Genomic DNA, 56,249 nt, shown 5'->3' on the forward strand with positions numbered 1-56,249 from the left:
ACGATCTCCTACGGCAAGGAAAAGCCGGTCGCCGTTTGCGACGACATCTCCTGCTGGTCGCAGAACCGCCGCGCCGTGACGGTTCTCGGTGGCGCGGGCATGTGATTGCCTGACGTTATTGTGATCTTGAATGAAAGGCGGTCTTTGGGCCGCCTTTTGTTTTTTTCATAGTTTGGCCGAAGTTAAGTTGCTTTTTCGGTTGATATGGAAAAAATCCGGCTTGCGCCATTCCGGTGCAAATCAGTTAAGGCAGGACGAATGAGATGAAGAAACTTGTCGTGGCGGGAATGCTGGGGCTTGCAGCCTGCACCGGCTTGAGCGGCATCGCCGTTTCGGGTCCGCTGTTCGGTGCGGGGGGTAGCTTCGGCACGATCAACTCTCAGCAGCAGCCCCCGGTCGTCCGGGTTCAGGCCAATGAAGCCTATCGGGTTCAGCAGCTTGAAGAACAGATCCGGCAACTCAACGGCCGTATCGAAGAAATGAGCTTCCAGCTTCTGCAGATGCAGGAAACGATCCGCAAGGCGCAGGAAGACAATGAGTTCCGCTTCCAGGAACTGGAGAGCGGCAATGCCGGCGGCAAGGGTGCAAGCCCGACCGCTGCGCCGAAAAAGAAGGCGGAAGCCAGTCCGGTCAATCCGGCCTCACCGCCGACCGACGACGTTGCAACGATCATCGAAACGCCACCCGAGGGTGGCGCTTCCGTTTCTCCGTCTGCTCCCTCCACCGCCCCGACAGGCGCACCGGGAGAGACGACGCTCGGTTCCATCGAGCTCGATTCCAAGGGAATGCCGGTTGGCGGCACGTTGAATCAGGGCGCTAATAATTCTTCCGGCAGCCTTCCGGGCGTCAGCACGGGCAATAGCCAGCGCAAGACGGATCCGGTGAATACGGCGGCGCTGACCAGCGAAGGCGATATTTATCAGGCCGCTTACGGCCATGTTCTTTCCGGTGACTACAAGCTGGCGGAACAGGGGTTCCAGCAATATCTGCAGGGTTATCCCAAGGGCACGAAGGCCGCGGATGCGAGCTTCTGGCTGGGCGAGGCGCAATATTCCCAGGGCAAGTTCAATGAGGCCGCAAAAACCTTCCTGAACGGCCATCAGGCCTATGGCAAATCTCCGAAGGCGCCGGAAATGCTGATGAAGCTCGGCATGTCGCTTGCCGCTCTCGACAATACCGAAACCGCCTGCGCCACGCTGCGCGAGGTGCCGAAGCGTTATCCCAATGCTTCCAAGACCGTGCTGAGCAAGGTTGCCAGCGAACAGAAACGGCTGAGCTGCTGATTTTTCCCTGCGATCGCGGGTATTTCCATGCCGGTTGATGCCCGCATTCTGAACGAAAAGTCTGTTGCGCCGCTTGTGGCGGTAAGGTCTTTTGTCAAAAATCTCCATACACCCGTCCATATCCTCGTCGCAATCTCCGGAGGCAGTGATTCCACCGGTCTGTTGCTGGCCGTGCACGAGGCAATGGCGGAGATGGATCGGGACGGCTTGCGCCTTTCCGCCGTCACCGTGGACCATGCGCTGAGAGCGGAATCCGCCGATGAGGCGCGCAAGGCGGCGGCGCTCTGCGCCGAACTCGGCATCACCCACGTTACCCGCCGATGGGACGGCGTCAAACCGGCCTCCGGCCTTTCCGAAGCCTCCCGGCTTGCCCGCTACCGCCTGATTGCCGAGGTCGCCCGCGAGACCGGCGCTGATCTTGTCGTGACGGGGCATACAATCGGCGACCAGCGTGAAACCGTGGCGATGCGCGCCGCCCGCAGCGGCGGCTCTGACAATCTCGGTCTCTCCGGCATGGCAGATGCGGTCTTATACGATGGCCGCCACTGGATCATGCGGCCGTTCCTGACGTGTGAGAGGCAGGCGATCCGTGACTATGTGTCCTCCCGCTCCCGCGGCTGGTTTGAGGATCCAAGCAATGAAAACACCCGATATGAGAGAGTGCGTGTGCGGCAGGCGCTTCCCGTCTCTCCCGTTCGGATCGATGCGGAAACCTCTCTCAAAAGACGGGCGCTTTCCGAAACAACGGCGGCTTTCCTGCGCGGTCACACACAGGTTTTCCATGCTGCGCTCGCCAGATTGGCCGGCGATGGCGTCAATCCCGATCTTCCCGAGTTTCGGCATGGGCTGGCGGCGCTGATCGCCACCCTGGGTGGAAGGGCATATTTTCCAGCCGCAAGCAGCATGGAACGCGTTCTGCGGTTTCTTAAAGCGGCTGAAAACGGGCGACTGACGGTCGGTCGCGTCCTGCTCGATCGCCGGCGGGACGGGCTCTATATGTTCCGCGAGCAGCGAAACCTGCCGGAGCTTGATATTGGCGCAAATGACCAGGGGCTGTGGGACGATCGTTTCCTCGTGAAGAACGGATCGGCTTTTCCAGTGCACGTCAAAGCGCGCAGGGCGAGCGATGCTGCGGAAGCGGCCGCACTTTTTCCGTCAGCACCGGCCGGGGTGGCGAAACAGGCGATGGCGGGGCTGCCGCAAATTGCCGCAGCGGCCGATGAGCCGGGTTCGATGGCGGAGGCCGTCACCATCACGCCGAGGCTCGCACCTTTCGATCTATTCCTGTCGTGTTTCGACCTTGAGTTGGCGAATGCAATCGCCAATTTATTCGGGCGGACGGCATATCCACAGCCCCCGGTTTAAATCCGGCCTCTTTTTCGTGAATTGCCTTGGAATAGTTTTTACACCAAAACGCATCAGATAATGCGCTTTGCCTTGGCAACGGCAGATGTCGTCCTTATGTTAGGGGCACGTAAGAGCGGGCAGCAGATATGCCCGTGTGAGTTCGGGGAGTTCGATGAACCCAAATTTCAGAAATTTCGCCTTGTGGGCCGTGATTGCCCTCTTGCTGATCGCGTTGTTCAGCATGTTCCAGACGTCGCCGACGCAAACGGGTTCGCGGGAAATTCCGTATTCCCAGTTTCTTCGCGACGTGGATTCCGGGCGAGTTCGCGACGTGACCGTCACCGGTAACCGGGTTCTCGGAACCTACACCGAAAACGGCACGGCCTTTCAGACCTATTCCCCCGTCATCGACGACAGCCTGATGGAGCGCTTGCAGAGCAAGAACGTCACCATCGTGGCGCGTCCCGAAAGCGACGGTTCCTCCGGTTTCCTGAGTTATCTCGGCACGCTTCTGCCGATGTTCCTCATTCTCGGCGTCTGGCTGTTCTTCATGCGGCAGATGCAGGGCGGCTCGCGTGGTGCAATGGGCTTTGGCAAATCCAAGGCCAAGCTTTTGACGGAGGCGCATGGCCGCGTGACGTTCGATGACGTTGCCGGCGTGGACGAAGCCAAGCAGGACCTCGAGGAAATCGTCGAATTCCTGCGCGATCCGCAAAAATTCCAGCGCCTCGGCGGCAAAATTCCGCGTGGCGTGCTGCTCGTCGGCCCGCCCGGTACGGGTAAGACGCTTCTGGCGCGTTCCGTCGCCGGCGAAGCCAATGTGCCGTTCTTCACCATTTCCGGTTCGGATTTCGTGGAAATGTTCGTCGGCGTCGGCGCAAGCCGCGTGCGTGACATGTTCGAGCAGGCCAAGAAGAACGCACCCTGCATCATCTTCATCGACGAAATCGACGCCGTCGGCCGCCATCGCGGCGCCGGTCTTGGCGGCGGTAACGACGAGCGCGAGCAGACGCTGAACCAGCTGCTGGTCGAGATGGACGGTTTCGAGGCGAATGAAGGCATCATCCTCATCGCCGCCACGAACCGCCCCGACGTTCTCGACCCCGCTCTTCTGCGTCCCGGCCGTTTCGACCGTCAGGTCGTCGTGCCGAACCCGGACATCGTTGGCCGCGAGCGTATCCTCAAGGTGCATATCCGCAACGTGCCGCTGGCGCCGAATGTCGACCTTAAGGTTCTGGCCCGTGGTACCCCCGGTTTCTCGGGTGCGGACCTGATGAACCTCGTCAACGAAGCAGCCCTGATGGCTGCCCGCCGCAACAAGCGCGTCGTCACCATGCAGGAATTCGAAGACGCCAAGGACAAGATCATGATGGGTGCGGAACGCCGCTCCTCCGCCATGACCGAAGCCGAAAAGAAGCTGACCGCCTATCACGAAGCCGGACACGCCATTACCGCGCTGAAGGTTGCCGTGGCCGATCCGTTGCACAAGGCGACGATCATTCCGCGCGGCCGCGCGCTCGGCATGGTCATGCAGCTGCCGGAAGGCGACCGCTACTCCATGAGCTACAAGTGGATGGTGTCGCGTCTCGTCATCATGATGGGTGGCCGCGTTGCCGAGGAACTGACCTTCGGCAAGGAAAACATCACCTCCGGCGCCTCTTCGGATATCGAGCAGGCCACCAAGCTTGCCCGTGCCATGGTCACGCAATGGGGCTTCTCCGATGCTCTCGGCCAGGTGTCCTATGGTGAAAACCAGCAGGAAGTCTTCCTCGGCCATTCCGTCTCGCAGTCGAAGAACGTCTCCGAGGCGACGGCCCAGACCATCGACACGGAAGTTCGCCGCCTGATCGACGAGGCTTATGGCGAGGCGCGCCGCATCCTGACGGAAAACCACGATGGTTTCGTTGCGATTGCCGAAGGTCTTCTCGAATACGAAACCCTGACGGGCGACGAGATCAAAGCCCTGCTGAAGGGCGAGAAGCCCGCCCGCGACCTGGGTGACGATTCTCCGGGCAGCCGCGGTTCGGCAGTGCCGAAGGCCGGCACCAAGAAGGACGGCCCGAGCGAAGCCAAGGGCGACGGCGAGGCCGAAGGCGGCATGGAGCCGCAGCCGCATTGATCGACCGCGCAAGTTAGAAATTGTAAAAGGCCATTCGGGTTTCCGGGTGGCCTTTTCATTTTGGTAACAAGATATAAGCCATTTTTGCGGTAATTTACGTGCTGTTTATCGTGGTTTGTGGCATCTAGCCAAAAACGCTTCCGGCTGTTTTCAGCTTATGCCGGAATGCTGGAAAAGATTTGGAGTTCAAATGGCACGCCGTTATTTCGGAACCGATGGTATCCGCGGACAATCGAACGTCTTCCCCATGACGCCTGATCTGGCGATGAGGGTGGGCATTGCCGTCGGGACGATCTTTCGCCGTGGCCATCATCGCCATCGTGTCGTCATCGGCAAGGATACGCGCCTTTCCGGCTATATGCTGGAGAACGCGCTGGTCGCCGGTTTCACGGCCGCCGGTCTCGACGTCTTCCTGCTCGGCCCCATTCCGACGCCCGCCGTCGCCATGCTGACCCGGTCTCTGCGCGCCGATATCGGTGTGATGATCTCGGCCTCGCACAATCCCTTCTCCGATAACGGCATCAAGCTTTTCGGACCGGATGGTTACAAGCTCTCCGATGAGCTGGAACTGGAGATCGAGGACCTTCTCGACAAGGATATCTATGCGCAGCTTGCCAAGCCGAGCGAGATCGGCCGCGCCAAGCGCGTGGATGGCGACATCTATCGTTATATCGAATTCGTCAAGCGCACCCTGCCGCGTGATGTGACGCTGAGCGGACTGCGGATCGCCATCGACTGCGCCAATGGCGCGGCTTACAAGGTGGCGCCCGCTGCGCTCTGGGAACTCGGCGCGGAAGTCGTCACCATCGGCAATGAGCCGAACGGCATCAATATCAATCTGGAATGCGGCTCCACCCACCCGGAAGCGCTGCAGAAGAAGGTGCATGAAGTACGGGCCGATATCGGCATCGCGCTCGATGGCGATGCGGATCGGGTCATCATCGTTGACGAGCGCGGCGAGATCGTCGATGGCGACCAGCTGATGGCCGTCATCGCCGATAGCTGGGCTGCCGACAACACACTGCGCGGCGGCGGTATCGTGGCGACTGTTATGTCGAATCTCGGTCTTGAACGCTTCCTGGGCGACAAGGGCCTCACCCTTGCCCGTACCAAAGTGGGCGACCGTTATGTCGTCGAACACATGCGTAACCACAATTTCAACGTTGGCGGCGAGCAGTCCGGCCATATCGTGCTGTCGGATTATGGCACGACGGGCGATGGTCTTGTCGCGGCCTTGCAGGTTCTCGCCAAGGTCAAGCGCTCCGGCCTCACGGTCAGCGAAGTCTGCCGCAAGTTCGAGCCGGTGCCGCAGCTTTTGAAGAATGTCCGTATTTCCGGCGGCAAGCCGCTGGAAAACCCTGTTGTGCAGCAGGCGATTGCGGATGCGGAAAGCGCATTGGCCAATAATGGCCGCCTCGTCATCCGCCCCTCGGGTACGGAGCCGCTGATCCGCGTCATGGCGGAAGGCGACGACAGCGCGAAGGTGGAGCAGATCGTCAACGATCTCGTCGGCGTCATCGCCAATGCCCGTTCGGCGGCGTGAACTTCCGCGACAGTAACGCCTGAAAAAGCCGGCTCTGCAGCCGGCTTTTTCTTTGAGTATTTCCTAATAAATATAGTGAATGATCGTGGTTAATCGGGACTTAACCATTTTACGTCAATCTCCATGACTGAACAGTTCACTGGCATCTGCTGCCGAAACCGCACGTGCCTCTTCTGGAGTGGAAGTCATGAAAAACGTCCTGGCCGGATTTCTGGCCGTCCTGCTGACCGGTACAAGCGCTATCGCTGCCGATCTTTATCAAGCCGAGCCCGCACCGGCCTATGTCGAGGCCCCCGAAGTCGAGATTACCCAGGCAAGCGGCTGGTATCTGCGCGGCGACGTCGGTTATTCCTTCAACAAGCTGCGCGGCGCCCATTATTATCAGGGCGGCCCCGGCGGCTATCTCGCGGATTTTGATACCGCGACGATCAAGGACAGCTATGTCATCGGTGCCGGTGTCGGTTATCAGTTCAACAATTATTTCCGCAGTGACGTGACCTTCGACTATATGGGTAAGTCGGATTTCCGCGGCTCGACGAGCGGCGGTTGCGGTGTTTCGCCCTCAGGTGGATGCGTCTCTACCGATCTTAGTTCGCTTAGAGCCTATACGCTCATGGCGAACGCCTATGTCGATCTTGGCACCTATGGCCGCGTCACGCCTTATGTTGGCGGTGGTATCGGCGGCTCCTACGTCAAGTGGGACAAGCTGCGCAATACCTCGTGCAGCACCAACGGTCTCGGTTGCGACCCGACCACCGAACATGGCGGCAAGGGTAAGTGGCGCTTCGCCTACGCACTGATGGCTGGTGCCTCCATCGATATTACCTGTAATTTGAAGGCTGATGTCGGCTACCGTTTCCGTCATATCAACAAGGGTGATATGTTTGGATACGAAAACAATGGCGGTCCGGGCCGTGACAAGGGCCTTTATTCGCATGAAGTGCGCGTCGGCGGCCGTTATGTCTTCAACGGCTGCGATACCGCACAATACATGCCGCCCGCCGATATTCCGCTGCAGCCTGCCGTTTATAAATAAACGTCACGCCCAGCTGGTAGTTTCAGACCGTCCGCATCCTTCAGGTGCGGGCGGTTTTGTTTTACCGGCATCTGACACGGGGCATGACGCATATGGACCAAAATTCTTCTGCGTAGCGACATATTCCGCTTGACTGGGATCGGCGAGAGGAATAGCAACGGCGTCAGGACACTCCACCCTAACGTGGAGCGCCTATCTGGAAGGGTAGTCAAATGACAGATATCGTGAAGCCGGACGTCCGTCCGGGCAATACGCATTTTTCCTCTGGTCCCTGCTCGAAGCGTCCCGGTTGGTCGCTAGATGCTCTCTCTGATGCGCCGCTCGGTCGCTCGCATCGCGCCAAGGTTGGCAAAGCCAAGCTGAAGCAGGCCATCGATCTCACTCGTGAAGTTCTGAACGTTCCTGCCGATTATCGCATCGGTATCGTTCCCGCATCCGACACCGGCGCCGTTGAAATGGCGCTCTGGTCGCTGCTCGGTGAACGCGGCGTCGATATGCTCGCCTGGGAAAGCTTCGGCGCTGGTTGGGTCACCGATGTCGTCAAGCAGCTGAAGCTGAAGGACGTCCGCAAATTCGAGGCCGATTACGGCCTGCTGCCGAACCTTGCCGAAGTCGATTTCGACCGCGACGTGGTTTTCACCTGGAACGGCACCACCTCTGGCGTTCGCGTTCCCAATGCCGATTTCATCCCGGCTGACCGCAAGGGTCTGACCATCTGCGACGCCACTTCGGCGGCCTTCGCACAGGACATGGATTTTACGAAACTCGACGTCGTCACCTTCTCCTGGCAGAAGGTTCTGGGCGGCGAGGGCGGCCATGGCGTCATCATTCTTTCGCCCCGCGCTGTCGAGCGTCTGCTGAGCTACGCGCCGGCATGGCCGCTGCCGAAAATCTTCCGCATGGTTTCCGGCGGCAAGCTGATCGAAGGCATCTTCACCGGCGAAACCATCAACACGCCGTCCATGCTCTGCGTTGAAGATTATATCGACGCGCTGCTGTGGGCGAAGAATCTCGGTGGCCTCAAGGCGTTGATCGGCCGTGCCGATGCCAATGCCAAGGTCATTTACGACTTCATCGAAAAGAACGATTGGATCGCCAACCTGGCCGTCAAGCCGGAAACCCGCTCCAACACCTCCGTCTGCCTGAAGATCGTCGATCCCGAGGTGCAGGCGCTGGATGCCGCCGCACAGGCCGATTTCGCCAAGGGCGTTGTCTCCCTGCTCGAAAAGGAAAATGTCGCCCTCGATATCGGCGCTTACCGCGACGCCCCGTCCGGCCTGCGCATCTGGGCTGGCGCGACCATCGAGACGGCGGATATGGAAGCCGTCATGCCCTGGCTCGCCTGGGCCTACCAGACGCAGAAGGCAGCACTTTCCAAGGCTGCCGCCTGATTTTGATACCGGCCCTGCGCTGATGCAGGGCCGCATATTCCCCGCTTTCAAAACTGCACCGTTTTTCAAGGAGCCCGTGAACCATGGCACCTCGCGTACTCGTATCCGACGAACTGTCGGAAACCGCCGTCCAGATCTTCCGCGATCGTGGCGTCGAAGTCGATTTCCAGCCGAAGCTCGGCAAGGACAAGGATAAGCTTGCCGAAATCATCGGTAACTACGATGGTCTCGCTATCCGCTCCGCCACCAAGGCAACCGAAAAGCTGATCGAGGCTGCGACCAACCTCAAGGTCATCGGCCGCGCCGGCATCGGCGTCGACAATGTCGATATTCCGGCAGCCTCGCGCCGCGGTATCATCGTCATGAACACGCCCTTCGGCAACTCCATCACCACAGCCGAACATGCGATTGCGCTGATGTTCGCCGTCGCCCGCCAGCTTCCGGCAGCCGACAGCTCCACGCAGGCCGGCAAGTGGGAAAAGTCGAAATTCATGGGTGTCGAAATCACCGGCAAGACGCTGGGCGTCATCGGTGCGGGTAACATCGGTTCCATCGTGTGCTCGCGTGCACTTGGTCTCAAGATGCATGTTCTGGCCTATGACCCCTTCCTCTCGCCGGAGCGCGCGCAGGAAATGGGCGTCACCAAGGTTGAGCTGGACGAGCTGCTGGCGCAGGCCGACTTTATCACCCTGCATGTTCCGATGACCGACAAGACGCGCGGCATCCTCAACGCTGAAAACCTTGCCAAGACCAAGAAGGGCGTTCGTATCGTCAACTGCGCTCGTGGTGGTCTTGTGGATGAAGCAGCCCTTGCCGAAGCCATTAAGTCCGGCCATGTCGCCGGTGCCGGTTTTGACGTGTTCGAAGTCGAGCCCGCCACCGAGAGCCCGCTTTTCGGCCTTCCGAACGTCGTCTGCACACCGCATCTCGGTGCTTCGACCACGGAAGCGCAGGAAAACGTCGCCCTTCAGGTTGCCGAGCAGATGTCGGATTACCTCGTCAAGGGTGCGGTTTCCAACGCCATCAACATGCCGTCGATCACGGCGGAAGAAGCACCGCGCCTGAAGCCTTTCATCCGTCTGGCGGATGTTCTCGGCTCCTTCGTCGGTCAGGTGCAGGAAAGCGCCACCAAGGAAATCGAAATCCTTTATGACGGCGCAACCGCCAGCATGAACACCAAGGCATTGACCAGCGCCCTGCTGGCCGGCCTTATTCGTAGCCAGGTTGCGGATGTGAACATGGTTTCCGCCCCTGTCATGATCAAGGAAAAAGGCATCATCCTTTCCGAAGTCAAGCGCGACAAGACCGGCGTTTACGACGGTTACATCAAGCTGACGGTCAAGACGGAAAACCAGATCCGCTCGGTCGCCGGCACGGTGTTCTCGGATGGCAAGCCGCGCTTCATCCAGATCAAGAACATCAACATGGATGCCGATGTCGGATCGCACATGATCTACATCACCAACACCGACGTTCCCGGCATGATCGGCTTCATGGGCACCACGCTTGGCGAGGCTGGCGTCAACATCGCCAACTTCCAGCTCGGCCGTGAAAAGGAAGGCGGCGACGCCATCGCGCTGCTCTATGTTGACGGCCCGGTTTCCGAAGCCGTGCTGGACAAGCTGCGCGCCAACCCGGCGATCCGCCAGGTCAAGCCGCTGACCTTCAACGTCGACTGATCTTATCGTTCCTCCCAAGGGGACAATAAGGCCCGGCGCAGGGGAAACCCTGTGCCGGGTTTTTCGTTTTTCCAGTGTCTGTTTTGTCGCAAAATACGGGCGACTATCGCATTGGTTGCATATCACAAAAAATTTAAGCCAAGTGCTCTAAAAATGATGATCATGAGTTGCTATATCGCCTGCTGACATGCCGCTCATGGGAGGGCGGCCAACAGGAGAAAACGATGTTTGCTGCCTTTCGGCGCTTCAAGGGTTTGTTCGCAGTCGCCGCGCTCGGTATCGCGGTGTCTTTCGTGGCGGTTGATATGGCAGAAGCGCGTCGCGCCAGCGGCGGTTTCGGCAGCCGGGGCACGCGGACCTATTCCGCTCCGCCTTCCACCAGCACGGCACCCGGCCAGACCGCGCCGATCAACCGCAGCATGACCCCCAATACCAATCAGGCAGCACCGAGCGCTGCTCAGCCGGCCCGTCCCGGTGCGCAGGCGCCGCAGCAAAATCGCGGCCTGTTCGGCGGCATGATGGGTGGTTTGATGGGCGGCCTGTTGATGGGCGGTCTGTTCGGCATGCTGCTGGGTGGCGGTTTTGGTGGCATGGCCGGTTTCTTCGGCATGCTGTTGCAGGTGGCGCTGATCGGTCTTCTGGTCATGCTCGCCATGCGTTTCTTCGCCTCGCGCCGTCAGGGCCAGCCCGCTTATGGCTCGGCCGGCGGGTCGCAGCGCACGGATCATTCCGGTTCCTCCTATAATGGCGGTTCGCAGGCGGGTTCTGCCGCTTCCTCGTTCAAAATTCCGAAGATCGGCGCGCTGGCCGGCGCTGCGGGCGGTGTGGCCGCCACTGCCGCAACGGCAAAGCCTGCGCCTCATGCCCCCGCGCCCCATGCCAATGCCATGTCGGAAGGCGATGAAATCGGCATTACCCAGGGCGATCTCGAAACTTTCCAGAAAATGCTGGAAGACGTTCAGGCCGCCTATGCCGCCGAGGATTACGGCACATTGCGCAAGCTGACGACGCCGGAAGCCATGTCTTACCTCGCAGAAGAACTGAGCGACAACGCCACCAGCGGCGTGAAAAACGACGTGCGCGATGTGACGCTGCTACAGGGCGACGTTGCCGAAGCATGGCACGAAGAGGGCCAGGACTATGCAACGGTGGCGATGCGCTACTCCGCCATCGACGTGATGCGCGACCGCACCTCCGGCAAGGTGATCGAAGGCGACGAGCACCAGCCTTCTGAAGCGGTGGAAATGTGGACCTTCGTTCGTCGCCCCGGAAACGACAACTGGCAGGTAGCCGCTATTCAGGCCGCTGCCTGACGAATCGGAACGTGTTTAACAGATAAAGGCCCGGCGGTTGGCGACCGCCGGGCCTTTGTTCGTCTCGCTTCCAGAGGGCATGGTCACGCCGACGCTCGCTCAGCCAAAGGGACAGCAAGATGCGGTCAAAAAAACGACTGATAAATCTAACGGGTGATATCTCCCCCGCTCATCGGCGGTGAATTCCGCTTCGCCCTGCTATGCAAGGCTTTGAGCCCTGCTTGCCGCGACATGTTGCCCGCGCATGGCTCATCCGCTTCACGGAATTGCCTTTTTTCATTCATCCGGCATTCAGTCCCTGCATCCTAACCAGAACGCATACACGTCAATGTGACTTTTCGCGCCGGTTCTAAACCGCTTTGGAAAGGGAACCTCAGGCGCAAAACAGCGTTGACAATCCAATCCCCGGCCCCTCCCAAGTCGGGCTGGGTGGCCGGGCAATGCAGGCCCTGCGAGAACGGAGAGCTATCGAGATGAAACGCTTTGACCTGATCGACGGGATGCGCGGTTACTTCCTCGTCTTCATGCTGATCAACCATCTGGTGTTTGCCGGCGGCTTCTGGCTGGTGGAAATCAATCACCGGCAGTTTGCCTTTGTCGAGGACGCGCAGGGCTTCGTGTTCCTGTCCGGCCTGCTGATCGGCATGGTCTATGCGCGCAAGATGATGAAATACGGCTATGATGCCGGCAAGCAGATGATCTGGAACAGGGCGCTGGAGCTTTATCGTTACGCGATGGGTCTTGTCATCGCCGTGCTGTTCTTCCGCATGGTCATCCCGCATGCACCCTATATCTGGTACAACTGGCTTGGCATGACGACGTTCGACGATCCGCTGAGGTTGGCGGCGATTGCGACATTCCTGTTCCAGCCGACCTTCATGGATATTCTGCCGCAATATATCGTCTACATGATCTTTGCACCGGTGCTGGTGAAGCTCTGCCTTGATGGCAAGTGGGCCTATGTCATGGCCGGCTCCCTGCTGGTATGGATGGCCGGTCAGCTTGGCCTGCAGCAGATCGTGACGACCCCGCTCAACGAACTCGTGAAGGGTGCGGACGAGCAGGGCATTCGCGTCAGCTTCAATCTGCTCGGCTGGCAGCTCGTATTCTATTCGGCGCTCGTGATGGGCGCGATGACGGCGCAGAACCGCATTCCGTGGAAGGCGATCTTCTCGCCTGAGCATACGTGGCTGCCGAAAGCGGCGTTCGTCATCTGCCTGTTCTTCATGCCGCTGCGCATCGCCACAGCCTGGGGCCTGATGCCGGAATTCATGATGGGCAAATTCTCCACCATGGAAATCCGTGCCGATTTCGGCCTGGTCTATCTCATGAACTTCCTCGCTGTCGGCGTCGGCCTGACCTGGCTGGTGATCGCAGGTCCGAAGCACCACCGTCCGCTCGTGCGTTCCATCGCCGAAGGCGTCATCTGGGTGCTGTCGTTGAAGTTCCTGCAATTGCTCGGCCGCCATTCGCTGCAGGTCTATGTCTGGCACGTGGCCATCGTTTATGGCGTCTATTATCTGGACGGCCGCACGGCGGAACTGTCTCAGCTCAACAAGACGCTGATCGCCTTCACGGCTATCGGGTTGCTGGCCCTGCCAGCCCTGTGGCGGGAGCGCGACAAGTGGTTCGGCAGCAGTGGCCAGAAGACGGCCGGCGCCTGACGGCCGGTTCAAGCCCGAATCTGACGGCTTTGCGGGGCGGTTTTCCGCCCCGTACTTGCGTGCGCGGCCATTCCTTTCTATATGCAGCCCTTAAATCCGCAGGATAGCGAGACACGATGGCCCCTTTGATGGCCAGGTTTCTCGCGGCGGATGACCGACAGGCGGCGGGGCCTTTACCCCCGTTATGACTGACGATGGGAAAAAACGTGAATACGCTCGATTTTGACAAGAGGCCGGAAGATACCCGGATCGTTGTCGCCATGTCCGGTGGCGTCGATTCTTCGGTGGTGGCCGGTATCCTCAAGCGCGAGGGTTATGATGTCCTCGGCATTACCCTCCAGCTCTATGACCACGGTGCTGCCGTGCATCGCGCCGGCTCCTGTTGCGCGGGGCAGGATATAGACGATGCGCGCCGGGTCTGCGAAACGCTCGGCATTCCCCACTATGTGCTGGATTACGAAGCGCGGTTCCGCGAAACCGTCATCAACCCCTTTGCCGAAGCCTATGCGATGGGCGAAACGCCGATCCCCTGCGTGGCCTGCAACCAGACGGTAAAATTCGCCGATCTGCTAGCCACCGCGCAGGAACTGGGCGCCGATGCGCTGGCGACCGGCCATTACATTCGTTCGCGTCCTAATCCCGTTTCCGGTCAGCCGGGGCGGCGTGCGCTCTATCGGCCGATCGACAGTGACCGTGACCAGAGCTGGTTCCTGTTCGCCACGACGCAGGAACAGATCGATTATCTGCGCTTTCCGCTCGGCGGCCTCTCCAAGGCCGAGACGCGCGCTCTGGCGGAAGATATGGGGCTGGTCGTCGCCAAGAAGGCCGACAGCCAGGACATCTGTTTCGTGCCGCAGGGCAAATATACCGATATCATCAACAAGCTGAAGCCGAATGCGGCATTGGCGGGCGATATCGTCCATCTCGACGGGCGCGTGCTCGGCCGCCACGATGGTATCGTGCATTATACGATCGGCCAGCGCCGCGGCATTGGTGTCGCGACCGGGGAGCCGCTTTATGTCGTGCATCTCGATGCGCGGGGCCGCCGGGTCATCGTTGGCCCGCGCGAAGCGCTGGAAACCCGCCGGGTCTATCTGCGTGACATGAACTGGCTGGGCGACGGCGAGTTGGCGAACGATGCCGGGCAGGGCTTTGCCTGTTTCGCCAAGGTGCGCTCCACCCGCCCGCCGACGGAAGCGATGCTGCATGCGGACGAAAACGGTATCTATGTGGACCTGATGACCGGGGAAGCCGGTGTCGCTCCCGGTCAGGCCTGCGTGCTTTATTCCGCGCCGGGGGCCGATGCCCGTGTTTACGGCGGCGGTTTCATCGAACGGTCGGAACGCTCGGCGGAAGCCGAGGCGTCGCTGAAGGCGCTTCTGGAAAAGCCGGTTGCCGCCTGAAACCATTCGCTTTTTGCAGCGATGCGGAAAGCGAATTTTTTGCGCATCTTGCGCTTGACACTTTGGGGAGCGGCACCTTATAAGCCGCTCATCCTGATGGAACGGCCGGTCACATGACTGTCACGTTTCCCCTGTGGCGGGGTAGCTCAGGTGGTTAGAGCAGCGGAATCATAATCCGCGTGTCGGGGGTTCAAGTCCCTCTCCCGCTACCACTTTCCTTCATACGAAAAATCCAGATCGCACCATTCTGCGCCCATGTTTCATTGCTTTTCCGAGCCGGAGAAACGATGGATTCGATGGTGCCTGCCGGTAAGTTATGCCCAAAAAAAGGGAAACCCGCTTACTGCCAAAATGCAGCCAGCGGGTCTCAACCTCTACCCCCTCCCACAAGGGCGGCTGCACAAAAGCACATTGAATGAATTATGGCAAGATCAAGGCGACCATATTGTTGCTGTTGATGGCCCTGTTCGCCAGTTTAGTGGCGGATGGCAGAGCGTGACCTGTTCCGTGTGCCGTTCGTAAGGGGAGCGATAGGAGACGATATTTTCGGTGCAGCGCATTTCTGCGGGATTGGAATGGGTATTTTCGATCCGCTGCGGTTGATGATGTGTTTTGTGCGGTAAAACCCGTTCCTCACGATAAACCGTCATATCGGCGGCAGGCGATGTGCCGGGTATCGACAAGGTGGCGAATGCGGCAATCAAGAGAATTCTTCCAGGATGCGCGGACATGGCTCTTCCCCGCGTTGAACAACGCAGGAGAACGTGCTTTGCACATAAGCTGTTCCAGCGACACCGGCAAAAAAATGCCCGCTCATGGCGGGCAATCAGAGGGGAACTGAGGTTAGGAGCCTCGGGTCTGAAACGGACATCTTCCGGATAAGTTCCGCTTGCGGAATAATTTCCGTCGCGACTTGTCCACAGGGGGCTGCGCAGGCCGAGTCTCAAGCCGCACGACACGGAACAATGCGACGCGCGCGAACGGCGATACTTTGATGATGATTTTATCTTTAGGGAAATTTGGAGCGGGCGAAGGGATTTGAACCCTCGACCCCAACCTTGGCAAGGTTGTGCTCTACCCCTGAGCTACACCCGCTCAAATCCACCGGTCCGGGGTAGTTCGCTGAACCGTGGGCCGCCAAGCGGCGACGGGCGCTATATCGCTCAATCGATTTTGGAATGCAACAGGGAAATGACAAAAACGCGAAAATTTCTTTGAGAAATGCGACAAGCGGCGGAAATGATTGAGAATTTTTCATCCCGCCGTTTTTTCCTGCGTTGCCAAGCGTCGGTTGCCCCCTTAATCAGGAAACAAGCATAGTGGAATCGGCAGAGGCAGGCGGCAGAATATGGCGGAAAATTCCCAGAAGACGGCATCGGAGCTGTTCGAGTTTCTCGACGGACTCGGCATTTCCCATACAACGAAGCAGCATGAACCGGTGTTTACCGTCGCCGAATCCCAGTCGCTGCGCGACCTCATTCCCGGCGGCCATACAAAGAACCTCTTTGTAAAGGACAAGAAGGATCAGTATTTCGTTCTGACCGTTGAGGAAAATGCGGTCGTCGATCTGAAAAGCGTTCACAAGACCATCGGCGCGGCAAGCCGCGTGTCCTTTGGCAGACCGGAAAAGATGCTTGAATATCTGGGCGTCGTGCCGGGCTCGGTGACGGTGTTCGGAGCCATCAACGACACCGACAGGCAGGTCACCTTCGTGCTCGACAGCGGGCTTCTGGAAAACGAGCTGGTCAATGGCCATCCGCTTTCCAACGACCAGACGACAACGATCGCGTCCACGGATCTCATTCGCTTTCTCGAGGCAACCGGACATGCGCCGCTTGTCTTGAAAGTCAGCGAGTGAGATACGATCTTTGCTTCAAATAAGACAGATGACAGAAGTTTACGGGAGACCGGCATGAGCGGCGAAAATAATCCTTACGGCGGTTCCTATAGCGGGCAGATGACCGCAAGCGCCCATCATAATGGCGAGCTGAACGGTGCGGCCTCCGGCCACATCAAGGACACCACGACGGCGGGTTTCTCCAGGGACGTTCTTGAGGAATCGCGCCGCCAGCCGGTTCTGGTGGATTTCTGGGCGCCCTGGTGCGGCCCGTGCAAGCAGTTGACGCCGGTGCTCGAGAAGGTCATCAACGAGGCGAATGGCCGCGTGAAGCTCGTGAAGCTGAATATTGACGACCACCCGTCGATTCCCGGCCAGCTCGGTATCCAGTCCATTCCGGCAATCGTCGCCTTTGCCGACGGCCGGCCGGTGGATGGCTTCATGGGTGCCGTGCCGGAAAGCCAGATCAAGCAGTTCATCGAGAAGATCGCCGGGCCTGATGCGGGCGATCCCAAGGCCGAGATCGAGGCTGTTCTGACGGAGGCGAAGCAGCTTCTGGCGGATGGCGATTTCAACGGCGCGGCGCAGCTTTTCGGCGCCGTCATGCAGGCCGATCCGGAAAATCCTGCAGCGATTGCCGGTATTGCCGAATGCATGATCGCCGCCGGCCAATATGAGCGGGCAAGCGAACTGCTCTCTTCGCTGCCTGCGGAACTTAACGAGGATGCGGGCATTCAGCTCGTTTCGAAAAAGATCGCGCAATATGAGGAAGCCCGCAAGATCGGCGACCCGGTGGCGCTGGAGCGCGAGCTTGCGCTCGATCCCGATCGTCACGAGGCGCGGGTGAAGCTTGCCAAGGTGCTGAATGCTCAAGGGCGGCGCGACGAGGCTGCGGATCATCTGCTCTACATCATGCGCAAGGACCGGACCTTCGACGATGACGGCGCGCGCCGCCAGCTTCTGGAGTTTTTCGAGGCCTGGGGCTTCAAGGACCCGGCAACCGTTGCAGGCCGCAGGAAGCTTTCGGCGATACTGTTTTCGTAATGCGGGCATATCCCGGCCGTGGCGGTTGATCCGCCGGCCGGGCAGCAGTGAACAGGGGGCTTGATTCCCATGCATGTCGGAAATGCAAGATATGTGAAGAACGACGATCTGCCGGAAACCGTGCCGGTCTTTCCATTGCCGGGTGCGCTGCTTCTACCGGAAGGCCATCTTCCACTCAATATTTTCGAGCCTCGATATCTCGCCATGATCGACTGGGCATTGGCCGGCCATCGCATCATCGGCATGGTGCAGCCCGCGCTGCATGTCATCGAGGCGGGGCTTGAGGGCGGTCCGCTGAGCGCAGTCGGCTGCCTCGGCCGCATAACGTCCTTTTCCGAAACCGGCGATGGCCGTTATATCATTTCGCTGACCGGCGTGTGCCGCTTCCGCCTGCTGGAAGAGGTGGAGGCGGGCAAACCCTATCGCAGCTTCCGGCATGCGCCCTTCATCGCCGATCTTTCCGGCGAATATGACGAGGATGCGGTGGACCGCGAAAACCTGCTCCGGGTATTCCGCTCGTTTCTGGATGCCAACCAGCTGGAAGCGGATTGGGAAAGCGTGGAAAGGGCGGGCAATCGCGTCCTCGTCAATTCGCTTTCCATGATGTCTCCCTTCGGGCCGGCTGAAAAACAGGCGCTGCTGGAAGCGCCGGACCTGAAGACGCGGGCCGAAACATTGATCGCCATCACCGAGATCGTTCTTGCCCAGGGATCGGGCGAGAGCGGCAACGTGCTGCAATAGGATCGCCGTCATGGACGACAGGATGAGCAATGTCGATCCCAAGCTGCTGGAGCTTCTGGTCTGCCCTTTGACGAAAGGGCGCCTTGCCTATGACCGCGCCCGCAATGAACTCATCTCCGAAAGCGCGAGGCTCGCTTATCCGATCCGCGATGGCGTGCCGATCATGCTGATTTCGGAAGCCCGCAAAATAGAAGACTAAGCTTCCCGCTTGCCCGCCTTCACACATTGCGTGTCGCGAATTGACGAAGATGCGTTGACAACCATGCGTGGATTTGACCAGAGTCCCGCCCGACATGTCTGTTGCGGGGAGAAAACTGATGTCGTTGCGCGCGCTCGTCCGGATTTCGCTGGTTGCGGTCTCAACCGCCCTGTTTTTTCCGCCAGCCATGGCGGCGGAGCCCTCCCGCAAGGTCGTTACGACCCAAAATGGCGATTATTTCGGCTTCGATCTCAGGACGGAGCAAAATGTCTCGCTGGAACAATGCGGCGAGATTTGCATCGGCGATACCGCCTGCAAGGCCTTTACCTACAATCCCAAGGTGAAATGGTGCTTCCTCAAATCGGATTTCAATCAGCTGAACGCCTTCCCCGGCGCGGTTGCCGGCAAGATCGTGGAAGTGGCCGCGGAAGCCGATATCGGCGCGCCGCAGCGCCTGTCCTTCGTGACCGACAGCCTGCAACAGGAAGCGCGCCGGCTGAAATCCGGCCTTGCGGCAAATGAGGGTGAGGGCGAACAGGGCCTAGAAGCCCTCGTGGAAACGGCGCGCCAGCAGGCAGCCGCCGGCAATATTCCCGATGCGGTCACGACCTATAAACACGCCCTTGCGATCACACCTGACGATGGCGCGCTCTGGGCGGAATTGTCGGAAAAGGCCGCGCAGGTCACCGATAATTATTCGATAGCGGGACAGGCCGCTTCCGCTGCCATCAATGCCTACCAGCTGAGCCGCACGGTCAGCGCCCGCACCGAGGCCCTGAACCGGCTGGCGAAGGCCTTCGAAAGAACCCAGAATTATCGCGCGGCACTCAATGCCTATAAGGAAAGCCTTGCGCTTACCGACAATGCACAGACCAAGGCGGCCTATGCCGATCTGCGCACACGGCAGGGTTTTCGTGTCATCAACAATACCGTGGATACGGATAGCGTCAGCCCGCGCGCCTGCGTGCAGTTTTCCGAGCCGCTGGTGAAGAACGGCGTCGATTATTCCTCCTTCATCACGCTTGATGGGGCAGCGCCCAAGGCTATCGAGGCGAAGGGCAGCGAGATTTGCGTGGAAGGCCTGACTCACGGCCAGCGTTACAAGATCGCGTTTCGCGCCGGCCTGCCGTCTTCGGTGGAAGAGCCTCTGGAAAAGCAGGTCGATCTCGATATCTATGTGCGTGACCGCGCCGCCAGCGTGCGCTTCACCGGCGAGAATTTCGTGCTGCCGGGCACGGCGCGCCGCGGCATTCCAATCGTCTCTGTCAATGCCGACAAGGCCGACCTGAAGCTTTATCGCGTCGGCGACCGCAACATCACCTCGCTTCTTTCAAACTCGCAGTTTCTGACGCAGATGGATGGCTATAACGCCGACCGTATCGAAAACGAAATTGGCGAGCTTGTCTGGCAGGGCTCGATCGATATCCAGCCCGATCTCAACAAGGATGTGGTGACGAGCTTCCCGGTGGACGAGGCCCTGCCGGAGCGCAAGCCCGGCATCTATGTGCTGACCGCCGTACCGCCGGGCACCGCGCCGGAAACCTGGGATTCGCGCGCCACGCAATGGTTCCTGGTTTCCGATACCGGCATCACCACCTATGCCGGAACCGATGGTCTGAATGTCTTTGTCCGTGCACTTGGCAGCGCCAAGCCGCTGGCAGATGTGGATTTGCAGCTGCTCGCCAAGAATAATGAGGTGCTGGGCACCGCGAAGACGGATGCGGACGGCCGCGCGGTGTTCTCGGCCGGCCTGATGCGCGGCACGGCGGCGCAGGCGCCTGCTATCCTGACGGCGCGCAACGGCGACAAAGATTACGTTTTCCTCGACATGACCCGCGCCGGCTTCGATCTTTCGGATCGCGGCGTGACGGGCCGTGCAGCCCCCGGCGCCATCGACGTGTTCAGCTGGACCGAGCGCGGCATCTACCGCGCCGGCGAGACCGTGCATGCCGCAGCCCTTGCCCGCGATGTCGACGGCAAGGCAATCGAGGATCTGCCGCTCACCTTCATCTTCTCGCGCCCGGATGGTGTCGAGGACCGGCGTTTCGTCAGCGACGGCAAGGCGCTGGGCGGCCATGCGGTCGATCTGCCGTTGCAGGCAAATGCGATGCGCGGCACCTGGACATTGCGCATCCATACCGATCCTAAAACGCCTGCGATCAGCGAAAAGAGCTTCCTCGTCGATGATTTCGTGCCTGACCGCACCGAGTTCGATCTTTCCAGCAAGGCAAAACAGATCGACCCCGGCGCGGAAACGGCAATCGACGTCGATGGCCGTTATCTCTATGGCGCGCCCGCTGCCGGCCTGACGCTGGAAGGCGAGGTCGCGATCAAGCCGACGCGCACCAGTGCCGATTTCGAAGGTTATTTCTTCGGTCTGGCCGATGAGGAGAGCGAAGAGGAAAACCGCACCACGCTTGCCGATCTGCCGGTTCTGGACGAAGAGGGCAAGGCGAGCTTCAATGTCGATCTGACCGACCTGCCATCCACAACGCAGCTTCTTTCCGCCAACATTACCGTGCGCATGCAGGAGGCCGGCGGCCGCGCCGTGGAGCGCTCGCTGACGCTGCCCATCAAGGCTGAAGCGCCGGTCATCGGTATCAAACCTCAATTTTCCGGCGATCTCGCCCAGAATTCCGTTGGCCGTTTCCACATCATCGGTGTCAGTGCCGACGGTGCCAAACAGGCGATGAGCGGCCTCAACTGGAAGCTCATCAAGGTCGAGCGGAACTATCAATGGTATCGTCAGGGCAATTCCTGGCGTTACGAACCGGTGGAATATACCAAGCAGCAGGAAGCCGGCAGCTTGTCCGTCGATGCCAATGGCGGCGAGATTTCCGTGCCCGTCACCTGGGGTCGCTATCGGCTGGAAGTGGAGGGCGCCGGCAATGGCGCGCCGGTTTCCAACGTTGAGTTCGATGCCGGTTTTTATGTCGAGGCAAGCTCGACGGAAACGCCGGATGCGCTGGAAATCGCTCTCGACAAGCAGAGCTACAAGATCGGCGATACGGCCAAACTCAAGGTTTCGTCGCGTTTTGCCGGCGAGTTGATGGTGACTTCCGGTTCGGAAAAGCTGATTGCCGTGCAGAATGCCGAGATCGGCGAGGATGGCGGCGAGATCGATATTCCCGTCACCGAGGAATGGGGTGCGGGCGCTTATGTGACAGCCACGCTGTTCCGTCCCGGCGATGCGCAGGAAAGCCGTATGCCGATGCGCGCCATCGGCATCAAATGGCTCGCCGTCGATCCGGCCGAGCGCAAACTTGCCGTCACGCTCGGCGCGCCGCAGAAGACGCTGCCGCGTCAGCCGCTTGAAATTCCGATCACCGTTGCGGGCGCTGGCGTCGGCGAAAAGGCCTATGCCATCGTTGCGGCCGTCGATGTCGGCATATTGAACCTTACCCGCTACGAACCGCCAAAGCCGGATGAATGGTATTTCGGCCAGCGCCGGCTGGGGCTGGAAATCCGCGACCTTTATGGCCGCCTGATCGACGGTTCGCTCGGCGCCACCGGCCGACTGCGCACCGGCGGCGACGGCGGGCAGGCAGCCCTTCAGGGCAGCCCGCCCACGGAAAAGCTGGTGGCCTTCTTTGCCGGTCCGGTCGAACTCGACGCAGACGGCAAGGCGACGGTCAGCTTCGATATTCCGCAGTTCAACGGCACGGCCCGCATCATGGCGGTGGCCTGGACGAAGACAGGCGTGGGACATGCCGTCTCCGACGCCATCGTTCGCGATCCTGTCGTCGTCACGGCCAGCGCGCCGAAATTTCTCGCACCCGGCGATGTCTCGCAATTGCGGCTCGATATCGCCAATACCGATGGCGAGGCCGGTGACTACCGGCTGGATGTGACCAGCAACACGGCCCTGACCGTCGATCAGGGCGAGATGTCGCAAACTCTCGCGCTTCAGAAAGGCGGCAAGTCTTCGCTGACGGTCCCGCTGACGGGCGAACAGCCCGGCAATGGCGCGATTACCATCAAGGTTTCCAATGCCGCCGGTCTTTCACTGGAGCAGGTTCTGAACGTTCCGGTACGTCCGGCCGTTCTGCCCGTCACAACGCGGCGCGAAATCAAGATTGCGCCGAACAGCAGTCTGACGATCAACGGCGATCTTCTGGCCGACAGCATGCTTCTCGGCTCTTCCGTCGCGGTCAATGTCACGCGCTCGCCCGCCTTCGATATTCCGGCGCTGGTGATGATGCTGGACAAATATCCCTACGGCTGCGCCGAACAGACGACGAGCCGCGCTTTGCCGCTGCTTTACGTTTCGGAACTGACGAAGGATAGCGGTCTTGCAGAAGACCCCGACACCCGCCGGCGGGTGCAGGAGGCGATCTACCGCGTGCTGTCCTTCCAGTCGAGTTCCGGCAGCTTCGGCCTCTGGTCGCCGGGTTATGGCGATCTGTGGCTCGATGCCTATATCAGCGACTTCCTGACCCGCGCCCGCGAGCAGAATTACGATGTGCCCGAAGCCGCCATGGTGCAGGCGCTGAACAACCTGCAAAACGGTCTTTCCTATGACAGCAATGTCAAGGATCGCGGCAACGAGATCGCCTATTCGCTTTATGTGCTGGCGCGCAACCGCAAGGCGGCGATCAACGATCTGCGTTATTACGCGGATACGGCGCTTGCCGATTTCCCGACGCCGCTCGCCAAGGCGCAGGTTGCCGCCGCCCTCTCGCTTTATGGCGATCAGGCCCGTTCTAAGGCCGTGTTCGGCGCTTCGCTCGACATGGCAAGCCGCACCACCAATGTCAGCTTCTCGCGCGCGGATTATGGCTCCGCCCTGCGTGACGGCGCGGCGACGCTGGCGCTTGCGGCGGAAAGCCGGCCGGTTCCGGCCGTCGTGCCGCAGCTTGCGGGTGCGGTGGCCAAGGAATGGGAAAAGAAGCCCTATACCAGCACCCAGGAACAGGCATGGATGCTGCTTGCCGCCCGCGCCGTCAAAGGCGAGGACAAGGATATCCGTCTCGATGTGAACGGCGATCTGCAGACCGGCGGCTTCGGCAAGCGGATGAGCGGCGATGAATTGCTGGCCGCACCCTTGAAGATCGCCAATGCCTCGGCCGATCCGGTCACGGCCGTCGTCACCACGGTGGCGCCGCCGGCGCAGCCGCTTGCCGCAGGCGGCGAAGGCTTCACCATCACCCGCACCTATTATTCCATGGATGGCGAGGAGGTGAACCCGAGCGAGGTGGTCCAAAACGAACGTTATGTCGTGGTGCTGAATGTGGTGCCGCAAAATAACTGGCAGTCGCGCATTCTGGTGACGGACCTGTTGCCCTCCGGTTTCGAAATCGACAATCCGAGCCTCGTCAATTCGGCGGAGCTTTCGAATTTCGACTGGCTGCCGGAAACGGAAGCGGCGCATACGGAATTCCGCTACGACCGTTTCGTGGCGGCTTTCGACCGCTCGGCCGGCGACAGTTCGGAAATTGCGCTTGCCTATGTGGTCCGCGCCGTCACCCCCGGCACCTACGATCATCCGGCAGCTTCGGTTGAGGATATGTACCGGCCGCAATTTGCCGCCCGCACGGCAACCGGCCGCATGGAGGTGCGCTCGGCAAACCCATGAGGCGACGTAAGGCGATCATTGTCGGCATCATGACGGCCGCGTTGCTTATGGGCGGCGCGGCCTTCGGTCTTGATGCGCTGGACAAGGCCTATCCGCCGCCGCTGGACGCCGCGCAGCAACGATCCTTCGAGGTTCTGGATCGTGACGGCAAGCTTTTGCGCGCTTTTGCGACACCCGATGGCCGCTGGCGGCTGAAAACCTCGGCAGCCGAAGTCGACCCACAGTTCCTGCGCATGCTGGTGGCCTATGAAGACCAGCGTTTCTATGAGCATCACGGGGTCGATCCCTGGGCGCTTTTGCGCTCCGCCTGGCAATTGGCCAGCAACGGCCGGATCGTTTCCGGCGCATCGACGCTTTCCATGCAGGTGGCGCGGCTGATCGAGCCGCGCGCCGACCGGTCTTTTTCGGCGAAATTCCTGCAGACCGCGCGTGCGATCCAGATCGAGAGACGGCTCAGCAAGGCGGAAATCCTCGATCTCTATCTGAATATTGCGCCCTATGGCGGCAATCTCGAAGGCATTCGCGCCGCAAGCCTCGCCTGGTTCGGCAAGGAACCGGGCCGGCTCGATACGGCGGAGGCGGCCCTTTTGGTGGCGCTGCCGCAATTGCCGGAAAAGCGACGTCCGGATCGTTTTCCGGAGGCGGCGAAGCAGGCGCGCGAGCGGGTGCTGCAACGGCTTGCCGTGGAACGCGTGGTGGGTGAAGGGGAGGCGGAACGATCGGCTCTTGCGGATATGCCCGCCAACCGGCGGGACCTGCCGGCCTATGCGCCGCATATGGCCGTCGCCGCAAGAGTGAAATTCCCGAATACTGCCGAAGTGCGCTCCACGCTGAAGTTGCCGATCCAGCGGGAGCTGGAGGGTGTCGCCCGCCATGCGGCGGAAAAGCTCGGCGACAGGGTCTCCGTCGCCATCGTCATGGCTGATGCGCAGAGTGGCGATATTCTGGCGGAAGTGGGCTCGGCGGATTATCTCGATACGGCGCGCCGTGGTTTCGTGGAGATGAGCCGGGCCGTTCGCTCGCCGGGCTCCACCCTCAAGCCATTCATCTACGGCCTTGCCTTCGAAGACGGTCTTGTCGGGCAGGAAACCATCATCGAGGATCGTCCGGCCGACTTTTCCGGTTACAGGCCGCGCAATTTCGACATGCATTATCAGGGCGATGTCAGCATCCGGCAGGCGCTGCAACTGTCGCTCAACGTGCCTGCCGTCAAGCTGCTCGATGCGATCAGCCCCTCGGCGCTGATGGTGCGGTTCCGGCGGGTGGGCGTCAAACTCGTGCTTCCCGCCAATGAAGCGCCGGGGCTTGCCATCGCCCTTGGCGGCGCGGGTATTTCGCTGGTCGATCTGGTGCAGCTTTATGCGGGGCTTGCTGGCGGCGATCCCGTGCGGCTTGGAGACGGCGTCCGCGCCGCCCCGGAACGGCTGGAGGGGGACCGGTTATTCTCCGATGCCGCTATCTGGAATATCTCCGATATCCTCTCCGGCGTGCTGCCGCCGCTCGGCATGAAACAGCGCGGCATCGCCTACAAGACCGGCACCAGCTATGGCTATCGCGATGCCTGGTCGGTGGGTTATGACGGGCGGCATGTGGTCGGCGTCTGGGTTGGCCGGGCCGATAATGGCGCGGTACCGGGCATTGCCGGTTATGCGACGGCCGCCGCGATCCTGTTCGAGGCTTTCGAAAAATCCGGCGTGGCGATCACGCCGATGCCGGCCGCACCTTCCGGTGTCGCGCGGGTCGCGGTCAATGACCTTCCCGCCAACCAGCGGCGTTTCACCACGACGGCCAGCGGCCTGCTTTCTGCTTCAAGACGTGAAAGCGCCCCGCGCATCGTTTACCCGCCGGAAGGCGCGCGCGTGGAGCTTTCCGGCCAGTCGGGCATCTCGCCGCTGGTACTGAAGCTGCAGGGCGGGCGGGCACCCTTCCGCTGGCTCGCCAATGGTTTGCCTTTGCCGAACGCTTCCCATCGCCGCAACAGCGAATGGCGGCCGGAAGGCCAGGGATTTTCCACACTGACGGTCATCGACGCCGACGGCCGCGCCTCGAGCGTGCGGGTTTTCGTCGAATAGCAGGGATGTCCAACTGCACGAGGGGTTGCTCCGGGCTTGCGCCTCGAGCGTCTCGTCAGTTCTTTTTCGCTGTCTTGCCAAAGATATGCAGCAAGCAATTGTACAAGAGTGACGGCGAAGATGATGTGCCTAAGCTCTATTACGCCACATCGAGTGAATGGCGGTGGATCCGCTCCTGAAGCGAAGCCACAACGGCTTGTAGAAATTCCCGGCGCCTGGGATTGGTCGTTGCCGTCAGTGTCACCTGTAGCCGGCTTGTGATGTTGTTCAGAAAGCCAACGTGATTAAAACTATCGGCAGCGATATTGACCTCCACCTCGTCCATGTAATGCGCCAGATACGGCTCCAATACGAGATTTGCATCCGTCTGGTAGCAGGCAGCCATCTGTTCTCCAAGCGTGGACATCTGCACATATGGACCATATTCGTCGATCATCAAATCTCCTTCCTCTAGCGCAACTAATTTTGACAGGCGCTTCATCATCACAGATAGGAAATAGGAAGCAATTGCCCGCTTTCAACGCTCCCTTTTGAAGCTTTGAATTCTCCGTGTTCGTGAAGGATGTCGCCGAGACTCCGGTCGAAGTAGAGACCTGCCAAACGGCTGTCGGCTGCGCTGGGCCGCGCTCAAACCATAGCATTGTTTTTGCTGGGTTTTGCAGGAGAAATGGCGTCCACGAGAGGATTCGAACCTCCGACCCCAGGATTCATACCGCTTCGGCTTTCGCCGCCGTCCCGCCATTTGCCGGCAAGACGTTCGTGGTCTGGACTGTCCCTTCACCATGGGCCTTGCGGCCTTTAGGTGCTGCCCATCCAGTCTCTACACCTTCACCGGATTTCTCCGGAGCTTGGCTCGGGATTGGCATGCTGGAAGACCAGCGAAGCTTTCCCCGACTTTGAGCAGATCGATTGCGTCGTTTCCGGGCGCAACCCCCAATTTGTCTTAGGAATCCTGTGCTCTATCCTGCTGAGCTACGTGGACACTGAATTGCTCTTTAACCTGACGATGCCTGCGGATCAACCGCGTTCTTCATCGCGGTCGATCTCTTCCTCGGCTTTCTTCGCGTCAGTCGGCAATCAGCTCGTCAGGCGCTGTTCGGCCAGTTTCACCCAGTAGGAAATGCCGTAAGCGATGGCCTCGTCGTTGAAATCATAGCCCGGATTGTGAAGCCCGGCCGAATCGCCGTTGCCGATGAAGATGAAGCAGCCCGGCCTTTCCTTCAGCATGAAGGAGAAATCCTCTCCCGCCATGGAAGGATCGACATCGGGATCGACATTCGGTTCGCCTGCCACATCGCGGGCCACGCGGATGGCGTGGTCGGTCTCGGCGGCGTGGTTGAAGGTTACCGGGCAATAACGTTCATAGACGACTTCCGCTTCCGCGCCGTTGGCAAGGGCAATGCCTTCCGCCATCTGCTTGATGCGATCCTGCGCCAGATCGCGCACCGTTTCATCGAGGCTGCGCACCGTGCCGGCGATCAGTGCCTCGTTTGGAATGATGTTGTGGCTGGAACCGGCCTGAAAGCGGGTGACGGAGACGACCACCGAACGGATCGGATCGGCATTGCGTGAGGCGATCATCTGCAGGTTGCCGACGATCTGCGCGCCGATGGTGATCGGGTCGACGGTGCGGTGCGGCTGTGCCGCGTGGCCGCCACGGCCCTTGACGGTGATGGAGAACTTGTCCGGTGCCGCCATGATGCCGCCCTTGCGGATGGCGAAGGCGCCAAGCGGAATGCCCGGCATGTTGTGCATGCCATAGACCTCGTTAATGCCGAAACGCTCCATAAGGCCATCCTCGACCATGGCGAGCGCGCCGGCGCCGCCTTCCTCCGCCGGCTGGAAGATGACGGCGATGGAGCCGGCGAAATTGCGGGTCTCGGTAAGATATTTGGCCGCGCCAAGCAGCATGGCCGTGTGGCCGTCATGGCCGCAGGCATGCATGGCGCCCGCGGTTTTGGAGGCCCAGGGCTTGCCGGTTTCCTCTAAAATTGGGAGAGCGTCCATATCCGCGCGAAAGCCGATGGTGCGATTGCCCGGAAGATTGCCCCTGATGATGCCGACCACACCCGTGCGGCCGAGACCGGTCACGATTTCGTCAACGCCGAAAGATCTCAGCTTCTCCGCAACGAAGGCCGCGGTGTTGTCGACATCATATAAAATCTCGGGATTTTCATGCAGGTGACGCCGCCATTCGCTGACTTCCTGCTGGAGTTCGGCGGCTCTGTTCAAAATCGGCATTCGTTCATTCCTGGGTTCATCGGTGCGGCGTGTCGTAAAAATCCTATCCTCCGTGGTGGATAGTGCGCCGCATAATTGACGTAATCAATGTACTTTGCCATTGCTAGGACATATATGGTGAATATTGCCATTCCCCGACCGAAGACGGGAATTCGAGGACAAGCCTTGCCACAGACTTTTAAATCGCCAAACGCCGCCAGACGGCTTTCCGCAGCCGTTGCCATCATGACCGCAGGCCTCGTTGCCGCAGCACCCGTGGCAAATGCCAATCCGAAAATGGTGGTCGATGTCAAAACCGGCAAGGTGATTTCCCATCAGGAAGCCTTCCGCAAGTGGTATCCCGCTTCGCTCACCAAGCTGATGACCGCCTATATCGCCTTTTCGCAGATGAAGGCCGGCAAGATCAGCCCGCAGACGGAAGTGGTGATGAGCAAGAAGGCCGCCGATCAGCCGGCCTCGAAAATGTATTTCAAGCCCGGCCAGAAGCTGACGATGGATAGCGCTTTGAAGCTACTGCTCATCAAATCCGCCAATGACATCGCGGTGGCGATTGCCGAGACCATCGGCGGCACCAGCGACAATTTCGTCGCGCAGATGAACGCGCAGGCGCAGCGGCTGGGCATGAGCTCCACCCGTTACATCAACGCCAATGGCCTGCCCGGCAAGGGACAATATACGACCGCCCGGGATCTGGCGCTGCTGGCGCTGATCATCAAACGCGAGTTTCCGGAATATGCCCATTATTTCTCGCTGGAAGGCGTCAGCACCGGCAAGAAGAACTACGCCAATTTCAACATGCTGGTCGGCCGTTTCGATGGCGCGGATGGCATGAAGACCGGCTTCATCTGCGCCTCCGGCTTCAACCAGGTGTCGTCGGCCGTGCGTAATGGCCGCTCGGTCATCACGGTCGTGCTGGGTGCTGACAGCCTTGCCGGACGCACCGATCAGTCGGCCGATCTGTTGCAGATGGGGCTGACGGCGCCCTCGGGCCAAGGCGTTTCGCTCGCCGCGCTGGCGCCCTATGGCGATACCGGCGATGTGAACGACGTCAGCGCCGAAATCTGCAACCCGAAGGCCGCCAAGGTGCGCAGCGAAAGCCGCGACGAGGCTGGCCGCATGGTCATCCATTCGCCCTATGTGCAGGAAATGACCCGGCCGCCGGAATATTCCTTCGCCGGTCTCATTCCGGGCAGCGAGACGGTGGCGGTGAATGCCGCCAAGGGAGCCGGCAAGGGCGAACTCGCGAACGTGCCGATCCCGATCCCGCGTCCGACATTCTGATGATCGGTGACTGCCTCGAGGGAGAGCCTCGCGGTTGCAATGCGCTTTGTGTATTCGCAGGTCGATGATGTTATGATATTACAGTGTCGCTCGCGGCTTCCAGGCGCGGGCGATTTCTTTTAGCTGCAAGCGGCTCCGGGTTTCGTGTCTTCCAGTGACCTGCCGGAGCGGCCATCAACACACAGGCAAGTCATGTCTCGCGATCGCATCCCGGTTTCCATCATCACCGGATTTCTCGGCGCCGGAAAATCGACGCTGCTCAACCGGCTTCTCAAGGATCCGGCGATGAGCGATGCGGCGATCATCATCAACGAATTCGGCGATGTCAGCATCGATCATATGCTGGTCGAAAGTGCTGGTGAAGGCATCATCGAGCTGGCGGAGGGCTGCCTGTGCTGCACGGTGCGCGGCGAGCTGGTGGATACGCTGGCGGAACTGATGGACGGCATTCAGGCAGGCAAGCTGAAGCCGGTAAAACGGGTGGTGATCGAGACCACGGGCCTTGCCGATCCTGCCCCCGTCATGCAGTCGGTCATGGGCAACCCGGTCATCGCGCAGAATTTCGTGCTGAACGGCATGATTACGGTGGTGGATGCCGTGAACGGCCTTTCCACGCTCGACAATCATCAGGAGGCGGTGAAACAGGCCGCCGTGGCTGACCGTCTGGTGATGACCAAGCGCGCGCTTGCCGATGCCGCCACGATTCCCGCGCTGACAGCCCGTCTACAAGCGCTCAATCCGCGCGCGACTATCGAGGATGGCGACAAAACCGAGTGGAACGCTGCGGGGCTTCTCGACAACGGCCTTTACGATGCCGGCAGCAAGAATGCCGATGTCGGCCGCTGGCTGGGCGAAGAGGCGGCACACGATCACCACGATCATGATCATGATCACGGTCACGACCATGGCCATCACCACCATCATGGCGATCACGACGACCACCACCATCATCACGATGTGAGCCGGCACGATGCGTCTATCCGCTCCTTCTCGATCATTCACGATCAGCCGGTCAGCCCGATGGCGATCGACATGTTCGTGGATCTGCTGCGCTCGGCACATGGTGAAAAGCTCCTGCGCATGAAGGCCATCGTCAAGCTGTCGGATAATCCGGCCCGGCCGCTGGTGCTGCATGGGGTGCAGAATATTTTCCACACGCCGGAGCGCCTTGCAGCCTGGCCGGACCCGGCTGATCAGCGCACGCGCATGGTGCTGATTACGAAGGATTTACCGGAGGCTTTCGTGCAGGACCTGTTCGCGGCCTTCACAAGCGCACCGGGCATCGACCGGCCGGACAGGCAGGCGATGACGGATAATCCGCTGGCGGTTTCGGGGTTGCGGTTTTAGGGCGTGTCGTGATGGTCTAGGTCGGCGGGTGTGGTTCACCCCCCTCTGTCCTGCCGGACATCTCCCCCTCAAGGGGGGAGATCGACAAGCGGCTTGCTCCGAACATCTTTATGGGGACAGCAACCCGAAGTGCAGAGCTTGTGAGAAAGCGAGCGGTTGCCGCAACTGATCTCCCCCCTTGAGGGGGAGATGCCCGGCAGGGCAGAGGGGGTAAGCCCGGAGCGTCAGCGTTGAACGCCGGTTACCCGCCCTTCACAATACGAAACCGATGCCCCTTATCCAGCGCAGTGGTTTCCACCAGCCTATGCCCATCCTCATTGCACATATGCGCAATATCGATCACCGCCAGCGGATCGGTCGTCTCGACGGTCAGAACATCTCCCGCCTTCAGGGTTGCGAGTTTCTTGCGGCTTCTCAAAACCGGAAGGGGGCATTTAAGCCCCCTCAAATCATAGACGATCTCGGCCGTGTCGCTCATTCCTTGGCCCAGAACTTCCAGAATGGCTTTTTCTCCGGCGCTTCCGGAGCAGGCGCTGCGGAATAGGCAAGCGGGTTCATGGCCGGAACCGGGATGCTCTGGGCGGCAGCTCCGGTCTGGCCGGCTGCTGCGGGGGCAGCCGAGGCAACCATCGTCGGTGCCGCAGGGGCCGGGTTCGATTGCGGTGCCGTGGCGGGCTGTGCCACCGAAGGGCGCGGGCCGCGCAGGGAAGAGGCGGTTGCGGTCGTGGCCGGTGAGGAAGACGTCACCTGCTGCGCCTTTTTCTCCATCAGCGCGGCATATTCCGTTTCCTTCATCAGCTTGCCGGCCTTCAGCGCCGAGCCGGTCGGGGCATAGGCGGGCTCGCGGCCCTTGCGCTTTTCGGCGACCAGCGCCTTGCGCTCGGCTTCGCTCGGGTCGTACCAGGCCATGCCGTCATATTTCTTCATCGCCTTTTCATAGGCGAGATCGTAGGTCTTCTCGTAGCTCGAAAGCGCGCTGACGAGCGCCGGCGGTGTGCTCATGGCCGGGCATTGGGCGGAGGCGTTGAAGCTGCCGCCTTCGGTCTGCTGGTTGAAGACATATTTCTTCTCGCAGACATTCACTTCCGGCGGGCGCTTCGTCACTTCGAAATTGTCGTAACCGACCTTCAGCATCTTCCAGAATTCGAGATGTTCACTCTGGCGATGGCGGGCCATGTTTTCCGCCGTCATGCGGAACGGGAAGGCCTGCAGCTGCACGGTCTTCTGGCCGCCCTTGAAGGCGTCACGGGCGAAACCGTAGATTTCAAGAATCTGCGCATCCGTCATCGAATAACAGCCGGAGGACGAGCAGGCGCCATGGATCATCAGATTGGTGCCATTGCGGCCATTGGCGGCATCGTAGCGGTTCGGAAAGCCGGTATTGATGGCGAGGTAATATTTCGAGTTCGGATTGAGATGCGCGGGCGTCAGGTTGTAGAAACCTTCCGGCGCCTGCCGGTCGCCTTCTTTCACCTTCGGGCCGAGTTTGCCGGACCATGCGCAAATCTCGTAGCCGGCGATCTTCTCGAAACGGTTGTCGCGCCTGGCTTTCCAGATTTCCAAGGCACCTTCTTCCTTGAAGATGCGGATCATGATCGGCGAGGTGCGGTCCATGCCCCTTTTGTCGATCTCGGCCAGAATGGACGGAGACAGCGGGTAATCGACCTTGTTCTTGACGTGGGAGACGTCGCGCTCAACGGTTTCGAGCGTATCGTTGCAACCGGCAAGAACGAGCGCGGTGCAGGCAAGAAGTGCAAAATGTGTCAAACGCATGATCTGATCCGAAAGACGATGGCACGAAGCGGCGGCAGTTCTACACCGTCCCGTGTGTATTTTAAATACGGTATTAACCGTTTACATCTTCTTAACTCAAATCGGATCCGCCCCGCGGCCGCCGATACATCTTTTGATGTGACCGGACTATGGCCGAGTTGGGGCGATATTCAAGGAAAATAAGGCCGGACTTAAAGGTTCCGGCCGATATCCAGGAATTTCTGGCGGCGTTCGGCGCGCAATTGTGTGCCGGAACGCTGGGAAAGATCGGCCAGAGCCTTGGCGATGACGTCACCGGTTGCACTGATAACGGTTTCCGGGGCGCGATGCGCGCCGCCGATCGGCTCCGGAATGATTCCGTCGATGACGCCGAGCGACTTCAGATCTTCCGAGGTGATCTTCATGTTGGTTGCAGCTTCCTTGGCGCGGGTCGAATCGCGCCAGAGAATGGAAGCGGCACCTTCCGGCGAGATCACCGAATAGATCGCATGTTCGAGCATATAGACGCGGTTGCCGGTGGCGATCGCGATTGCGCCGCCCGAGCCGCCTTCGCCGATGACGACGGAGACGATCGGCACCTTCACGTTGAGGCACATTTCCGTCGAGCGGGCGATGGCTTCGGCCTGACCGCGTTCTTCCGCGCCGACGCCGGGATAGGCGCCTGCCGTATCGATGAGGGTGATCACCGGCAGCGAGAAACGGTCGGCCAGTTCCAGCACGCGGATCGCCTTGCGGTAACCTTCCGGCCGCGGGCTGCCGAAATTATGTTTCAGGCGGCTTTTGGTGTCGTTGCCCTTTTCCTGGCCGATGATGGCGACGGGCTGACCGTTGAAGCGGCCGAGGCCTGCCTGAATGGCGGCGTCTTCGGCAAACTTGCGGTCGCCGGCCAGCGGCGTGAAATCGGTGAACAGCGCCTTGGCGTAATCGACAAAATGCGGACGCTGCGGATGGCGCGCGACCTGCGTTTTCTGCCAGGCGTTGAGCTTGGAATAGATGTCCTGCATCGCGTCGTTGACGCGCGATTCCAGACGGTTGATCTCCTCCGAGGTGTCTATGCTCTCGTCTTCATCGGCAAGCTTCTTCAGCTCGATGATCTTGCCTTCAAGGTCCGAGATAGGTTTTTCGAAGTCGAGATAATTGTGCATGAGATCCGTTTCCGATCGTTTTGCGCAAGGTTTGACCGGATTATCCGGCGGTTCCGGTCGCTCTAATCAAGGTTTTTGCCCTGTTTGGCAAGGGGGTGATGTGTTTGTACCAGCTCTTGCAAGCGTTCTTCCAGCACATGTGTATAGATTTGTGTCGTGGAAATGTCGGAATGGCCGAGCAGTTCCTGTACCGCGCGCAAATCCGCGCCGTTCTGCAGAAGGTGGCTGGCAAAGGCGTGGCGCAGCACATGCGGCGATATCGCAGACGGGGTCAGGCCCGCACGGATGGCGATGTCCTTGAGGTCGCGGGCAAAGACCTGGCGGGGCAGGTGGCCCTCCTTGCCGTTGGAAGGAAACAGCCACGGGCTTTCCGGTGTCTCCGGTTTTTTCTGCGAAGCGGCTACCTTGTTTTTCTCCGATGCGAGCGCCTTTCTGGCAGCCTCGTATTTTTCCATCGCCTCGATGGCGGCGCGGGAAAGAAGAACCATGCGGTCCTTGTTGCCCTTGCCGCGTATCATCAGGAAGCGTCCCTCCTGACGCAGCACCTTGACCGGCAGCGAGACGAGTTCGCTGACACGCATGCCGGTGGCATAAAGAAGTTCGAGCAGCAGATGCATGCGGATGCGGGCAAGCTGGCCGGGACCGGATGTGGCGGCTTCCTGCGCCGCGAGGCTAAGAAGCCTGTTCACATCGGCGACGCTCATCGTTTTCGGTAAGGCGAGACCTTTCCTCGGCGCATCGATGATGCCGGTCGGGTCGTCGCCGCGCAGCCCTTCCGAATAGAGAAAACGATAGAATTGCCGCATGGTGGAGAGACGTCGTGCCTGTGAGGTTGCGGCAAAACCCTGAGCGGAAAGATGGGTCAGATAGGCTGAAAGGTCAGGCGTCTGCGCCTCCGTCAGAGACTGGCCGCGCTGACCGAGAAATTCGCGCAGATCGGAAAGATCGCGCTCATAGGAAGAGAGCGTGTTGGCGGCTGCCCCGCGTTCGGCGCTCATCATTTCCAGAAAACTTTCCAGCCGCGCGCCGTCGCGTCCTGCCGTCGGCTGTCCGCTCATGGCGCGCGCCTTGCCGGTTCGGTCGACGGCGGGTTCAGCCGCTCGGAAGGAATGCGTACCGTCACTTCGCGGTCGCGCGGTTTGACGACCATGACGAGCAGCACCATGCCGCCATAGATCAGCCCCGCGATGGTCGCCAGTATCATCGTGAAGCGGAAGAGGGTGGGCATGGCGGCTCCGTGAAGGTGGCGGTCGAAACGTATATGCGGTGCGGCGAAAGCGGCGACAAGATCAAAATGCCCGCTCCGCCCCGTGCCGCATGCGGCGATGATTGTGATTCACCGCAATTCAGTCAGCAATTTGGCTTGACGCTTCGTAAACATTTGCAGATATCCATGCCAAACGGGCTTTCAAATCTATGAATGAAACGAATTTATCCGTCCCGGCCACACTCGGGGAGCAAGCGCGGGCAAAGCTCGGACGGCGCAACATCGTCTTCGTCGGGCTGATGGGGGCTGGAAAGTCAGCGGTGGGCCGCATGGTCGCCCAGCAGCTCAGGGTGCCGTTCATCGATACGGATGTCGAAATCGAGCGCGTTTCGCGCATGACGATATCCGAACTTTTCGCCACCTATGGCGAAGAAGAATTCCGGGCGCTGGAAACGCGGGTCATCAAGCGGCTGCTGCGCGGCGGCCCCAAGGTCATCTCCACCGGCGGCGGCGCCTTCATCAACGACAATACCCGCCGGCACATCACGCGCGGCGGCATTTCATTGTGGCTGAAGGCCGATCTCGAGGTGTTGTGGGAGAGGGTCAACAAGCGCGATCATCGCCCGCTTCTCAAGACCGAAAACCCCAAGGCCACGCTGGCGGCCCTGATGGAGAAGCGCTATCCGATCTATGCGGAAGCGGATCTGACCATCGAATCCCGCGATGTCCGCAAGGAAATCATCGTGACAGAAGTGCTGGCCGCCATAGCCGGCATCGAACAGAAAGACTGATCCCCATGACGCCTTCCGAAATCCACGCCGATGAACGTCTCGTCCATGTGCCGCTCGGCGAGCGCGCCTATGACATTCTGATCGGGCCGGGCCTGATCGGCCGGGCGGGCGGCGAGATCTCGGCGCGGCTGAAGGGCCGGCGCGCGGCGATCATCACCGATGAACATGTCGCGCCGCTCTACCTCGAAGGCCTGATGGACGGCCTGCAGACGGATGGCATCGAGGCCGTCTCGCTGACCCTGCCGGCCGGCGAAAAGACCAAGAGCTTCGAGCATCTGGTCACTGTCTGCGATGCGGTTCTGGCAGCAAGGGTGGAGCGTAACGATGCGGTGATCGCGCTCGGCGGCGGCGTGATCGGCGATCTCGCCGGTTTTGCAGCGGGCATCGTGCGCCGTGGCGTGCGCTTCGTGCAGATACCGACCTCGCTTCTGGCGCAGGTCGATTCCTCCGTCGGCGGCAAGACCGGCATCAACAGCCGCCATGGCAAGAACCTTATCGGCGTTTTCCATCAGCCCGATCTGGTGCTGGCGGATACGGCCGTGCTCGATACGCTGAGCCCGCGTGAATTCCGCGCCGGTTATGCCGAAGTGGTCAAATATGGCTTGATCGACAAGCCGGACTTCTTCTTCTGGCTGGAAAAGAACTGGGATGACATTCGCACCGGCGGACCCGCCCGCATTCAGGCAATCGCGACAAGCTGCCAGGCGAAAGCCGATGTGGTGGTGGCCGACGAGAAGGAAAACGGCGTGCGCGCCCTTCTGAACCTCGGCCATACATTCGGCCACGCCCTGGAAGCGGCGACCAATTACGACAGCAAGCGGCTGGTGCATGGCGAAGGTGTCGCCATCGGCATGGTGCTGGCGCACCAGTTCTCCGCCCGCCTCAATCTCGCAAGCCCTGATGATGCCGCCCGCGTCGAAGCGCATCTGAAGGCCGTCGGCCTGCCGACGACGATGAAGGATATTCCCGGCGAGTTGCCGCCGGTGGAAACGCTGATGACGGCAATTGCGCAGGACAAGAAGGTCAAGGGCGGCAAGCTCACCTTCATCCTCACCCACGGCATCGGCCAGTCCTTCGTGGCCGATGATGTTGCGGCGTCCGAGGTGCAGTCCTTCCTGTCGGAAAAACATCCGGGTTAAGGCCGCGAGACAAAGGAAGCCGTGCCTAGAACCGCACCGCTTCCCCCGGCGCCGCCGCCTCAATCGCCAGCGCATGCAGGCCGGCATCGAGTTCCGGCTTCAAAAGCGCGTTGATCGCCCGGTGGCGCTCGACGCGAGACTTGCCGGAAAAGCTTTCCGACACTATCTGAACACGCATATGCGTCTCGCCCGTGCCGGTCATATCCGGCTGGTGGCCGGCATGCATCAGGCTTTCATCGACGACCCTCAGGCGCTCCGGTGAAAAGCTTTCCCTAAGCTTCGTTTCTATGCGTTCTCGCAGGGACATGCGACGGGCTCCATTCTCGTTGGCTGGTCTTGAAGGGGGCTACCTAAAAGCCAGCAACATTCCGCTTTGTCAATTCTTGTTGTGCGGCTTTTCGCACCCCATAATCAGGGCATCATGAAACTGGATTCGAAATATTTCGATCGCATCCGCACGCGCCGGAAAAGGGAGAGGGAACCTGAGGTTCAGGCCCCCACCTGCCAGTGGGACGGATGCGACAAGCCGGGTATTCACCGGGCACCCGTCGGCCGCAATGCCGAGGGGCAATTCTTCCTGTTCTGTTTTGAGCACGTGAAGGAATACAACAAGGGCTATAATTATTTTTCCGGCCTGTCCGACAGCGAGATCGCCCGTTACCAGAAGGAAGCGATTACCGGTCATCGCCCGACCTGGACGGTGGGCGTCAACAAGACGGCGCGCGACAGCCCGCTGCACTCCACGCTGCGTTCCGGCACGGCGAGCGGCAATGCCCGTATCCGCGATCCTTTCGGCTTCGCCGGCGGTTTTGCGGGCGGCTCCAGGGCAGGCGGCACCCGCATGCAGCAGGACCGAAAATTGAAGACGCTGGAGGCAAAAGCCTTCGATACGCTCGGTCTTTCTTCCACCGCGAAGCAGGAAGACATAAAAAGGCGCTACAAGGAGCTTGTCAAAAAGCACCATCCTGATGCTAATGGTGGCGATCGTGGTTCGGAAGAGCGTTTTCGGGCTGTTGTTCAAGCATATCAATTGTTAAAGCAGTCAGGTTTCTGCTAAGCCAACTTATGTGTTTACCGCCTGATTGATGATGTGGCCGGGTGGCTGCCGCCCGCCTTGGAGACGTGATGAGCAAAATCGACCTTGATATTTCCAACCTGCCCGACACGACGGTGTCCGTGCGGGAGGTTTTCGGCATTGATACGGATCTGCGGGTTCCCGCCTATTCCCAGGGCGACGCCTATGTGCCTGACCTCGATCCCGACTATCTTTTCGATCGCGACACGACGCTCGCGATCCTTGCCGGTTTTGCTCACAACCGACGTGTCATGGTCTCCGGCTTCCACGGCACGGGTAAATCCACCCATATCGAGCAGGTGGCTGCCCGCCTGAACTGGCCCTGCGTGCGCGTCAACCTCGACAGCCATGTCAGCCGTATCGACCTCGTCGGCAAGGACGCCATCGTCCTGAAAGACGGCAAGCAGGTCACCGAATTCAAGGACGGCATTCTGCCCTGGGCCTACCAGCACAATGTCGCGCTCGTTTTCGACGAATATGATGCCGGTCGCCCGGACGTGATGTTCGTTATCCAGCGCGTGCTGGAATCCTCCGGCCGCCTGACCCTGCTCGACCAGAGCCGCGTCATCCGTCCTCACCCCGCCTTCCGTATTTTTGCAACCGCCAACACGGTCGGCCTCGGCGATACGACCGGCCTTTACCACGGCACGCAGCAGATCAACCAGGCGCAGATGGACCGCTGGTCCATCGTCACCACGCTGAATTACCTGCCGCATGAGCAGGAAGTAAACATCATCGCCGCCAAGGTGAAGAGCTTCGACAATCCGAAGGGCCGTGAAACCGTCTCCAAGATGGTGCGCGTGGCCGATCTCACCCGTTCGGCTTTCATCAATGGCGATCTTTCCACGGTCATGAGCCCGCGTACCGTCATCACCTGGGCGGAAAATGCGGAAATCTTCGGCGATCTCGCCTTTGCCTTCCGCGTGACCTTCCTCAACAAGTGCGACGAGCTGGAGCGCACGCTGGTAGCTGAGCAATATCAGCGGGCCTTCGGAGTCGAGCTGAAGGAAAGCGCTGCGAACATCGTTCTCAGCGCCTGATAGTCCCCGGCTTGTCCGGAGAAGATCACCGATGACTTGAAGACGCCGGTGGGGCGCGCGATCTTCCGATCGCGTGCCGCAGGCGCCGACAAATGACAGGAAAGACAATGGCAGGGCGCGGCGACAATTCCAGAGCGAAACCGGGTACGGCGGTCGATACGGAGCCGTTGCGTCAGGCGATTGCCGGATGCGTGCGATCCGTCGCTGGCGACGCCGAAGTCGAAGTCGTTTTTGCCAATGAGCGGCCGGGCCTTGCCGGTGAGCGCATGCGCCTGCCGGAAATCTCCAAGAAACCGACCGCACAGGAAATCGCGATCACCCGCGGCCTCGGTGATTCCATGGCGCTGCGCCTCGCCTGCCATGACGCCGACACGCATGCGGTGATGTCGCCGCAGGGCGCCGAAGCGCGGCTGATCTTCGACGCGGTTGAACAGGCGCGCGTGGAATCGATCGGCGCGCTGCGCATGCCGGGCATGGCCTCCAACATCCAGGCCATGAACACGGAAAAATACGCCAAGGCCAACTTCGCCGGCATCACCAACAAGGACGACGCGCCGCTCGCCGAAGCCGTGGCGCTTCTGGTGCGCGAGAAGCTGACGGGCGAAAAGCCGCCGGAAAGCGCCGGCAAGGTTGTCGATCTGTGGCGCGATTTCATCGAGGACAAGGCGGCCGGCGACCTCAAGGATCTCTCCAGCGTCATCACCGACCAGAAGGCGTTTTCGCGGCTGGTGCGCAAGATGCTGACCTCCATGCAGATGGCGGAAGATTTCGGCGACGAGGATAACGAGCCTGACAGCCAGGAAGCGGAATCCAACGAGGACCAGCCGCGCACCAACGAGACCGAAGAAGAGCAGGTCGAGGAAGAGGCCGGCTCGGACGCGACGCCTGCCGATGAAAACGAGGCCTCGCAGGAAGAAATGGAAGAAGGCGAGATGGACGGCGCCGAGATGTCGGACGAGGAAATGTCCGACGATCTCGACGAGGATTCCGAGACGCCCGGCGAAACCCGCCGTCCCAACAGCCCCTTCGACGATTTCAACGAGAAGGTCGATTACCGCATCTTCACCCAGGAATTCGACGAGGAAATTCACGCCGAGGAACTGTGCGACGAGGCCGAGCTTGACCGTCTGCGCGCTTTCCTCGACAAGCAGCTCGCTCACCTTCAGGGCGCCGTCGGGCGCTTAGCGAACCGTCTGCAGCGCCGCCTGATGGCGCAGCAGAACCGTTCCTGGGACTTCGATCTGGAAGAGGGCTATCTCGATCCGGCCCGCCTCGTCAGGCTCATTATCGATCCCATGCAGCCGCTTTCCTTCAAGAAGGAGCGCGACACCAAGTTCCGCGATACCGTGGTTTCGCTGGTCATCGACAATTCCGGTTCGATGCGCGGCCGTCCCATTACCGTGGCTGCCACCTGCGCCGATATTCTCGCGCGCACACTGGAGCGCTCGGGTGTGAAGGTGGAGATTCTGGGCTTCACCACCAAGGCCTGGAAGGGCGGACAGTCGCGCGAACAGTGGCTTGCCAATGGCAAGCCGGCGTCGCCGGGCCGTCTCAACGATCTGCGCCATATCATCTACAAATCGGCGGACGCGCCGTGGCGGCGTTCGCGGCGCAATCTCGGTCTGATGATGCGCGAGGGCCTGCTGAAGGAAAATATCGACGGCGAAGCGCTGATGTGGGCGCATAACCGCCTGATCGGCCGCCCCGAGCAGCGCAAGATCATGATGATGATCTCGGATGGTGCGCCGGTGGATGATTCGACCCTGTCGGTCAATCCGGGCAATTATCTGGAGCGGCACCTGCGCGCAGTCATCGAGCAGATCGAAACGCGCTCACCGGTGGAACTGCTGGCAATCGGTATCGGCCACGACGTGACGCGTTATTATCGCCGCGCTGTGACCATCGTGGATGCGGACGAGCTGGCCGGCGCGATGACCGAGCAGCTTGCGGCGCTTTTCGAGGATACGAGCGGCGCTTCCGGTTCGTCCCGCAGGGTTCGCCGTGCGGGATAAGCGGGGCCGGGCTTATTCCGCCTGCAAAACGCTTGCGATGGCCGCCATTCTGGCGGCCGCATCGCTATGTCCGGTTTCCATCGGCGCTTCCACCCTCGATGTGCCGGTAAGCGTGCGTCTGCTCTCCTCTTTCGAAGTCGGCACCAGCGAAAAACGTTTCGGCAAGCTGGAATTTATCGGCGGCATGGTGATGAGCGCGCCGGAAAAGCTGTTCGGGGCGATATCCTCCATCCGTTTCCGCCCCAATGGGGAGGATTTCGTTGCGGTGCTGGATACCGGCCATTGGCTGACGGGCAGGGTCTTGCGTGACGCTCGCGGTGCTTTGTCCGGGCTTGCCGATGCCCGCATCACCCCCATGCTGGACATGAGCGGCCGCGAACCGCCGCGCAAGATGGAGATGGATGCGGAAGGGCTGGCGCTGCGCGACGGCAGGGTTTTCGTCAGTTACGAGCAGCGCCACAGGATCGATATCTATCCCGATCCGGGCTTCGCCACCGCAAAGCCGCTCGACCGCCTGCCATATCTCATCCCCAGCAACGAGTTGCGCCACAATGGCGGCCTGGAGGCTCTCGCGGTATCGCCGGCCGATTCGCCGCTCGCCGGCGCTCTGGTCGTTGTGGCTGAAAAAAGCATCGATACGGACGGCAATCTTCTCGCCGCCATACTGGAAGGTCCGCGCAAGGGCACATTTGCCGTGACGCATCATCCGTCATTCGACGTGACGGACGGCGCGTTCCTGCCCAATGGCGACCTGCTGCTTCTTGAGCGCCGCTTCAACTTCGCCGAAGGTGTGGGCATGCGCATCCGCCGCATCCGTGGCGCCGATATCCGGCCGGGTGCTGTGGTGGATGGCGAAATTCTCATGGAAGCCGGCATGGCCTACCAGATCGACAATATGGAAGGCATGGATGTGGTAAAGGGGCCGGACGGCTCGACGCGCCTCATCATCGTTTCCGATGACAATCACTCGTTCCTCCAGCGCAACCTGATGCTGGAATTCAAGCTGGTGGAGTGAAATCAGGCCTGCTGCTGCTGTGCCGCCTTGTAGGCTGCCATCAGGTCCTCGACGGGAATGCCGTCGATCTTCATGCCGGTCATCCGGCATGACGTTATCTGCGCACCGGACAGGTTTGAGTTGCTCAGTTTCAGACCGGAAAATTGACGTCATCGATCGACCAGCCGGACATGTTGTTATCCGTGAACGACGCGCCTGACAAATTGATATTGTTGAAGCTCGCCCCGGAAAGATTGACATTGTCGAAGACCGTGCCGGATAGATTGACGTCGTTGAAGGTTGAGCCTGAAAGCGTGGCGCTGGCGGCCTCCACGATGTCTATAACGTCCTTGATCTGCATGTCGACCTGCCTCCGCGCTGTGCCACGGACGACAGACTGCAATGCTGACGGCTGGCTTGCAAGCGCGATTTGATCCGCGCTTGCCCGGCCTCAAACGCGGCCCGTTTTGACGGCGCCCGGCATCGGCTTCAGCGTGTTCATCAGCGCGCCGTAGGGCAGGAGCATGACGAGGCCGACGAGAACCTTCACCGAAAGATCACCCAGCGCCCAGGAAATCCAACGGGGCGCTTCCACGGCGAAGACACCGAGAATGGGAGCGTTTTCGATGGCGAAGGCATCGTTGGGGCCGACGAAGGAGAAGCTTGCCGCAAAGGCGATGGAGAAGAACAGGGCCGTATCCAGCACCGATCCCAGCATGGAGCCGGCGAGCGGCGCGTGCCACCAGCGCTGGCGGCGCAGGCGGTTGAAAACGGAAATATCCAGCAGCTGGCCGATCAGATAGGCGGTGCCGGAAGCGACCGCGATACGTGGAATGGATGTCCAGAAGGACAACGTGACCCCGACGACGAAGCCGGCAAGCACGACGCGGCGTGCGATCGAGGGGCCGAACTGGCGGTTGGTCAGGTCCGTGACGAGGAAGGCGATGGGATAGGTGAAGGCGCCCCAGGTCAGAAGGTCGCCCAGATTGACGCCGAACAACGAGCCGGAAAGCGGGTATTGCACCAAAATATTGGACGCGACGACCACCAGTGTCATCAGCAGGACATAGATAAGCGTAAAGCGCAGATAGGGCATTTTTTTATCCTGGGTGATGCCACCAGTTGGAGCCAAGCATCGGAAGAAAACGTCTCAAACGGTTTTCGCAAAACCCGATGCAACTAAAATCTGGAACAAACAAAAGGCTTGAGCGGCAAAGCCATTCAAGCCTTCTGAATTCAGATGATGTCGAAACCGCTATTAAGCAGCTTCGGCCGTCTTCTTGGCGATCTGGCGGCGCAGGAGACGAGCGCGCATGCTCAGTTCGTTTTCGCCGGACTTCAGAAGGAAGGCATCGAGGCCGCCACGGTGTTCAACGGAGCGCAGAGCGGCTGCGGAAACACGCAGGCGGAAACGCTGGCCGAGAGCATCGGAGATCAACGTGACCTGGCAGAGGTTCGGAAGGAACCGGCGCTTGGTCTTGTTGTTGGCGTGGCTGACGTTGTTGCCCGTCTGGACGCCCTTGCCGGTCAATTCGCATACACGGGACATGGGTACACCTATTTCGTTTCGTCTGTTTCACCACTGGCTCGCCACCGGCAAAACCGGGGTGGCAATCCAACTGGCCATGATTGGAAAGTTGCGGTTCTATAGTCAGACGAGACTTAACAGTCAAGCCGCTCGCGATCAAATGAAAGGAAATTCCGGCGTTTTCAACCGGCATCCGCTTTTTTATTGCCACAAGTCAGCGTATATGATCGCCCGATAAGGCCGCTTCCGCGCCTCTTTTAAGGTGATATCGAAATGATTGCCAGAGGAAAAAGCATTTTCGTGGCCGCGACAATAGCGTTAACGGGCGTTTCCCCCTCGCTCGCCGCCGAAGCGCGTCACACAAGCGAATACAGCATCAACCTCGGCATTTTGCCGATTGCCAGGGCAAGTTTCTCGACTCGCATGGATGGACCGAATTATTCGATCTCCGGTTCCTTCAGCGCCGCCGGCCTTGCCAGCATCCTCAAGGATATTTCCGGCAAGACGACCGTTTCCGGCGCCAAGCGCGGCCACCGGCTGCAGGCCAACGAATATTCGCTGGTCTACAAGGACGGCAAGCGGGTGCGCACCTATGACGTTGTCTATCGCAACGGCAACGTCACATCGACGACGGTGAAGCCTGAGCCGAAAGCCCGGCCGGACAACTGGGTGGATGTGAAGGACCGCGACCTGCGCTCGGTTCTCGATCCGATCTCCGGCCTCATCATTCCCGCGGGCGGGCGCATCTGCCCCACTCGCCTGCCGATCTATGACGGCGAATCGCGGCTCGATCTGGTTTTGAGCTCCAGCGGCACCAAGCCGTTCAAGACCAATGGTTTTAACGGCGACGCCATCGTCTGCAAGGCGCGGTATGTGCCGAAGTCGGGTTACAGGCAGGGGCGCAAGGATATCGAATATCTGAAATCCATCTCCATGGAGATCTGGTTCGCCAAGTCGAACAACATGGATGTCTATGCGCCCGTCTATGCCATCATTCCGACCCGGGTGGGGCAGGTTTACATCACCGCCACGAAATACGGCGGCTGAGGCGATTACGGCGCATCACCCGGCGACCAGCCGGGCTCTGCCATAACGAAGCTCGAAAAGGCAAAGCCCGGCGAGACGGTGCAGCCGACGAGCGTGAAGTCGCCGAGGCTTTCGGCCGATTGCCAGCAATTGGCGGGAACGATGACCTGCGGGCGCTCGCCTTCAAGAATGGCGGGGCCGAGCGTGAAGGTCTGCACTTCCCGGCCGTCCTGCGAAAGATGCAATGCGATCGGCGCGCCAGCATAATAGTGCCAGACCTCCACCGCATCGGTGACCCGGTGCCAGTGCGAGCGGTCGCCCTTTTCCAGGAGATAATAGATCGCCGTCGAATGGCCGCGCTCACCGCCTGCCTTGTCGCGGAACGTCTGGTGGTAAAAACCGCCCTCGGGATGCGGTTCCAGCCCCAGTTCGCGAATGATCGCCTGCGCCGATATATCCGTTCCCATCAGAAATTGTCCTTGCGTGTGCGGATTTCCGCAAAAACATCGGCATCGGTGGCGCTTTCAAGGCCAAGATATTTGCGAATACCGGCATCGGCCACCCGCATATAGGGATTGGTCTGTTTTTCGAGCCCGATGGTGGTGGGAATGGTGAATTCATTCGCCTGCCGCGCCTTCTCGATGTGGGCCGCGCGCTCGCTCAGCACAGCATTTTCCGGATCGACGGTGAGGGCGAAACGGGCATTCGTCAGCGTATATTCATGGCCGAAATAAACCTTGGTCTCATCCGGTAGCGCCATGAGTTTCTGGAAGGAATGCCACATATCCGCCGCCGGACGTTCGAACAGACGGCCGCAGCCCATGGCAAACAGCGTATCGGCGGCAAACAGCAGCCCGTCATCGGGCAGATAATAACAGATATGTCCCGCCGTATGGCCGGGCGTGCCGATGACCTGTACGCGGCGGCCGGCGAATTCGAACTCGTCGCCATCGGCCTGCGAACGGTCGAGACCGGGGATCGCAACCGCTTCGTCGTAGGGGCCGTGAATTTCGCAGCGGAACTTGTCTTTCAGGGCCAGATTGGCTTCCACATGGTCCTGGTGGTGGTGGGTGGTGAAGATATGGGTGAGCTTCCAGCCGTGGCCATCGAGCGCCTGCAGGATAGGTCCTTCTTCCGGTGCGTCTATGGTGGCCGTCGCGCCGCTTTCGGGATCGTGCAGAAGAACCCCGAAATTGTCGCTGCGGCAAAGAAAGACGTCTATTTCCAAAGGTTTCATCTTATCCTCTCCATTTGCCGGCCAAAACCGGCGCATTCGCCCGCCTGACCTTCTATGTAAGGGCAGACGCCTTGAAGTCCAACCGCCTGATGCTACATTCTCGCCCATGAATACCGATATCGTCGATCTGCGCGAATTCTATCATTCTCCGCTTGGCCGCTCGGCCGAGCAGGCGATCACCATGGCGCTTTCGACGCTGTGGCCGCCTTTGCCGGAAGAGCGGCTGGTCGGGCTCGGCTATGCCGTGCCGTTTCTGGAGCGGTTTCGTCGCGATACGGAGCGCACCTTCGCCTTCATGCCGGCGGGGCAGGGGGCGGTGAACTGGCCGGCGGGCGAGCTGTCTTCCACGGCGTTGGTCTTCGACGAGGAATTGCCGCTGCCCGATGCATCGATAGACCGGGTCTTGATGGTGCACGCGCTGGAATTTGCCGAAAATCCGCGCGAAAGCCTGAAGGAACTGTGGCGGGTGCTGGCGCCCGGCGGCCGTCTGGTGATCGTGGTGCCGAACCGGCGCGGCGTCTGGGCGCGCATGGAGCACACGCCCTTCGGTTCCGGAAGGCCCTATTCGCGCGGACAGCTGACGGCGCTTTTGCGCGAAACCAATTTTACGCCGGGCGCTACAGCCGAGGCGCTGTTCTTCCCGCCCACCACCAGCCGACCGATACTGAAATTCCGCCGCTATCTCGAACATACCGGCCGCCGGCTGTGGCCGCTTTTTTCCGGCGTCATCGTGGTGGAAGCCCAGAAGCGTCTCTATCAGGGATTGCCCGTCACGCAGCGCGCCTCGCGTCGCGTTTTTGTGCCCGTGCTGGCCCCGCAGGGGGTGCCCACCACCCGCACTGCCGCAAGCCAAGGAAAGCCGCGCTGACCCTCGACAAAGCGCCCATTCCGGTCTAATGCCTCCGGCATTGCTTTTGCCGGGTTCTCCGGCGCTTTTCCAAAGGTCGATCAAATGAGTGCAGAGCTTAGCCAACCTGTTCCGCGTCCGGGTATTCTGGATATCGCCGCTTATGTTCCGGGCAAGGAACATGTGGACGGCGTCGCGAAGGTTTATAAGCTCTCCTCCAACGAAACGCCGCTTGGGCCGAGCCCGAAGGCGATAGAGGCTTTCGGCACGGCTGCCAGCCATCTGGAAATCTATCCGGACGGTCAGGCGATCGCGCTGCGTCAGGCGATTGCCGACGTGCACGGTCTCAACATCGCGAATATCATGTGCGGCAACGGTTCGGACGAGCTTCTCGGCCTGCTTTGCCACGTTTATCTGGGCGCCGGCGATGAGGCGATCATCACCGAACACGGTTTCCTCGTTTACAAGATCCAGATCATGGGCGCGGGCGCGACCCCGGTGACGGTGAAGGAAAAGGATTGCGCGGTGGATGTGGATGCGATCCTCGCCGCCGTGACGCCGAAGACCAAGATGGTTTTCGTCGCCAATCCGGGCAATCCCACCGGCACCTATGTTCCCGTCGCGGAAATCCGCCGCCTGCAGGCCGGCCTGCCGAAACATGTCGTGCTGGTGCTGGATGCGGCCTATGCCGAATATGTTCGCAAGAATGATTACGAGGCCGGTCTTGAGCTGGTCTCCGGCAACCGCAACGTGGTGATGACGCGAACCTTCTCCAAGGTATACGGCCTTGCCGCCCTGCGCGTCGGCTGGATGTATGGCCCTGCCGCCGTCATCGATGCGCTGAACCGCGTGCGCGGCCCGTTCAACATGAGCGCGCCAGCTATCGCGGCGGGTGCTGCGGCCATCCGCGATCAGGCCTTCGTAGAGAAGGCCGTGGCGCATAACGCGCTGTGGATGGAAAAGCTGGTCACGACCTTTACCGGCCTTGGCCTCACCGTCACGCCTTCGGTCACCAACTTCATCCTCATCCATTTCCCGGATCAGGACGGCAAGCGCGCGGCGGATGCGGACGAGTTCCTGAGCCGCCGCGGTTATATTCTGCGTGCGGTACGTGGTTACGGTTTCCCGAATGCGCTGAGAATGACGGTCGGTTCGGAAGAGGCCAATCTCGGCGTCATCGCGGCCCTCACCGAGTTCATGGGGCAGGCGTGATGGCTGAGATCATGTTCGAACGCATCGCGCTGATCGGCATCGGCCTGATCGGCTCGTCGATTGCCCGCGATGTCAGGGAACTGGGGCTTGCCCGCCATGTGACCATTTCCACCCGCAGCGAAGACACGCTGAAACGGGCGGAAGAACTGGCGCTTGGCACGGATTACACCGTTTCGGCGGGAGACGCGGTAAAGGATGCCGATCTCGTCATCGTCTCGGTGCCGGTCGGCGCGTCAGAAAGTGTGGCGCAACAGATCGCCCCGCATCTGAAGCCGGGCGCCATCGTGACCGATGTCGGCTCCACCAAGGCCTCGGTCATCGCGCAGATGGCGCCGCATATGCCTGACAATGTGCATTTCATTCCCGGCCATCCGCTGGCGGGTACGGAAAAATCCGGCCCGGATGCCGGTTTTGCCGGTCTCTTCCGCGACCGCTGGTGCATTTTCACGCCTTTACCGGGGACCGACGCCGAAGCGCTGGAAAAGCTGAAGGATTTCTGGCGGGCACTCGGTTCGCGCGTGGACGAAATGGATGCCGAACACCACGATAAGGTTCTGGCGATCGTGTCGCATCTGCCGCACATCATCGCTTACAATATCGTCGGCACGGCGGATGATCTGGAGACGGTGACCGAATCGGAAGTCATCAAATATTCCGCCTCCGGTTTCCGCGATTTCACTCGTCTCGCCGCCTCCGATCCCACCATGTGGCGCGATGTCTGCCTGCATAACAAGGATGCGATCCTTGAGATGCTGGCGCGGTTTTCCGAAGACTTGGCATCCCTGCAAAGGGCGATCCGCTGGGGGGAGGGCGACAAGCTGTTCGAACTGTTTTCCCGCACTCGCGCCATTCGCCGCTCTATCGTGCAGGCGGGCCAGGATGTCGACGCACCGGACTTCGGCCGTCACGCGCTGGACCAGAAGAAATAAATCGCAGCGTAAGGCAAAGTGCGGTTCTCTCTTCGTCATGCCGGTCCCCGGGTGACGGCGCGGGATGCAAAAAACTCAGATCGGCGGGATTTTCCCAAGCGGAATAAAGCCGCTGACCGTGGCGCGGCCACGATCCACAACGAGATCGACGGATGCCCGGTCACCGCCGCCGGCGAGCGCGCCGAGCAGCTTGCGGGCCGTATCGATGGTGGATTGCAGCTGCGGGAAGACCTGCTTGGCATTGTCCGACCATGCACCGAGCTTTTCGATTTCCAGCTTGAACTGGCCGGAGAGATAGCCCTCATTGTCGAAGGAGAAGGGGCCGCTGATGCGCATCGTTCGGCCTTCGCCAATATCGGCCACCAGCCGGCGAAGCTCGCCGCTCGCGCCATAAAGGCCCGATCTGTCGCTGCCATCCACCATGCCCGCCTTGCCGGCAAGGGTGACATCGGCAATGGCGTTGAGGCGCGGCAGAAGCTGCGGCCAGTCCTTGATGACGGTTGTGGAGTCGGTGAGCGTGATGGCCCCGTCGAGATCCGCGCCGTTCTGGCGCAGATGCATTTCCGTTTTGACCGCATCGAAATCGATGGTCTGGCCGGTGACGGAAGAAACCGCCTGCGCCTTCAGCCCGTCGATGACGAGCGAGCTGCGGTCGATGCCCTTAAGCTTGGTGACGATGCTGGACTGCATGTTCTGCCAGGCGGCCGAAATCGTCAGGCCATGGGCGGAACGGATTTCCGCGGGCGAATCGAGTTCCCAGACGATGTGGCCGGGATTATAGACCTGCGCTGCCGAGCGAAGTTCGCCGAAGGAAGCGGAAACGCCGTTCTCCTTGTCATCCACCGTCACCTTGGAGCAGAAGAGGCCGATGCGGAAGGGATAACCCTTGAAGGCGATATCGCCGCATTCGCCGCTGACGCTGTGCGCCTGCGAGGGGGCAATGACGTTCAGAACCGTCTGCTTCAGCCTGTCGGCGGCGTAAAACCACCCGGCGGTATAAAGTCCGATGACCACGAGGATGGCGATGGCGAGCCAGAGGAATTTTTTGGCGGTGCCGGATTGGCTTGACGCTGCCATATTGATCTCCGATGAACAGACTTCAGACAATTTCGATTTGGCTTGGGATATGGACGATTTTTGGGTCTTTGGCTACGGTTCGTTGATGTGGAACCCCGGCTTCGCCTTTGAAGAGCGGCAGCAGGCGCGGCTGCACGGGTATCGGCGCTCGCTTTGTATCAGTTCCAACTTTTATAGAGGCACCGAAGAAAAGCCCGGTCTCGTTCTCGGCCTGGAGCGCGGCGGCTCCTGCCTTGGCGTCGCTTTCCGCGTGCGCGGGCAGGACCGCGAACCAGTCATGATCTATCTGCGCGAGCGCGAACTGGTGACGAATGTCTATAAGGAGCGGCTGGTTTCCATCGCGCTTTCCGATGGCAGGCGCAGCAGCGCCGTAACCTATGTGGCCGATCCCGCGCATGAGCAATATATCGGCGGTCTCGGCGTTGCCGAATCGGCGACCATCGTCGCAGCCGCATCGGGCCGATCCGGGCCGAATACGGATTATGTCTTCAACACCGTGCAGCATCTGCAGGAGATGGGCATTCGCGATTCCCTGCTGGAGAGCATCGCCAAAAATGTCGGCGCGCTCGCCGCTCAGCCGGCGGCGGTTTCCTTGCCCTGAAGTTCGGCGATCCGCTTCACGGCGGTCGGCGGCAGCGGCAAATGCGGGTTGTTGCGCACGGTTTCCAGCAGTAACTCGTCGCTCGCCTTTTCCGTTACATCGATCAGGCGCTTGAAAAACACGTCGGGGTCCAGCCCCGGCTCGATGGCCGGCAGGATACGCACCTTGAAATGGCCGGGATAGCGCATGGTGGACCGGCGCGGCCAGAACAGGCCGGGATGCATGGCGACGGGAATGACCGGAACCTGCAGATCGCGGTAAAGCCTTGCGATGCCGTAACGGTATTCGGGCTCGGCGCCCGGCGGGCGGCGTGTGCCTTCGGGATAGATGATGAGTTCGCGACCGGCGGCCATTTCCTCTTTTGCCCGCTCCATCACCTTCAGCATCACCTTGCCGCGTGCGGCGCGGTTGACCGGGATCATGCGCTGTTTCATGGCGTACCAGCCGAACAGCGGAATCCACAAAAGCTCGCGCTTCAGAATATAGACCGGATCGGGAAGATTGGGCAGCAGAGCATAGGTGTCCCAGAAGGACTGGTGCTTGGGTGCGAAGATGCAGCCGGTTTCGGGAATGTTTTCCAGCCCTTCGACCTCGAAGGTGGTGCCGACGATGGTTTTCATCAGCCAGTGGTTGGATCGCGCCCAGTTCTTGGGAATTTCATAGGCGATCTTGCGCGGCAGGATGAAATAGATCGGCGTCAGCACGATCATGCGGACAATCAGGTTGAGATAAAACAGCGTATTGAAAAGAAAAGAGCGCAGCTTGAGCATCAACAGCCTTCCCGGAGCGCAGCCGTTCCGAAGCCTTGGACAGGCCTCGATGCCGGATGCCGATGCCAGACGCCTACACGAAAACAAGGGGCCGCAGCAAGCGCGTTCTCGCCGGTCAGGACGAAGCGGTTGTCGTCTTTATCCGGGAATGATCGGCGGCGGCCTTGCGCAGACCGTCGCCCTTGCCGAAGCCGGTGAGGTCGCGTCCCGCCGCCGCCACGAATTTCAGATATTCGTAAAGCATGGTTCTCACTACATCCGGCTCCACGAACCAGTTGGTGCGGGCGAGATCGGCGCTGATGACGGGATAGGCGATGAATTGCGTCTGCGGGCTGGCGCTGCGCAATTCATGCAGGCTGCGATGCATGTGGTAATTATTGGTGACGACGACGATGGAGGAATAATTGTGGTCGCGTATCCAGCTTGCCGCCTCACTGGCGTTGCCGATCGTGTCTATCGCCTTGTAGCCCATATCCACGCAGCAGGAAAACATGTCCGATGACCCTTGCGTCATCTTGCGGATTTGCGAGCGGGTGGTGGCCGGGTTGACGCCGGAAATCAGAAGCCGCTTGCCCACGCCGTCTCTCAGCAGGCCGACCGCCTGTTCGATGCGCTGATAACCGCCGGTAAGCACGATGATGGCATCGCCTCTCGCCCCCTCCGGCGGACGCATGGAGGCGACGGAATCGGCAAACCACAGAAAACCGCCGGAAAATGCGCCGAGCACAATGACGCAAAGCAGGATGAGGCCGCGAATAAAACGGCGCAGAGGACCGCGCCGCGACAACAGGCCCTTTCTGGCCGGTCGCGCTGTCGTCTGATCCTGGTCCATCCGACTCACAAACATTCCTCCTGAATACTCGCCGATTAAGGCAAGGAACAGGCATTTTTGTCCACCGTCTGCAGGTTACATCCGGCTTGTGACGGTTTCAGTCTTACCGCAGGATTCCGGGGGTGTTCTCACGATGCAAGACCGTCGCTTTTCGATGGATCGGAGCGGACGCGGTCGATATCGTCGATGGTGCGGATGACGGTCACACGCGCCGTGATGGTGGTCAAAAGCGCGATGATGATCATCGTCATGGCAATGCCGAAATAGCCGCCGAGACCGACCGAAAACGAGCCGAAAAGCGCGCTCGCCTGATCGCTCTGCGGCGTGGCGACCGTGCTCGATTGCCAGAAACCGGCGACAAGGAAAACCGCCGCGGCCAGTGCGCTGCCCGCCGCCGCCCCCTTGAGGCTGATCTTCAGGAAGTGCTTCTGGAATTCGCGCGCCACAAAACTGCTTTCCGCGCCCACGAAATGCAGAACCTCGACGATATGCCGGTTGCCGGAAAGCGCGCCGCGCGTCGCGAACACCACCGTCAGCACCATGGCGGTGAAGACGAGGATAAGAACGCCGACGCCGATCATGACGGTGGTTCTGGCCATGGAGACCAGCCTGTCGACCCAGGTGCGGTGGTCGTCCAGAAATGCCTGCGGAATCTCGGCCTTCAGCATATCGCGCATCGCCTGGAAATCGGGCGGATTGTTTTCGTCGATGGTAATGACGACGAGACGTGGCACCGGCAATTCGGAAAGATCGAGACCGCTACCGAGCCAAGGCTCCAAAAGGCGCGATGTCGCCGCATCGTCGAGGATGGTGCCATCCCGCGTGCCGACGAAGGTGAGCGCCAGGTTGCGCGCCTTGGAGAGCGCCGCATCCATGTCCAGCCCGTCCTCGGGCTTGATCTGGATGGTGATCTCACGGGAAATCTGGCTCTGCCAGGTGGCGGCGGTGGCGCGCACCATGGAGACGGCGCCGAGTGTCAGGCAGGCGAGAAAGGCCATGATGGCGATGACCACCATCAGCGCATTGCCCTGAATATTGGAGGGCGGCAGAATCGGCGCCATCGGGCGGATGCGCATGGGCGGGCGCTTCGGCTGCGCCGCTTCCGGCTTCAATTGTTTGCGGTTGATCTCATTCATAGATGTCGAGCCGCCCTTCGGTCAGGATCATCCGGCGCGCATCGATCTGGTCCATCAGGCCGAAATCATGGGTGGCGATGACGACGGCCGTGCCCAGCCGGTTGAGTTCCAGGAAAAGGTTGAGAAGGCGCTTGGCCATCGGCGGATCGACGTTGCCGGTCGGCTCGTCGGCAAGCAGTATTTCGGGCTGGTCCATCAAGGCGCGGGCAATGGCGGCGCGCTGCTTTTCCCCGCCGGAAAGAATGGCCGGCAGCACATTGATGCGCTCGCCGAGCCCGACCCATTTCAGCAGCTCGATCACATCGTTGCGATAGGCGCTCTCTTCCTTGCCGCGCACCCGCAGCGGCAGGGCGACGTTCTCATAGGTCGTCAGATGATCGAGCAGCCGGAAATCCTGAAACACGATACCGACGCGGCGGCGCAGCATCGGTAACTCGCTGCGCGGAATGCGCGATACATCGCGGTTGAACATGCGGATATTGCCGCGAGTCGGCTGCAGCGACATTAAAAGCAGGCGGAGCAACGTCGTCTTGCCGGCGCCCGATGGGCCGGTCAGAAACTGGAACGAACCTTTGGGGATATCGAAGGTCATGTCCCTCAGGATCTCGGGTCCCATGCCGTAACGCAACCCGACATTTTCGAAATGGATCAACGGACTTCCAGTCTCTTCGTTTCGTGGTGGTTCGCAAGCCGCTGGCGCGTGGGGTTCGGATGTCGGGGTTTAACCCGGATCCGGCAGCCTGTGCGAGCCGTTTTTGCGAAGCATTAACCAATTAAATTTAAAACTTGGCAGGATTCGTTGCAATGCCCAGTTTTGCGGGCCGGAAAACCTCACCCAAGGAATTCTATGGCTATGTTCCGTTCATCTCGCCGGCAAGCGGCATTCGATTTCGACCTCCTGATGCCGGAAACGCCGGTGCGCCGCACGGCGCGGGCGGCAAATCCCGACCGCGATGTGGTAGACGCTGAATTTGTCACCATCAAGGAAAACCGTTCGCGGCAACCCGGAAACGACAATCGTGGTGCTGCGCGCCGGCAGGCGGCCAAACCACCCGTCACCATCGGTGTGCTTGGCCTTGCCTTCATCGGCTGGCTGGACCGCAGATTGTCCCGTCTTTCGGCTGATGCCTATTCGGCGCTGGTGGCGGGGCTCGCGATTTTCGTCTTCGTCTGCTCGGGCGGTCTTTCGGTGGTCGTGCCGGAAAAGCCGGCTGTTGCCGCTTCGGTGAACCCGCTCGCCATTTCCCATGTCACCGTGACCCCGATGGAGGCGGACGGCATGGATACTCTGCTCATCAACGGCATTGTCGAAAACAATGGCGGCAATCTCGAAGAGGTGCCGGCTCTCCGCGCCGATCTCTTCGCCGCCAAGGGACAGCTGGTGGCCAGCATGGTCATCGAACCGCCGGTGAAAGAGATGCAGCCCGGTTTCAGCCACGGTTTTTCTGCAAAGTTGCGCCATCCCGGTGGAAAAACGCCTGAGATCAAGCTTTCCTTCGTTGAGGCGGGTGCGTCCGAACGCTGACTGTGCTAACGCGTGGTCTTCGTATTTTTACTGAAAGGTAAAATCGGCAAGGCGCAGCACAGGAGTAAGAATGCCCGTCGTCCGTGGAAAAAACATCGAGCCGCTTTATACCGCCGGGCAGATCGCCGAGCGCAATCGCGACATGGCCAAGCACATCGCCAGCGGCCCGACCAAGGATTTGCTGGTCATTGCCGTGCTCAAGGGATCGTTCATTTTCGCGGCCGATCTTATCCGCGCGCTGCATGACAGCGGCCTTGCCCCTGAAGTTGAGTTCATCACGCTGTCGAGCTATGGCGCCGGCACGGTTTCGCAGGGAGTGCGGATCGTCAAGGATATCGACAGCGACGTGAAGGACCGCGATGTCCTCTTGATCGACGATATTCTCGAATCCGGCCGCACGCTGCGTTTTGCCAAGGAACTGCTTTACGAGCGTGGCGCCCGCAACGTCACCATCGCCGTGCTGCTCGACAAGAAGGTCAAGCGCAAGGAAGATCTGGAGGCCGATTATGTCGGTTTCGAATGTCCGGATTATTTCGTCGTGGGTTACGGCATGGATGTCGCTTATGCCTTCCGCGAACTGCCCTTTGTCGGCGTCGTGACCGGCGACGCCTGAGCTTTTTCGCCGTGCCGGAACGGCACAGCGCGGAGACGCCTCATTAACCATTCACCCAGCGAAGGGCTGGGTGTTTACCTCTTGAAAAGAGGAGCCTGCGATGTTGCTCACGGCTGGAAATGATGCCCAGGAGCAATGAGTAATGGCGAAGATTCTGATTACCGAAGACGAGGATGCATTGCGGGCTTTCGTCGCTCGCGCGCTGCGTCTCGACGGTCACGAGACCCATGAGGCGGCGGATGGCGAGCAGGGGCTGGAAAAGCTTCAGGAAACCAGTTTCGATCTTCTTCTTTCGGATATCCGCATGCCGGTCATGGATGGCATCGAGCTGGCGCACCGCGCCGCCGAACGCTTCCCGGCCATGCGCATCTTGCTGATGACGGGTTATGCCGAGCAGCGCGAACGGGCTGACGATCTGGCGGAGAAGATCGTGGACGTGGTTTCCAAACCCTTTGCGCTTCCGGATATCCGCAAGGCTGTGGCGCGCGCGCTTGCGGCCTGAGCGATAACGTTACACAGATTTGAGAAAGGCGGCCCCTTGGGTCGCCTTTTTTGTTGCGTAGTTGTCAACTCTCTCCTCCGTCATGCTCGGGCCGGTCCCGAGCATCTGCGACGTATCGGTTTC

The 56,249-nt window shown here is 60.3% G+C and carries 51 protein-coding genes, 2 tRNA genes and 1 pseudogene (1 of these 54 cut by a window edge); 34 read left to right on the forward strand and 20 right to left on the reverse strand.

What is annotated here, in order from left to right:
- The 12 genes from pal to ACQZ5G_RS10630 all read left to right on the forward strand — a co-directional run.
- Positions 1-105, forward strand: the final stretch of a protein-coding gene (gene pal / locus ACQZ5G_RS10575) for a peptidoglycan-associated lipoprotein Pal (protein WP_003506243.1). Its footprint begins 429 nt before the window's first position; only the last 105 of its 534 coding nucleotides appear in the window; the start codon falls outside the window, past its left edge; its stop codon occupies positions 103-105.
- A 158-nt stretch (positions 106-263) separates the two neighbouring features.
- Entirely contained in the window at positions 264-1,283 is a 1,020-nt protein-coding gene (gene ybgF, locus ACQZ5G_RS10580; RefSeq protein ID WP_170985921.1) for a tol-pal system protein YbgF, read from the forward strand.
- Between the two features lie 27 nt (positions 1,284-1,310).
- Positions 1,311-2,648 carry a tRNA lysidine(34) synthetase TilS gene (gene tilS / locus ACQZ5G_RS10585; RefSeq protein ID WP_448737729.1) on the forward strand — a complete coding sequence of 446 codons (1,338 nt, stop codon included), beginning with the start codon at positions 1,311-1,313 and terminating at the stop codon, positions 2,646-2,648.
- 154 nt (positions 2,649-2,802) lie between these two features.
- Complete coding sequence (gene ftsH / locus ACQZ5G_RS10590; protein WP_003523247.1) at positions 2,803-4,749, forward strand: ATP-dependent zinc metalloprotease FtsH; 1,947 nt, start codon at positions 2,803-2,805, stop codon at positions 4,747-4,749.
- 190 nt (positions 4,750-4,939) lie between these two features.
- Positions 4,940-6,292: a phosphoglucosamine mutase gene (gene glmM / locus ACQZ5G_RS10595; RefSeq protein ID WP_003523248.1), complete on the forward strand. Its 1,353-nt coding sequence runs from the start codon at positions 4,940-4,942 to the stop codon at positions 6,290-6,292.
- A 187-nt stretch (positions 6,293-6,479) separates the two neighbouring features.
- Entirely contained in the window at positions 6,480-7,328 is an 849-nt protein-coding gene (locus tag ACQZ5G_RS10600) for an outer membrane protein (RefSeq protein ID WP_304983789.1), read from the forward strand.
- A gap of 212 nt (positions 7,329-7,540) precedes the next feature.
- A complete protein-coding gene (locus ACQZ5G_RS10605; protein WP_127755577.1) occupies positions 7,541-8,719 on the forward strand; it encodes a phosphoserine transaminase in 1,179 nt (392 codons plus the stop codon).
- Between the two features lie 83 nt (positions 8,720-8,802).
- A complete protein-coding gene (gene serA, locus ACQZ5G_RS10610) occupies positions 8,803-10,398 on the forward strand; it encodes a phosphoglycerate dehydrogenase (protein WP_065656472.1) in 1,596 nt (531 codons plus the stop codon).
- A gap of 224 nt (positions 10,399-10,622) precedes the next feature.
- Entirely contained in the window at positions 10,623-11,711 is a 1,089-nt protein-coding gene (locus ACQZ5G_RS10615) for a Tim44 domain-containing protein (RefSeq protein ID WP_448737728.1), read from the forward strand.
- 473 nt (positions 11,712-12,184) lie between these two features.
- The gene (locus tag ACQZ5G_RS10620) at positions 12,185-13,375 is read left to right on the forward strand and encodes an OpgC family protein (RefSeq protein WP_448737727.1); all 1,191 of its coding nucleotides are present in this window, start codon (positions 12,185-12,187) and stop codon (positions 13,373-13,375) included.
- A gap of 206 nt (positions 13,376-13,581) precedes the next feature.
- A complete protein-coding gene (mnmA, locus tag ACQZ5G_RS10625; RefSeq protein WP_080854270.1) occupies positions 13,582-14,778 on the forward strand; it encodes a tRNA 2-thiouridine(34) synthase MnmA in 1,197 nt (398 codons plus the stop codon).
- Positions 14,779-14,913: 135 nt separating this feature from the next.
- Positions 14,914-14,990: transfer RNA gene (locus ACQZ5G_RS10630), tRNA-Met, on the forward strand.
- Positions 14,991-15,209: 219 nt separating this feature from the next.
- Here ACQZ5G_RS10630 and ACQZ5G_RS10635 read toward each other — a convergent pair.
- Positions 15,210-15,509 carry a hypothetical protein gene (locus ACQZ5G_RS10635; protein ID WP_448737726.1) on the reverse strand — a complete coding sequence of 100 codons (300 nt, stop codon included), beginning with the start codon at positions 15,507-15,509 and terminating at the stop codon, positions 15,210-15,212.
- Positions 15,510-15,798: 289 nt separating this feature from the next.
- Positions 15,799-15,873: transfer RNA gene (locus ACQZ5G_RS10640), tRNA-Gly, on the reverse strand.
- A 253-nt stretch (positions 15,874-16,126) separates the two neighbouring features.
- On the opposite strand from ACQZ5G_RS10640, the gene ACQZ5G_RS10645 reads away from it, so the two are divergent.
- The 6 genes from ACQZ5G_RS10645 (at position 16,127) to pbpC (ending at position 26,246) form a co-directional block, all read left to right on the forward strand.
- Positions 16,127-16,636, forward strand: a complete 510-nt coding sequence (locus ACQZ5G_RS10645) for a prolyl-tRNA synthetase associated domain-containing protein (RefSeq protein ID WP_269831120.1) — start codon at positions 16,127-16,129, stop codon at positions 16,634-16,636.
- Positions 16,637-16,690: 54 nt separating this feature from the next.
- Complete coding sequence (gene trxA, locus ACQZ5G_RS10650) at positions 16,691-17,659, forward strand: thioredoxin (protein WP_003523262.1); 969 nt, start codon at positions 16,691-16,693, stop codon at positions 17,657-17,659.
- A 69-nt stretch (positions 17,660-17,728) separates the two neighbouring features.
- Positions 17,729-18,400, forward strand: coding sequence for an LON peptidase substrate-binding domain-containing protein (locus tag ACQZ5G_RS10655; protein WP_020808696.1), 672 nt, complete (start codon positions 17,729-17,731; stop codon positions 18,398-18,400).
- Between the two features lie 10 nt (positions 18,401-18,410).
- Entirely contained in the window at positions 18,411-18,599 is a 189-nt protein-coding gene (locus tag ACQZ5G_RS10660) for a Trm112 family protein (protein ID WP_003523265.1), read from the forward strand.
- 118 nt (positions 18,600-18,717) lie between these two features.
- Positions 18,718-24,174 carry an alpha-2-macroglobulin family protein gene (locus ACQZ5G_RS10665; RefSeq protein WP_448737725.1) on the forward strand — a complete coding sequence of 1,819 codons (5,457 nt, stop codon included), beginning with the start codon at positions 18,718-18,720 and terminating at the stop codon, positions 24,172-24,174.
- Positions 24,171-26,246 carry a penicillin-binding protein 1C gene (gene pbpC / locus ACQZ5G_RS10670; RefSeq protein ID WP_448737724.1) on the forward strand — a complete coding sequence of 692 codons (2,076 nt, stop codon included), beginning with the start codon at positions 24,171-24,173 and terminating at the stop codon, positions 26,244-26,246. The genes ACQZ5G_RS10665 and pbpC overlap by 4 nt, the downstream gene beginning before the upstream one ends.
- A 139-nt stretch (positions 26,247-26,385) precedes the next feature.
- Here the strand turns inward: pbpC and ACQZ5G_RS10675 are convergent, their stop codons facing one another.
- Positions 26,386-26,682: a hypothetical protein gene (locus ACQZ5G_RS10675; RefSeq protein WP_448737723.1), complete on the reverse strand. Its 297-nt coding sequence runs from the start codon at positions 26,680-26,682 to the stop codon at positions 26,386-26,388.
- 641 nt (positions 26,683-27,323) lie between these two features.
- A complete protein-coding gene (locus ACQZ5G_RS10680; protein ID WP_448737722.1) occupies positions 27,324-28,487 on the reverse strand; it encodes a M20 aminoacylase family protein in 1,164 nt (387 codons plus the stop codon).
- Positions 28,488-28,712: 225 nt separating this feature from the next.
- On the opposite strand from ACQZ5G_RS10680, the gene ACQZ5G_RS10685 reads away from it, so the two are divergent.
- Together ACQZ5G_RS10685 and ACQZ5G_RS10690 are read left to right on the forward strand one after the other, a co-directional pair.
- Positions 28,713-29,768 carry a D-alanyl-D-alanine carboxypeptidase family protein gene (locus tag ACQZ5G_RS10685; RefSeq protein WP_174058226.1) on the forward strand — a complete coding sequence of 352 codons (1,056 nt, stop codon included), beginning with the start codon at positions 28,713-28,715 and terminating at the stop codon, positions 29,766-29,768.
- 192 nt (positions 29,769-29,960) lie between these two features.
- A complete protein-coding gene (locus ACQZ5G_RS10690; RefSeq protein WP_448737721.1) occupies positions 29,961-31,115 on the forward strand; it encodes a CobW family GTP-binding protein in 1,155 nt (384 codons plus the stop codon).
- 241 nt (positions 31,116-31,356) lie between these two features.
- On the opposite strand, the gene ACQZ5G_RS10695 is transcribed toward ACQZ5G_RS10690, so the two are convergent.
- The 5 genes from ACQZ5G_RS10695 to ACQZ5G_RS10715 all read right to left on the reverse strand — a co-directional run bounded on the left by ACQZ5G_RS10695 (position 31,357) and on the right by ACQZ5G_RS10715 (position 35,261).
- Entirely contained in the window at positions 31,357-31,593 is a 237-nt protein-coding gene (locus ACQZ5G_RS10695) for a sulfurtransferase TusA family protein (protein ID WP_142780652.1), read from the reverse strand.
- Entirely contained in the window at positions 31,590-32,888 is a 1,299-nt protein-coding gene (locus tag ACQZ5G_RS10700; protein ID WP_448737720.1) for a L,D-transpeptidase family protein, read from the reverse strand. The genes ACQZ5G_RS10695 and ACQZ5G_RS10700 overlap by 4 nt, the downstream gene beginning before the upstream one ends.
- A gap of 191 nt (positions 32,889-33,079) precedes the next feature.
- Complete coding sequence (locus ACQZ5G_RS10705) at positions 33,080-34,033, reverse strand: acetyl-CoA carboxylase carboxyltransferase subunit alpha (protein ID WP_059755539.1); 954 nt, start codon at positions 34,031-34,033, stop codon at positions 33,080-33,082.
- Positions 34,034-34,095: 62 nt separating this feature from the next.
- Positions 34,096-35,091, reverse strand: coding sequence for a site-specific tyrosine recombinase XerD (gene xerD / locus ACQZ5G_RS10710; RefSeq protein ID WP_448737719.1), 996 nt, complete (start codon positions 35,089-35,091; stop codon positions 34,096-34,098).
- The gene (locus ACQZ5G_RS10715; RefSeq protein ID WP_448728478.1) at positions 35,088-35,261 is read right to left on the reverse strand and encodes a histidine kinase; all 174 of its coding nucleotides are present in this window, start codon (positions 35,259-35,261) and stop codon (positions 35,088-35,090) included. Before ACQZ5G_RS10715 ends, xerD begins: the two co-directional genes overlap by 4 nt.
- A gap of 188 nt (positions 35,262-35,449) precedes the next feature.
- Between ACQZ5G_RS10715 and ACQZ5G_RS10720 the strand changes: the two genes are divergently transcribed.
- Complete coding sequence (locus ACQZ5G_RS10720) at positions 35,450-36,031, forward strand: shikimate kinase (protein WP_035262338.1); 582 nt, start codon at positions 35,450-35,452, stop codon at positions 36,029-36,031.
- A 5-nt stretch (positions 36,032-36,036) separates the two neighbouring features.
- The gene (gene aroB, locus ACQZ5G_RS10725; protein WP_080838074.1) at positions 36,037-37,170 is read left to right on the forward strand and encodes a 3-dehydroquinate synthase; all 1,134 of its coding nucleotides are present in this window, start codon (positions 36,037-36,039) and stop codon (positions 37,168-37,170) included.
- Between the two features lie 25 nt (positions 37,171-37,195).
- Here aroB and ACQZ5G_RS10730 read toward each other — a convergent pair whose 3' ends face one another.
- Positions 37,196-37,477: a BolA family protein gene (locus tag ACQZ5G_RS10730; RefSeq protein ID WP_065656776.1), complete on the reverse strand. Its 282-nt coding sequence runs from the start codon at positions 37,475-37,477 to the stop codon at positions 37,196-37,198.
- A gap of 114 nt (positions 37,478-37,591) precedes the next feature.
- Between ACQZ5G_RS10730 and ACQZ5G_RS10735 the strand changes: the two genes are divergently transcribed.
- From ACQZ5G_RS10735 to ACQZ5G_RS10750, 4 genes are all read left to right on the forward strand, one after another.
- A complete protein-coding gene (locus tag ACQZ5G_RS10735; RefSeq protein ID WP_003523292.1) occupies positions 37,592-38,227 on the forward strand; it encodes a J domain-containing protein in 636 nt (211 codons plus the stop codon).
- A 68-nt stretch (positions 38,228-38,295) separates the two neighbouring features.
- A complete protein-coding gene (gene cobS, locus ACQZ5G_RS10740) occupies positions 38,296-39,285 on the forward strand; it encodes a cobaltochelatase subunit CobS (RefSeq protein ID WP_003523293.1) in 990 nt (329 codons plus the stop codon).
- A gap of 107 nt (positions 39,286-39,392) precedes the next feature.
- Positions 39,393-41,297 (forward strand): cobaltochelatase subunit CobT, encoded by a 1,905-nt coding sequence (gene cobT / locus ACQZ5G_RS10745; protein WP_448737896.1) that lies wholly within the window; start codon positions 39,393-39,395, stop codon positions 41,295-41,297.
- A gap of 37 nt (positions 41,298-41,334) precedes the next feature.
- Positions 41,335-42,312 carry an esterase-like activity of phytase family protein gene (locus ACQZ5G_RS10750; protein ID WP_448737895.1) on the forward strand — a complete coding sequence of 326 codons (978 nt, stop codon included), beginning with the start codon at positions 41,335-41,337 and terminating at the stop codon, positions 42,310-42,312.
- 2 nt (positions 42,313-42,314) lie between these two features.
- On the opposite strand, the pseudogene ACQZ5G_RS10755 reads toward ACQZ5G_RS10750, so the two are convergent.
- From ACQZ5G_RS10755 to rpmB, 3 genes and pseudogenes are all read right to left on the reverse strand, one after another.
- Positions 42,315-42,652 (reverse strand): annotated as a pseudogene (locus tag ACQZ5G_RS10755) (pentapeptide repeat-containing protein).
- 90 nt (positions 42,653-42,742) lie between these two features.
- Positions 42,743-43,387 (reverse strand): queuosine precursor transporter, encoded by a 645-nt coding sequence (locus ACQZ5G_RS10760; protein ID WP_080857445.1) that lies wholly within the window; start codon positions 43,385-43,387, stop codon positions 42,743-42,745.
- A 162-nt stretch (positions 43,388-43,549) separates the two neighbouring features.
- Positions 43,550-43,840, reverse strand: coding sequence for a 50S ribosomal protein L28 (gene rpmB, locus ACQZ5G_RS10765; protein ID WP_003509888.1), 291 nt, complete (start codon positions 43,838-43,840; stop codon positions 43,550-43,552).
- Positions 43,841-44,092: 252 nt separating this feature from the next.
- Between rpmB and ACQZ5G_RS10770 the strand changes: the two genes are divergently transcribed.
- Positions 44,093-44,866 carry a DUF3108 domain-containing protein gene (locus ACQZ5G_RS10770; RefSeq protein ID WP_003523301.1) on the forward strand — a complete coding sequence of 258 codons (774 nt, stop codon included), beginning with the start codon at positions 44,093-44,095 and terminating at the stop codon, positions 44,864-44,866.
- A gap of 5 nt (positions 44,867-44,871) precedes the next feature.
- Here the strand turns inward: ACQZ5G_RS10770 and ACQZ5G_RS10775 are convergent, their stop codons facing one another.
- Together ACQZ5G_RS10775 and gloB are read right to left on the reverse strand one after the other, a co-directional pair.
- Positions 44,872-45,312: a cupin domain-containing protein gene (locus tag ACQZ5G_RS10775; protein WP_162691912.1), complete on the reverse strand. Its 441-nt coding sequence runs from the start codon at positions 45,310-45,312 to the stop codon at positions 44,872-44,874.
- Complete coding sequence (gene gloB, locus ACQZ5G_RS10780; RefSeq protein WP_065656770.1) at positions 45,312-46,082, reverse strand: hydroxyacylglutathione hydrolase; 771 nt, start codon at positions 46,080-46,082, stop codon at positions 45,312-45,314. Before gloB ends, ACQZ5G_RS10775 begins: the two co-directional genes overlap by 1 nt.
- A 106-nt stretch (positions 46,083-46,188) precedes the next feature.
- On the opposite strand from gloB, the gene ACQZ5G_RS10785 reads away from it, so the two are divergent.
- From ACQZ5G_RS10785 to ACQZ5G_RS10795, 3 genes are all read left to right on the forward strand, one after another.
- Positions 46,189-46,950 carry a class I SAM-dependent methyltransferase gene (locus ACQZ5G_RS10785; RefSeq protein WP_003523306.1) on the forward strand — a complete coding sequence of 254 codons (762 nt, stop codon included), beginning with the start codon at positions 46,189-46,191 and terminating at the stop codon, positions 46,948-46,950.
- An 84-nt stretch (positions 46,951-47,034) separates the two neighbouring features.
- Entirely contained in the window at positions 47,035-48,141 is a 1,107-nt protein-coding gene (hisC, locus tag ACQZ5G_RS10790; RefSeq protein WP_020808958.1) for a histidinol-phosphate transaminase, read from the forward strand.
- Complete coding sequence (locus ACQZ5G_RS10795) at positions 48,141-49,070, forward strand: prephenate/arogenate dehydrogenase family protein (RefSeq protein ID WP_448737718.1); 930 nt, start codon at positions 48,141-48,143, stop codon at positions 49,068-49,070. Before hisC ends, ACQZ5G_RS10795 begins: the two co-directional genes overlap by 1 nt.
- Before the next feature lie 75 nt (positions 49,071-49,145).
- Here the strand turns inward: ACQZ5G_RS10795 and ACQZ5G_RS10800 are convergent, their stop codons facing one another.
- Positions 49,146-50,147: a DUF2125 domain-containing protein gene (locus ACQZ5G_RS10800; protein WP_448737717.1), complete on the reverse strand. Its 1,002-nt coding sequence runs from the start codon at positions 50,145-50,147 to the stop codon at positions 49,146-49,148.
- Positions 50,148-50,196: 49 nt separating this feature from the next.
- Here ACQZ5G_RS10800 and ACQZ5G_RS10805 point away from each other — a divergent pair, with 49 nt between their 5' ends.
- Positions 50,197-50,748, forward strand: coding sequence for a gamma-glutamylcyclotransferase (locus ACQZ5G_RS10805; protein WP_137004980.1), 552 nt, complete (start codon positions 50,197-50,199; stop codon positions 50,746-50,748).
- On the opposite strand, the gene ACQZ5G_RS10810 is transcribed toward ACQZ5G_RS10805, so the two are convergent.
- The 4 genes from ACQZ5G_RS10810 to ftsE form a co-directional block, all read right to left on the reverse strand.
- Entirely contained in the window at positions 50,721-51,518 is a 798-nt protein-coding gene (locus tag ACQZ5G_RS10810) for a lysophospholipid acyltransferase family protein (protein ID WP_065657055.1), read from the reverse strand. The two genes, ACQZ5G_RS10805 and ACQZ5G_RS10810, sit on opposite strands and share 28 nt — an antisense overlap.
- Positions 51,519-51,633: 115 nt before the next feature.
- Entirely contained in the window at positions 51,634-52,350 is a 717-nt protein-coding gene (locus ACQZ5G_RS10815) for a YdcF family protein (protein WP_020808963.1), read from the reverse strand.
- Positions 52,351-52,478: 128 nt separating this feature from the next.
- A complete protein-coding gene (locus tag ACQZ5G_RS10820; RefSeq protein ID WP_020808964.1) occupies positions 52,479-53,486 on the reverse strand; it encodes a cell division protein FtsX in 1,008 nt (335 codons plus the stop codon).
- Complete coding sequence (gene ftsE, locus ACQZ5G_RS10825) at positions 53,479-54,138, reverse strand: cell division ATP-binding protein FtsE (protein ID WP_003497447.1); 660 nt, start codon at positions 54,136-54,138, stop codon at positions 53,479-53,481. Before ftsE ends, ACQZ5G_RS10820 begins: the two co-directional genes overlap by 8 nt.
- A gap of 201 nt (positions 54,139-54,339) precedes the next feature.
- On the opposite strand from ftsE, the gene ACQZ5G_RS10830 reads away from it, so the two are divergent.
- The 3 genes from ACQZ5G_RS10830 to ACQZ5G_RS10840 all read left to right on the forward strand — a co-directional run bounded on the left by ACQZ5G_RS10830 (position 54,340) and on the right by ACQZ5G_RS10840 (position 56,126).
- Positions 54,340-55,011 (forward strand): DUF3426 domain-containing protein, encoded by a 672-nt coding sequence (locus tag ACQZ5G_RS10830; protein WP_137453750.1) that lies wholly within the window; start codon positions 54,340-54,342, stop codon positions 55,009-55,011.
- 70 nt (positions 55,012-55,081) lie between these two features.
- Positions 55,082-55,624, forward strand: a complete 543-nt coding sequence (hpt, locus tag ACQZ5G_RS10835) for a hypoxanthine phosphoribosyltransferase (RefSeq protein WP_003523323.1) — start codon at positions 55,082-55,084, stop codon at positions 55,622-55,624.
- A gap of 142 nt (positions 55,625-55,766) precedes the next feature.
- A complete protein-coding gene (locus ACQZ5G_RS10840; protein WP_003497441.1) occupies positions 55,767-56,126 on the forward strand; it encodes a response regulator in 360 nt (119 codons plus the stop codon).
- Positions 56,127-56,249: the final 123 nt, after the last annotated feature.

The sequence above is a fragment of the Agrobacterium sp. 22-214-1 genome (assembly GCF_053522465.1).

Excerpts from the sequence above, each read along its gene's own strand:
- pbpC (WP_448737724.1), top strand. The coding sequence starts at position 24,171 with ATGAGGCGACGTAAGGCGATCATTGTCGGCATCATGACGGCCGCGTTG.
- xerD (WP_448737719.1), bottom strand. The coding sequence starts at position 35,091 with ATGAGCGGACAGCCGACGGCAGGACGCGACGGCGCGCGGCTGGAAAGT.
- ACQZ5G_RS10655 (WP_020808696.1), top strand. The coding sequence starts at position 17,729 with ATGCATGTCGGAAATGCAAGATATGTGAAGAACGACGATCTGCCGGAA.
- ACQZ5G_RS10760 (WP_080857445.1), bottom strand. The coding sequence starts at position 43,387 with ATGCCCTATCTGCGCTTTACGCTTATCTATGTCCTGCTGATGACACTG.
- ACQZ5G_RS10680 (WP_448737722.1), bottom strand. The coding sequence starts at position 28,487 with ATGCCGATTTTGAACAGAGCCGCCGAACTCCAGCAGGAAGTCAGCGAA.
- ACQZ5G_RS10620 (WP_448737727.1), top strand. The coding sequence starts at position 12,185 with ATGAAACGCTTTGACCTGATCGACGGGATGCGCGGTTACTTCCTCGTC.
- ACQZ5G_RS10770 (WP_003523301.1), top strand. The coding sequence starts at position 44,093 with ATGATTGCCAGAGGAAAAAGCATTTTCGTGGCCGCGACAATAGCGTTA.
- glmM (WP_003523248.1), top strand. The coding sequence starts at position 4,940 with ATGGCACGCCGTTATTTCGGAACCGATGGTATCCGCGGACAATCGAAC.
- ACQZ5G_RS10775 (WP_162691912.1), bottom strand. The coding sequence starts at position 45,312 with ATGGGAACGGATATATCGGCGCAGGCGATCATTCGCGAACTGGGGCTG.
- ACQZ5G_RS10840 (WP_003497441.1), top strand. The coding sequence starts at position 55,767 with ATGGCGAAGATTCTGATTACCGAAGACGAGGATGCATTGCGGGCTTTC.
- ACQZ5G_RS10715 (WP_448728478.1), bottom strand. The coding sequence starts at position 35,261 with ATGCCCACCCTCTTCCGCTTCACGATGATACTGGCGACCATCGCGGGG.
- tilS (WP_448737729.1), top strand. The coding sequence starts at position 1,311 with ATGCCGGTTGATGCCCGCATTCTGAACGAAAAGTCTGTTGCGCCGCTT.
- ACQZ5G_RS10695 (WP_142780652.1), bottom strand. The coding sequence starts at position 31,593 with ATGAGCGACACGGCCGAGATCGTCTATGATTTGAGGGGGCTTAAATGC.
- ACQZ5G_RS10645 (WP_269831120.1), top strand. The coding sequence starts at position 16,127 with ATGGCGGAAAATTCCCAGAAGACGGCATCGGAGCTGTTCGAGTTTCTC.
- ACQZ5G_RS10720 (WP_035262338.1), top strand. The coding sequence starts at position 35,450 with ATGAATGAAACGAATTTATCCGTCCCGGCCACACTCGGGGAGCAAGCG.
- ACQZ5G_RS10800 (WP_448737717.1), bottom strand. The coding sequence starts at position 50,147 with ATGGCAGCGTCAAGCCAATCCGGCACCGCCAAAAAATTCCTCTGGCTC.
- ACQZ5G_RS10805 (WP_137004980.1), top strand. The coding sequence starts at position 50,197 with ATGGACGATTTTTGGGTCTTTGGCTACGGTTCGTTGATGTGGAACCCC.
- rpmB (WP_003509888.1), bottom strand. The coding sequence starts at position 43,840 with ATGTCCCGTGTATGCGAATTGACCGGCAAGGGCGTCCAGACGGGCAAC.
- ACQZ5G_RS10660 (WP_003523265.1), top strand. The coding sequence starts at position 18,411 with ATGGACGACAGGATGAGCAATGTCGATCCCAAGCTGCTGGAGCTTCTG.
- ACQZ5G_RS10665 (WP_448737725.1), top strand. The coding sequence starts at position 18,718 with ATGTCGTTGCGCGCGCTCGTCCGGATTTCGCTGGTTGCGGTCTCAACC.
- ACQZ5G_RS10675 (WP_448737723.1), bottom strand. The coding sequence starts at position 26,682 with ATGATCGACGAATATGGTCCATATGTGCAGATGTCCACGCTTGGAGAA.
- ACQZ5G_RS10735 (WP_003523292.1), top strand. The coding sequence starts at position 37,592 with ATGAAACTGGATTCGAAATATTTCGATCGCATCCGCACGCGCCGGAAA.
- trxA (WP_003523262.1), top strand. The coding sequence starts at position 16,691 with ATGAGCGGCGAAAATAATCCTTACGGCGGTTCCTATAGCGGGCAGATG.
- ACQZ5G_RS10830 (WP_137453750.1), top strand. The coding sequence starts at position 54,340 with ATGTTCCGTTCATCTCGCCGGCAAGCGGCATTCGATTTCGACCTCCTG.
- ACQZ5G_RS10690 (WP_448737721.1), top strand. The coding sequence starts at position 29,961 with ATGTCTCGCGATCGCATCCCGGTTTCCATCATCACCGGATTTCTCGGC.
- ACQZ5G_RS10810 (WP_065657055.1), bottom strand. The coding sequence starts at position 51,518 with ATGCTCAAGCTGCGCTCTTTTCTTTTCAATACGCTGTTTTATCTCAAC.
- ACQZ5G_RS10700 (WP_448737720.1), bottom strand. The coding sequence starts at position 32,888 with ATGCGTTTGACACATTTTGCACTTCTTGCCTGCACCGCGCTCGTTCTT.
- ACQZ5G_RS10600 (WP_304983789.1), top strand. The coding sequence starts at position 6,480 with ATGAAAAACGTCCTGGCCGGATTTCTGGCCGTCCTGCTGACCGGTACA.
- cobS (WP_003523293.1), top strand. The coding sequence starts at position 38,296 with ATGAGCAAAATCGACCTTGATATTTCCAACCTGCCCGACACGACGGTG.
- ftsH (WP_003523247.1), top strand. The coding sequence starts at position 2,803 with ATGAACCCAAATTTCAGAAATTTCGCCTTGTGGGCCGTGATTGCCCTC.
- ACQZ5G_RS10785 (WP_003523306.1), top strand. The coding sequence starts at position 46,189 with ATGAATACCGATATCGTCGATCTGCGCGAATTCTATCATTCTCCGCTT.
- ybgF (WP_170985921.1), top strand. The coding sequence starts at position 264 with ATGAAGAAACTTGTCGTGGCGGGAATGCTGGGGCTTGCAGCCTGCACC.
- hisC (WP_020808958.1), top strand. The coding sequence starts at position 47,035 with ATGAGTGCAGAGCTTAGCCAACCTGTTCCGCGTCCGGGTATTCTGGAT.
- ACQZ5G_RS10605 (WP_127755577.1), top strand. The coding sequence starts at position 7,541 with ATGACAGATATCGTGAAGCCGGACGTCCGTCCGGGCAATACGCATTTT.
- serA (WP_065656472.1), top strand. The coding sequence starts at position 8,803 with ATGGCACCTCGCGTACTCGTATCCGACGAACTGTCGGAAACCGCCGTC.
- ACQZ5G_RS10635 (WP_448737726.1), bottom strand. The coding sequence starts at position 15,509 with ATGTCCGCGCATCCTGGAAGAATTCTCTTGATTGCCGCATTCGCCACC.
- cobT (WP_448737896.1), top strand. The coding sequence starts at position 39,393 with ATGGCAGGGCGCGGCGACAATTCCAGAGCGAAACCGGGTACGGCGGTC.
- aroB (WP_080838074.1), top strand. The coding sequence starts at position 36,037 with ATGACGCCTTCCGAAATCCACGCCGATGAACGTCTCGTCCATGTGCCG.
- ACQZ5G_RS10795 (WP_448737718.1), top strand. The coding sequence starts at position 48,141 with ATGGCTGAGATCATGTTCGAACGCATCGCGCTGATCGGCATCGGCCTG.
- ACQZ5G_RS10615 (WP_448737728.1), top strand. The coding sequence starts at position 10,623 with ATGTTTGCTGCCTTTCGGCGCTTCAAGGGTTTGTTCGCAGTCGCCGCG.
- gloB (WP_065656770.1), bottom strand. The coding sequence starts at position 46,082 with ATGAAACCTTTGGAAATAGACGTCTTTCTTTGCCGCAGCGACAATTTC.
- ACQZ5G_RS10705 (WP_059755539.1), bottom strand. The coding sequence starts at position 34,033 with ATGCACAATTATCTCGACTTCGAAAAACCTATCTCGGACCTTGAAGGC.
- ACQZ5G_RS10820 (WP_020808964.1), bottom strand. The coding sequence starts at position 53,486 with ATGAATGAGATCAACCGCAAACAATTGAAGCCGGAAGCGGCGCAGCCG.
- hpt (WP_003523323.1), top strand. The coding sequence starts at position 55,082 with ATGCCCGTCGTCCGTGGAAAAAACATCGAGCCGCTTTATACCGCCGGG.
- ACQZ5G_RS10815 (WP_020808963.1), bottom strand. The coding sequence starts at position 52,350 with ATGGACCAGGATCAGACGACAGCGCGACCGGCCAGAAAGGGCCTGTTG.
- ACQZ5G_RS10750 (WP_448737895.1), top strand. The coding sequence starts at position 41,335 with ATGGCCGCCATTCTGGCGGCCGCATCGCTATGTCCGGTTTCCATCGGC.
- ACQZ5G_RS10685 (WP_174058226.1), top strand. The coding sequence starts at position 28,713 with ATGACCGCAGGCCTCGTTGCCGCAGCACCCGTGGCAAATGCCAATCCG.
- ACQZ5G_RS10730 (WP_065656776.1), bottom strand. The coding sequence starts at position 37,477 with ATGTCCCTGCGAGAACGCATAGAAACGAAGCTTAGGGAAAGCTTTTCA.